Annotated in this window: 53 protein-coding genes, 1 tRNA gene and 1 pseudogene (1 of these 55 running past the window's edge); 27 read left to right on the plus strand and 28 right to left on the minus strand. The window is 58.0% G+C overall.

Annotated elements, in window-relative coordinates:
* The 4 genes and pseudogenes from BSF79_RS09745 to BSF79_RS19465 form a co-directional block, all read left to right on the plus strand.
* Nucleotides 1–261: integrase core domain-containing protein (locus BSF79_RS09745; RefSeq protein WP_217650055.1), on the plus strand; the 261-nt coding region annotated here is incomplete at its 5' end.
* Nucleotides 262–550: 289 nt separating this feature from the next.
* Nucleotides 551–904, plus strand: a pseudogene (locus tag BSF79_RS20070) (IS3 family transposase); the annotation flags it as partial.
* Nucleotides 905–1,036: 132 nt separating this feature from the next.
* Nucleotides 1,037–1,723 (plus strand): FkbM family methyltransferase, encoded by a 687-nt coding sequence (locus BSF79_RS09750; protein ID WP_090269720.1) that lies wholly within the window; start codon nt 1,037–1,039, stop codon nt 1,721–1,723.
* A 785-nt stretch (nt 1,724–2,508) separates the two neighbouring features.
* Nucleotides 2,509–4,077, plus strand: coding sequence for a calcium-binding protein (locus tag BSF79_RS19465; RefSeq protein WP_245776369.1), 1,569 nt, complete (start codon nt 2,509–2,511; stop codon nt 4,075–4,077).
* A gap of 4 nt (nt 4,078–4,081) precedes the next feature.
* On the opposite strand, the gene BSF79_RS19470 is transcribed toward BSF79_RS19465, so the two are convergent.
* The 5 genes from BSF79_RS19470 to BSF79_RS09775 all read right to left on the minus strand — a co-directional run bounded on the left by BSF79_RS19470 (nt 4,082) and on the right by BSF79_RS09775 (nt 8,655).
* Entirely contained in the window at nt 4,082–4,321 is a 240-nt protein-coding gene (locus tag BSF79_RS19470; RefSeq protein ID WP_139246421.1) for a hypothetical protein, read from the minus strand.
* 109 nt (nt 4,322–4,430) lie between these two features.
* Complete coding sequence (locus BSF79_RS20075; protein WP_245776370.1) at nt 4,431–5,426, minus strand: tyrosine-type recombinase/integrase; 996 nt, start codon at nt 5,424–5,426, stop codon at nt 4,431–4,433.
* A 1,162-nt stretch (nt 5,427–6,588) separates the two neighbouring features.
* The gene (locus BSF79_RS09770; protein ID WP_090269723.1) at nt 6,589–7,308 is read right to left on the minus strand and encodes a hypothetical protein; all 720 of its coding nucleotides are present in this window, start codon (nt 7,306–7,308) and stop codon (nt 6,589–6,591) included.
* Nucleotides 7,238–7,852 carry a hypothetical protein gene (locus BSF79_RS19475; RefSeq protein ID WP_139246422.1) on the minus strand — a complete coding sequence of 205 codons (615 nt, stop codon included), beginning with the start codon at nt 7,850–7,852 and terminating at the stop codon, nt 7,238–7,240. The genes BSF79_RS09770 and BSF79_RS19475 overlap by 71 nt, the downstream gene beginning before the upstream one ends.
* Nucleotides 7,849–8,655: a hypothetical protein gene (locus tag BSF79_RS09775; protein ID WP_139246423.1), complete on the minus strand. Its 807-nt coding sequence runs from the start codon at nt 8,653–8,655 to the stop codon at nt 7,849–7,851. The genes BSF79_RS19475 and BSF79_RS09775 overlap by 4 nt, the downstream gene beginning before the upstream one ends.
* A 529-nt stretch (nt 8,656–9,184) precedes the next feature.
* On the opposite strand from BSF79_RS09775, the gene BSF79_RS09780 reads away from it, so the two are divergent.
* From BSF79_RS09780 to BSF79_RS09815, 8 genes are all read left to right on the plus strand, one after another.
* A complete protein-coding gene (locus tag BSF79_RS09780) occupies nt 9,185–9,460 on the plus strand; it encodes a hypothetical protein (protein WP_090269725.1) in 276 nt (91 codons plus the stop codon).
* Nucleotides 9,457–9,771, plus strand: a complete 315-nt coding sequence (locus tag BSF79_RS09785) for a hypothetical protein (protein ID WP_090269726.1) — start codon at nt 9,457–9,459, stop codon at nt 9,769–9,771. The genes BSF79_RS09780 and BSF79_RS09785 overlap by 4 nt, the downstream gene beginning before the upstream one ends.
* Nucleotides 9,771–10,313: a hypothetical protein gene (locus BSF79_RS09790; RefSeq protein WP_090269727.1), complete on the plus strand. Its 543-nt coding sequence runs from the start codon at nt 9,771–9,773 to the stop codon at nt 10,311–10,313. Before BSF79_RS09785 ends, BSF79_RS09790 begins: the two co-directional genes overlap by 1 nt.
* A complete protein-coding gene (locus tag BSF79_RS09795; protein WP_090269728.1) occupies nt 10,313–10,657 on the plus strand; it encodes a hypothetical protein in 345 nt (114 codons plus the stop codon). The genes BSF79_RS09790 and BSF79_RS09795 overlap by 1 nt, the downstream gene beginning before the upstream one ends.
* Before the next feature lie 194 nt (nt 10,658–10,851).
* Nucleotides 10,852–11,295 carry a hypothetical protein gene (locus tag BSF79_RS09800; protein ID WP_139246424.1) on the plus strand — a complete coding sequence of 148 codons (444 nt, stop codon included), beginning with the start codon at nt 10,852–10,854 and terminating at the stop codon, nt 11,293–11,295.
* Between the two features lie 234 nt (nt 11,296–11,529).
* The gene (locus BSF79_RS09805; protein WP_090269730.1) at nt 11,530–14,892 is read left to right on the plus strand and encodes a hypothetical protein; all 3,363 of its coding nucleotides are present in this window, start codon (nt 11,530–11,532) and stop codon (nt 14,890–14,892) included.
* A 989-nt stretch (nt 14,893–15,881) separates the two neighbouring features.
* A complete protein-coding gene (locus BSF79_RS09810; protein ID WP_090269731.1) occupies nt 15,882–16,478 on the plus strand; it encodes a recombinase family protein in 597 nt (198 codons plus the stop codon).
* 505 nt (nt 16,479–16,983) lie between these two features.
* The gene (locus BSF79_RS09815; protein WP_139246425.1) at nt 16,984–17,298 is read left to right on the plus strand and encodes a hypothetical protein; all 315 of its coding nucleotides are present in this window, start codon (nt 16,984–16,986) and stop codon (nt 17,296–17,298) included.
* A 163-nt stretch (nt 17,299–17,461) separates the two neighbouring features.
* Here the strand turns inward: BSF79_RS09815 and BSF79_RS09820 are convergent, their stop codons facing one another.
* From BSF79_RS09820 to BSF79_RS19755, 7 genes are all read right to left on the minus strand, one after another.
* Entirely contained in the window at nt 17,462–17,803 is a 342-nt protein-coding gene (locus BSF79_RS09820; protein ID WP_090269733.1) for a hypothetical protein, read from the minus strand.
* A gap of 444 nt (nt 17,804–18,247) precedes the next feature.
* On the minus strand, nt 18,248–19,198 hold the full coding sequence (locus BSF79_RS09825) for a PD-(D/E)XK motif protein (RefSeq protein WP_090269734.1): 951 nt from the start codon (nt 19,196–19,198) through the stop codon (nt 18,248–18,250).
* Nucleotides 19,188–21,392, minus strand: coding sequence for a Z1 domain-containing protein (locus BSF79_RS09830; protein WP_175545300.1), 2,205 nt, complete (start codon nt 21,390–21,392; stop codon nt 19,188–19,190). The genes BSF79_RS09825 and BSF79_RS09830 overlap by 11 nt, the downstream gene beginning before the upstream one ends.
* A complete protein-coding gene (locus BSF79_RS09835; RefSeq protein WP_090269736.1) occupies nt 21,385–22,953 on the minus strand; it encodes an ATP-binding protein in 1,569 nt (522 codons plus the stop codon). The genes BSF79_RS09830 and BSF79_RS09835 overlap by 8 nt, the downstream gene beginning before the upstream one ends.
* 1 nt (nt 22,954) lies before the next feature.
* Nucleotides 22,955–24,268: a DNA cytosine methyltransferase gene (locus BSF79_RS09840; protein WP_090269910.1), complete on the minus strand. Its 1,314-nt coding sequence runs from the start codon at nt 24,266–24,268 to the stop codon at nt 22,955–22,957.
* Nucleotides 24,269–24,494: 226 nt separating this feature from the next.
* Entirely contained in the window at nt 24,495–24,869 is a 375-nt protein-coding gene (locus BSF79_RS09845; RefSeq protein ID WP_139246426.1) for a hypothetical protein, read from the minus strand.
* On the minus strand, nt 24,856–24,999 hold the full coding sequence (locus BSF79_RS19755; RefSeq protein ID WP_175545301.1) for a hypothetical protein: 144 nt from the start codon (nt 24,997–24,999) through the stop codon (nt 24,856–24,858). Before BSF79_RS19755 ends, BSF79_RS09845 begins: the two co-directional genes overlap by 14 nt.
* Before the next feature lie 470 nt (nt 25,000–25,469).
* Here BSF79_RS19755 and BSF79_RS09850 point away from each other — a divergent pair, with 470 nt between their 5' ends.
* The gene (locus BSF79_RS09850) at nt 25,470–26,555 is read left to right on the plus strand and encodes a tyrosine-type recombinase/integrase (RefSeq protein ID WP_175545303.1); all 1,086 of its coding nucleotides are present in this window, start codon (nt 25,470–25,472) and stop codon (nt 26,553–26,555) included.
* Between the two features lie 68 nt (nt 26,556–26,623).
* Here the strand turns inward: BSF79_RS09850 and BSF79_RS09855 are convergent.
* Nucleotides 26,624–26,697: transfer RNA gene (locus BSF79_RS09855), tRNA-Cys, on the minus strand.
* Between the two features lie 145 nt (nt 26,698–26,842).
* On the opposite strand from BSF79_RS09855, the gene BSF79_RS09860 reads away from it, so the two are divergent.
* From BSF79_RS09860 to BSF79_RS09870, 3 genes are all read left to right on the plus strand, one after another.
* Nucleotides 26,843–27,496 (plus strand): protein-L-isoaspartate O-methyltransferase family protein, encoded by a 654-nt coding sequence (locus BSF79_RS09860; protein ID WP_090269739.1) that lies wholly within the window; start codon nt 26,843–26,845, stop codon nt 27,494–27,496.
* Nucleotides 27,497–27,563: 67 nt separating this feature from the next.
* Nucleotides 27,564–28,985, plus strand: coding sequence for a TolC family outer membrane protein (locus tag BSF79_RS09865; protein ID WP_090269740.1), 1,422 nt, complete (start codon nt 27,564–27,566; stop codon nt 28,983–28,985).
* 71 nt (nt 28,986–29,056) lie between these two features.
* A complete protein-coding gene (locus tag BSF79_RS09870; RefSeq protein WP_090269741.1) occupies nt 29,057–29,941 on the plus strand; it encodes a hypothetical protein in 885 nt (294 codons plus the stop codon).
* Here BSF79_RS09870 and BSF79_RS09875 read toward each other — a convergent pair.
* Both BSF79_RS09875 and BSF79_RS09880 read right to left on the minus strand, forming a co-directional pair.
* Nucleotides 29,926–31,395 carry a cobyric acid synthase gene (locus BSF79_RS09875; protein ID WP_090269742.1) on the minus strand — a complete coding sequence of 490 codons (1,470 nt, stop codon included), beginning with the start codon at nt 31,393–31,395 and terminating at the stop codon, nt 29,926–29,928. The genes BSF79_RS09870 and BSF79_RS09875 overlap by 16 nt on opposite strands.
* A gap of 157 nt (nt 31,396–31,552) precedes the next feature.
* Nucleotides 31,553–31,873 carry a DUF6280 family protein gene (locus tag BSF79_RS09880; RefSeq protein WP_008228933.1) on the minus strand — a complete coding sequence of 107 codons (321 nt, stop codon included), beginning with the start codon at nt 31,871–31,873 and terminating at the stop codon, nt 31,553–31,555.
* A gap of 215 nt (nt 31,874–32,088) precedes the next feature.
* Here BSF79_RS09880 and efp point away from each other — a divergent pair, with 215 nt between their 5' ends.
* A complete protein-coding gene (efp, locus tag BSF79_RS09885; RefSeq protein WP_090269743.1) occupies nt 32,089–32,652 on the plus strand; it encodes an elongation factor P in 564 nt (187 codons plus the stop codon).
* An 83-nt stretch (nt 32,653–32,735) separates the two neighbouring features.
* Here the strand turns inward: efp and BSF79_RS09890 are convergent, their stop codons facing one another.
* Nucleotides 32,736–34,214 (minus strand): NAD-dependent succinate-semialdehyde dehydrogenase, encoded by a 1,479-nt coding sequence (locus BSF79_RS09890; protein WP_090269744.1) that lies wholly within the window; start codon nt 34,212–34,214, stop codon nt 32,736–32,738.
* A gap of 82 nt (nt 34,215–34,296) precedes the next feature.
* Here BSF79_RS09890 and BSF79_RS09895 point away from each other — a divergent pair, with 82 nt between their 5' ends.
* Nucleotides 34,297–35,091 (plus strand): alpha/beta hydrolase, encoded by a 795-nt coding sequence (locus BSF79_RS09895; protein ID WP_090269745.1) that lies wholly within the window; start codon nt 34,297–34,299, stop codon nt 35,089–35,091.
* Nucleotides 35,092–35,125: 34 nt separating this feature from the next.
* Here BSF79_RS09895 and BSF79_RS09900 read toward each other — a convergent pair whose 3' ends face one another.
* Entirely contained in the window at nt 35,126–36,127 is a 1,002-nt protein-coding gene (locus tag BSF79_RS09900) for a P1 family peptidase (RefSeq protein ID WP_090269746.1), read from the minus strand.
* 154 nt (nt 36,128–36,281) lie between these two features.
* Between BSF79_RS09900 and BSF79_RS09905 the strand changes: the two genes are divergently transcribed.
* Nucleotides 36,282–37,490 (plus strand): aminopeptidase P family protein, encoded by a 1,209-nt coding sequence (locus tag BSF79_RS09905; protein WP_090269911.1) that lies wholly within the window; start codon nt 36,282–36,284, stop codon nt 37,488–37,490.
* 176 nt (nt 37,491–37,666) lie between these two features.
* Here BSF79_RS09905 and BSF79_RS09910 read toward each other — a convergent pair whose 3' ends face one another.
* The 4 genes from BSF79_RS09910 to BSF79_RS09925 form a co-directional block, all read right to left on the minus strand.
* On the minus strand, nt 37,667–38,008 hold the full coding sequence (locus BSF79_RS09910) for a cupin domain-containing protein (protein ID WP_090269747.1): 342 nt from the start codon (nt 38,006–38,008) through the stop codon (nt 37,667–37,669).
* A gap of 289 nt (nt 38,009–38,297) precedes the next feature.
* On the minus strand, nt 38,298–39,341 hold the full coding sequence (locus BSF79_RS09915) for a permease (protein ID WP_090269748.1): 1,044 nt from the start codon (nt 39,339–39,341) through the stop codon (nt 38,298–38,300).
* A 65-nt stretch (nt 39,342–39,406) separates the two neighbouring features.
* On the minus strand, nt 39,407–39,724 hold the full coding sequence (locus tag BSF79_RS09920) for an ArsR/SmtB family transcription factor (protein WP_090269749.1): 318 nt from the start codon (nt 39,722–39,724) through the stop codon (nt 39,407–39,409).
* A 103-nt stretch (nt 39,725–39,827) separates the two neighbouring features.
* Nucleotides 39,828–40,250: an organic hydroperoxide resistance protein gene (locus tag BSF79_RS09925; protein WP_090269750.1), complete on the minus strand. Its 423-nt coding sequence runs from the start codon at nt 40,248–40,250 to the stop codon at nt 39,828–39,830.
* Between the two features lie 123 nt (nt 40,251–40,373).
* Here BSF79_RS09925 and BSF79_RS09930 point away from each other — a divergent pair, with 123 nt between their 5' ends.
* From BSF79_RS09930 to BSF79_RS09965, 8 genes are all read left to right on the plus strand, one after another.
* The gene (locus BSF79_RS09930; RefSeq protein ID WP_090269912.1) at nt 40,374–40,820 is read left to right on the plus strand and encodes a MarR family winged helix-turn-helix transcriptional regulator; all 447 of its coding nucleotides are present in this window, start codon (nt 40,374–40,376) and stop codon (nt 40,818–40,820) included.
* Between the two features lie 125 nt (nt 40,821–40,945).
* Complete coding sequence (locus BSF79_RS09935) at nt 40,946–42,022, plus strand: hypothetical protein (RefSeq protein WP_090269751.1); 1,077 nt, start codon at nt 40,946–40,948, stop codon at nt 42,020–42,022.
* A 37-nt stretch (nt 42,023–42,059) separates the two neighbouring features.
* A complete protein-coding gene (locus BSF79_RS09940) occupies nt 42,060–43,178 on the plus strand; it encodes a hypothetical protein (protein WP_090269913.1) in 1,119 nt (372 codons plus the stop codon).
* A gap of 204 nt (nt 43,179–43,382) precedes the next feature.
* Nucleotides 43,383–45,326, plus strand: coding sequence for an AAA family ATPase (locus tag BSF79_RS09945; RefSeq protein ID WP_090269752.1), 1,944 nt, complete (start codon nt 43,383–43,385; stop codon nt 45,324–45,326).
* Nucleotides 45,323–46,159, plus strand: a complete 837-nt coding sequence (locus BSF79_RS09950) for a hypothetical protein (protein WP_090269753.1) — start codon at nt 45,323–45,325, stop codon at nt 46,157–46,159. Before BSF79_RS09945 ends, BSF79_RS09950 begins: the two co-directional genes overlap by 4 nt.
* Nucleotides 46,156–47,586, plus strand: a complete 1,431-nt coding sequence (locus BSF79_RS09955) for a DUF6638 family protein (protein WP_245776371.1) — start codon at nt 46,156–46,158, stop codon at nt 47,584–47,586. Before BSF79_RS09950 ends, BSF79_RS09955 begins: the two co-directional genes overlap by 4 nt.
* Nucleotides 47,586–47,861, plus strand: coding sequence for a hypothetical protein (locus tag BSF79_RS09960; RefSeq protein ID WP_090269754.1), 276 nt, complete (start codon nt 47,586–47,588; stop codon nt 47,859–47,861). The genes BSF79_RS09955 and BSF79_RS09960 overlap by 1 nt, the downstream gene beginning before the upstream one ends.
* A 7-nt stretch (nt 47,862–47,868) precedes the next feature.
* Entirely contained in the window at nt 47,869–48,516 is a 648-nt protein-coding gene (locus BSF79_RS09965; RefSeq protein ID WP_090269755.1) for a DUF1523 family protein, read from the plus strand.
* A 1-nt stretch (nt 48,517) separates the two neighbouring features.
* Here the strand turns inward: BSF79_RS09965 and BSF79_RS09970 are convergent, their stop codons facing one another.
* The 7 genes from BSF79_RS09970 to pdxR all read right to left on the minus strand — a co-directional run.
* Nucleotides 48,518–49,402 (minus strand): dimethyl sulfoxide reductase anchor subunit family protein, encoded by an 885-nt coding sequence (locus tag BSF79_RS09970; protein WP_090269756.1) that lies wholly within the window; start codon nt 49,400–49,402, stop codon nt 48,518–48,520.
* Nucleotides 49,402–50,166, minus strand: a complete 765-nt coding sequence (locus BSF79_RS09975) for a 4Fe-4S dicluster domain-containing protein (protein WP_090269757.1) — start codon at nt 50,164–50,166, stop codon at nt 49,402–49,404. Before BSF79_RS09975 ends, BSF79_RS09970 begins: the two co-directional genes overlap by 1 nt.
* Nucleotides 50,167–50,275: 109 nt before the next feature.
* Nucleotides 50,276–53,059, minus strand: coding sequence for a molybdopterin oxidoreductase family protein (locus tag BSF79_RS09980; RefSeq protein ID WP_090269758.1), 2,784 nt, complete (start codon nt 53,057–53,059; stop codon nt 50,276–50,278).
* The gene (locus BSF79_RS09985) at nt 53,060–54,124 is read right to left on the minus strand and encodes an acetate/propionate family kinase (RefSeq protein ID WP_090269759.1); all 1,065 of its coding nucleotides are present in this window, start codon (nt 54,122–54,124) and stop codon (nt 53,060–53,062) included. It abuts the gene before it with no gap.
* Nucleotides 54,121–55,074: a phosphate acyltransferase gene (locus tag BSF79_RS09990; RefSeq protein ID WP_090269760.1), complete on the minus strand. Its 954-nt coding sequence runs from the start codon at nt 55,072–55,074 to the stop codon at nt 54,121–54,123. The genes BSF79_RS09985 and BSF79_RS09990 overlap by 4 nt, the downstream gene beginning before the upstream one ends.
* A gap of 96 nt (nt 55,075–55,170) precedes the next feature.
* Nucleotides 55,171–56,946: a sulfoacetaldehyde acetyltransferase gene (xsc, locus tag BSF79_RS09995; protein WP_090269761.1), complete on the minus strand. Its 1,776-nt coding sequence runs from the start codon at nt 56,944–56,946 to the stop codon at nt 55,171–55,173.
* A 110-nt stretch (nt 56,947–57,056) separates the two neighbouring features.
* Nucleotides 57,057–57,671 carry the final stretch of a MocR-like pyridoxine biosynthesis transcription factor PdxR gene (gene pdxR, locus BSF79_RS10000; RefSeq protein ID WP_090269762.1) on the minus strand. 840 nt of this gene lie beyond the right edge of the window, so the window shows 615 of its 1,455 coding nt (coding positions 841–1,455); the start codon falls outside the window, past its right edge; the stop codon is at nt 57,057–57,059.

The following is a 57,671-nucleotide window of genomic DNA, read 5'->3' on the forward strand; positions in this document are numbered from 1 at the left end:
AAATGGGTTCAAGATACAGGCATCGATTGGCATTACATTGCACCCGGAAAACCTCAACAAAACGGCTTCATCGAAAGCTTCAACGGCAAGCTACGTGATGAATGCCTCAATGAAACGCTGTTCGGCACATTGGCCGAGGCTCGCAAAACGCTCGAAGAATGGCAGGAGGACTACAACTGGCGCAGACCCCATTCAGCCTTAGGCAACCTGACGCCAATGGAATTTTTGCAGAGAAAGGCGATGGACAAGATGGCGGCCTAACGACAAAGATTTAACCCTAAGGACTCCGCGCAGAGCTGGGGGAAGCTTGGGGCTCAGGTCAACTGCGATCAACTAGCCACTCAGCGCGCCAAGTCCATTGCTGATATGCACTTCGCAGGCAAGCAGTTACCGCTGATCCACTTGGCGCGCTCTAAAGGGTACAAAGGTAAGTAAAGCATCGATGAACGACGCTCAGGTGCAACACCTAAGTCAGCTTTGCGCAGAAAGCGAGCTTTGCAAAGTCGTCGCGCGCACTTGTGCCGACCAAGCGCGACCGGGCTATAGTGCCAGTTACATCTCTGGCGAGCTGGCTGACTGGCCGGAAGATCATCAGATGGATCATGTAAGAGGCGCGCCGTATCACCCCAGATCCAAGGCAAGATTAAGTGTTGGCACTAGATCCTCAAGATCCGCATCCTGCTGGAAAACTACTACCTGCATGGCGATCTGGGGCAGCAGATCGATGCCTTTGTCTGTCACTACATTCACCGGCACAATCATGAGAGCGCAGAGGCTCACACCTGCGGATGCCTACTTCGGCCGAGGCGAGATCATCCTGAATCAGAGAGAAAGGATCAAACGAAAGACCATCAAAACGCGACGCTTGCTTCACCGCAAATCCGCCGCAAAACCCGACAACTAACTGGCCCAAAACTTCTGACGACGGTCAAGCAACGACAAATCCGTTCCAGTAATTTTTGCACTCTTAACAGAAAGTTGCTGCATCAGGGCGCACTCTACCCTAAAAGGTAATCAACTAGAACCAGGGGGCTCCATGGCAAAATTTGTGCTCGAAGATATAGCTTTAGAAATCCCGGATTCATTATTAAACGAGAAGTTAGTTCAAAAGCTGAATAGTGGGCAATATGAATTTGCGGAAGCGCGTGCTGCTAAGATGCGTGTCAAGCCCGGCCATCGCGTACTCGAACTCGGCGGTGGGATAGGGTATATTAGTTCGATTTGCGCCCAGCTCACTGATCCCTCCAAAATTGTGACGGTTGAAGCGAATCCGTTTACGATCAAAGTTATCCGCAAAAATTTGGATTCTAATAGGGCCGTTGAAACGCGATTGGAGTATGGTGCGGTCGCAGGTGACTGCGATGCCGGCGAGACAGTGACGTTTCGAGTGGGAAAGGCTTTCTGGGGATCATCTGTTGCGGGCATTGAGGATAGACCCGGCGAGCTGGTTGAGGTGCCGCTGATCAGCCTGATCAGCCTCTTTGAAGCTCACCGGCCGGACGTAGTAATTATGGACATCGAGGGGTCTGAAATGTACCTATTTGATCGTCCGTGGCCGCGCTTTGTTCGCCAAGTAATAATGGAACTTCACCCGCGCGCGTATTCAATGGGTATGATCAAAAAAATAGTGGATTGCATGTCCCAGAGCGGACTGACCTACGACCCAGGACCTTCCCGTGGGACACTTATTGGCTTTCGCCGTGTGCCATCAAAAAAATCTTAACCCCCGAAAAACACCTTGCCTAGATATTTCTTTGGAGAAACTTTTCTGATGGCTCGTCCGTCGAATTGGGAAAATGGCTTCCACCTTTTCAAAAACGCGCGCATCGACGCCACTTGCTTTGTTGCACAAATCGGGTGAGGGTCGAACCTCCCCTTTCCCCACCAGTAGGGCTTATCCTATGGCGCCAGTGACGGATATGCCAATGGCGGTGTATCGGTTTAGGGAGACGATGCGGATTTGGATTTTCGTGACTTGCCGGTCGAATTCCCTCGCCCTGAGGCTTTGTCGCGTCGGTTTTACACAATGCATCTACTGACCGGAAGCACATTGCACCGCAATGTCACGAGATGGATGGTTTCGATCCGGCTTCGACGGTTATTAGCACTATCTTCGCCAGAGCGCTCGCTCCATATATCTCGATGCGTTGAATTTCGTTGGGGCGATGGCTCCAAGAACTGTGGGTTGCTAGGGCTTGCGTTCCAGCGCGGCGATGCAATTGCATCAGCACCACACGCAGCATTCACATCATGGTATTGGTGGCTCACCATCGTCGATGACTAATGCAATGATTTGATCGAGTGAGATGCGGCACCAAGGCTCCGGCAACATGGGCGCATTCACTGCCCGGTAAGTGATCTATGCAACAAAGTCACCGCGACCCTAAGAGGCGTGTGTGAAAATTATCGCGCACGGCCCCGCACTCCGAAAACCACTTCAAGCTATTGCACGCAGGGGCTTTATTTGCACGCATGGTGAAATCTATGATTGCATGGAGGGAATGTCTCATGGCTGTAAAACAAATAGTAACTGGCACAACTGCGGATGAAACACTTGAACTTACTTCCGGGTGGGGAAGAATTTCTGCAGGTGGTGGCGACGACACACTTTACGCAACTGCCCAAAATGGGGGCAATGGAACTCAGGGGCACGAAGTACATACTTATGGTGGTTCGGGCGACGATGTTACTTATCTAGATTTCAACTCTATCACAAGTTTTTCTGCGGGTCATCATGCAAGGGGTGGAACGAACGACGGGATGTCCTTCTCTGAGCAGAACAGCATGCCCAGTACTGATCATATTATACCTGTCAGTGCCCATTCTGGTAGCAACGTGGTAAGCGAAGGTGTCGATACCTTTGTATTTACCAACCTTCAGGACGTAGGTGGGTTAGTTGTCGGACGCCTTGAAGATTTGGAGCACTCACGAGACAGCATTTATATCAATAGTATCGGCTCCAACAACGAAATCAACCTATCTAACAATTCGGGCACAGTTAATGGTAACAGTTGGAGAATTGTCGAATGGAATGGAAATCACATTGATGGCAACGCCGATCCTCAGCAATGGTTGATGATCCAGACAACGGGTGGCGGCACTCTATTATACGCTTTAGAGGGCGCCAGAGTTGATGACAGTCCCCTTACTCCGGGAGGGGAACAAGAGTCACATTTTGTTTCCATGAATTCGGCTACGTCATTTGTGAACTCAAACCCTGTTAGTGTTAGTTTTATTGATCAAATCGATATCATACCTGTTGGTTTCTCTCCAGATGCAGGCGGGCTGTTGTTAGATGATTATGACACTGAACAAAGTGACGTAGATAGCTCTATCAATGGCACCCAAGAAGGCGATGTCATCGCAGCAGGCCTTAATGATGACAGTGTAACCGCCAATGGTGGCGATGATACGATATGGGGAGGGAGCGGTAATGACGTCATTGATGGGGGTAGCGGAGACGATAGTCTCGATGGTGGAAGCGGGGCAGACACGATCATCGGCGGGGCCGGCAACGACGTCATATCAGGAGGCTCGGCATCTTCGGACCCCCGCGACGTAATTTATGGCGGCAATGGAAACGACTATATTGATGGAGGTTACGGCAATGACGAGCTGCGCGGAGATGATGGGAATGATACGATCACGGGGGGCTTTGGCGCGGATTCTGTGATCGGTGGCGCTGGTGATGATGAACTGAACGGACAGTCCTTGTCTGACGAGATTTTCGGCGGCGATGGTGAAGATTTCATCAATGGTGGCTTCGGCCATGACCGGCTGAATGGGGGTGCGGATGCGGACCGGTTCTTTCATCTGGGGATCGCGGATCACGGTTCGGATTGGATCCAGGACTATTCAGCCGCCCAGGGCGACGTGCTGCAATATGGCGGCACGGCCTCAGCTAATCAGTTTCAGGTAAATTTTGCCGCGACTTCTGGTTCAGGGGAGGAAGGTGTGCAGGAAGCTTTTGTGATCTACCAACCCACCGGCCAAATCCTCTGGGTGCTGATTGATGGTCATGCTCAAGACGAGATCAATCTGTTGCTGGGTGGCACGCAACACGACCTCCTTGCTTAAGCCTTCACCAATCAAACGGTGAGCGCCAGAACAACGATAGTGTGCTCACCCAAAATTCCAACCAAGCCGGAAATATCGCTTTCAACAGAGTGCCGGACAAAGCTGGTTGCTCCCCACGAAATATCCGCGAACCAGGTCTCAATCCCAACCTACCGCGCAACTCTGCAAGCGCGCTATCCGCAGAGTTACCGATGGCGCGGATCGCTGCGAATATCGCCTGCCGCCCGATGTGCAGATCGGTCATGTCCGCTTAGGGGCTGGGAGCGGTCTTCACTACCAACCTCGAACGACCATGAGAGACGGGCTGACTACAAGAGTTGAGGTGAAATTTGCTCTACTGTCTTTCTCATACTTCAGTTCTTTCTGTGAGGTGCTAGGCAATTTACGGCTTCTTGGAGTTGTTTAAGCGTGAAACCCTCGCGATTATATACTTCTTGAGTTACGCCTGACCTTGCGTGGCCGACTAGACACTGAATAATCGGTTCTGGTACGCTTGCTTGGCTAAGGCGAGTAACGACGGTGTGTCTCAGGCTATGGAAAACCAGCCCCGGCTCTTTCATGCCCAATTTGGGTAAGAAGCTCTCATTGCACCAACGCCCTAAGTTGCGGCCATATCCGCCGTTGGCGCTGTAGCTGTAGTCGGGAAACAGCCTCATGCCGGACTTACGACTTTTCACGAAGTCAAGAAATCCAATACTGATCAACTCTGAGTGCAGAGGCACCTTGCGCCTCCCTGCCGTTGTCTTAAGCCGCTTGTTGTCGTCACCTTCGTCAGTGATGTTTAGGAACCAAATGTCTCCGTTGACTTGCACATCAGCGACGTCGAGTTGGCAAATCTCGTTGAGACGTGCCCCGGTGAACATGCCAAGGAGCATTCCCCATTTGTGACTGTCTTTGCGCACTAGCCCGGACGGGTTTTCAGTCAACTCGTTGTAGAGCAGGCAGGCTTGGTCCGGTGAGAAGGGTTTGCGCTCGGTTTCACTGTTCTTCGCCTTGGCGACTTTCATGCCGTCAAAAAGGGTATGCGGCGCATAGCCGTGTCGCTCTGCCCAGTCGAAGAAACTCTTGAACATTTGGATGTGGCTGTTGATCGTCTTGGGCGCGATCTTGTTGTGGCCGGGTTCCTTGATGGCTTGCATCAGCGGCATGGCCTTCAACTTCGGCTTGGTGTTCCTGCTAGCCGGTAGCGCCTGCAAAACTTTCTTGACCTCGTTCGCGTCCTGCTTGGTTATCGTGCCAAGGAGCCGGTCTGGGCCGAAGTATTCGATTAGAATGTCCAGATAGGCTCGATTTTGCCCGACGGTCTTGGGAGACCATTGACGGGAATGCTCTGCAAGGAATTCTTTCACAGCTATACCCAAAGGCGAAGAAGCCTCTTCTGGGCGCGCAGCGGGCCTCTCAGGAGCCTTATGCGTTTTTTGGAAGGAATTAACCGCTCAAGATCCGATATGCGCCCCAGAATGGCTTCTAATTGGTCTCTGCGCGCCTTTCGCAGCTCATGCAATATTTGATCTGCGTTCTCTGGCGATCCCGCTCCGGGAAGGGTGCAGAAATCAATAAACCGCGTCATGTGATCTTCGAGGTAAACATCTGAGGCGCAATCTTCCCGTCCCTCTAGGACGTCTGAGTGGCTTTGGTGCTCAAGTTCGAGTACCTCTCTTGCCCTTGTTTTGCCGCCAGTTCGTGCAATCCACTCATTGTACCTCTCGAGAGACTGCTTGAAATAGTCCCTTACTTGGGTGCGCAGGTGCTCATGTCGCAGTTGTGCCAACGAGTTGTCTTCCCGAATAGATTTGCCGCAGCATGCAAGATAGCGGGCCAATTCGCTAGCCCGATTTGGGCAGCCTGTGCGTAAGGAAAGACGAATGGTTGTGCGTGGTGCTTGAGGGTGCTTTGGCAATGGCCAGCGGAAGTAATAAACTCCATGCTGGGACTTGCATAGGTAAGATGACAGCATCATGAATCGTGTGTCTCACTGTGTGTCACACTCGATAGCCAGTCAGCTAAGTAGTTTATTTAGATGAAAATGGAGGCGAGTACCGGAATCGAACCGGTGTGGACGGATTTGCAATCCGCCTCTTTCCTTTGAAACCATTGAATAATTTTATAAAATATACCTGCCAACGCCCGTGTGAAATCAGTAAGTTAGCTAGTGCGATGTAAAATGAGTCTGCGCGCCAAACGCATCCGACGCAGATCGGCACTTGGAAACAAGCGAAGATAGAGAATGCACAACCCCTCGGCTAGGTTCAGCAATCCAGTTTTGTGTTTGATGAACTTGTCAGTAGTATTCGCCATTGTGATTTCCTTGTTTGATGGTTCGGCTTCCACCTCCATCAAAACGGACATCCATCATCTCATTCAAGAGATGCGCCGCTCCCGCTCCGGTTCTCTGGGAAGGGGGTGGTGTCAAATCACATTGAGACTAATTCACCTTGAGGCCACCGAAAAGGCACTCCTTGCCTTATCGCCCATTGCGCAACAAGGCCGCCCTCCGTTGGCAAATAGCGCTTACATTGCCGCTCTTGGTATGAAAATAGACATATCGAAGTCGTTGACGTCTTCAATGTCCTTGACAGCGCCTTGTTTGATGATCTGATTGTAGATCACTTCCCTACTAGCCTTTTGCTCTTCGTCGCTCATACCAGACATCGAGTTGACGACATCGCCATGGGACGGGCGTAGATAGCCGGAGGTATCAGTTCGGTCCAAGGGCGTTTCGTGCACACACATCGGCACGTGCGAAGCGCTACAAGCACGAACGGCCTCAACCGGGAAGTCTACAGCGCCAACCAATCCCCCTTTGTCGCCGTTTGCATTCACCTGTATCTCATGGAGTTTCCTGGCAGTATAAATCAGCTCGTCTTCAAGAGCATGGTCTAGACGGACAACTGACAGCCCGACTCTGTATGCCCTGACTAGATCGGCCGCCTTGAACTTCCGTTTGATTAGGTCAGCGGGCTTCTTCACCTTGAGGTGCGAGGGCGAGGTCAAGAAGAGCCGTAGAACTTCTTTAGGCATGACTCTGCCGGGGCTGCCAGCAAGCGGCTCGGCCTGCTCACAAGCGCAAGACGGATAAGTTGCTGCCAGTTCCTCTACGTTGATCTCTAGGGAGCAAAACTTATCTAACCCGTCACGCATTTTAAAATCGCTAACGTCTTCATTCTTGTGCAGAAAGCGCGCGCCGAATGAGGTGAATACTTCTAATAATTTCGCTAAGTGAGCCAGCATTAAAAGTTCCAGAGGTAATAATATCACATCCAGAAATCACAGTGTATACTGCTCTGTGATTTCCTTTGAATTCTAGCCCGCCCCTTGTGAAGCCTTCTTCGTCGTAAAGCTCAAGTGCGACACTGCCATCAAAAGCCATTACGGGTTCAGGAGTGTCTATATCTCCTGACCAGTTCTGAAGCACTTCCAAGGCGTCATCTATGACACCAGATAGAGCCGGGCTGCTATCAGGGCCATCCCAACCCGCTGCCAGTTCCGCAAAGCTTCTCACGGCACCTCGGACGTCATCAAGCTCTGTCGGCGCACTGGTCGCCTTCAAGTAGTCAGCTTCAATGACAGTTGCTTCGACCGTAGGAGCATTCATCGACGCAACAATTCTCGGCACACGGAAAGTCCGTTGCGCCTTAGCTGGCAGACGGTTTACCTCGACTTCTTTCTGCTCAATTTCGCTCCGACGCGAAAAAGTGCGGTTTTTCAGAAAAGAGCCAGGAAACTGTCGGCAAAAATAATCGTCGGCAGTGCCAATGGTGCTAGCATACGTCATTTGTAGGCCTCCAGATTAATGCCAATTTGGTCTCGATATTCTGCTGAGAGGGATTCACCAAACAATAGCAGTGAGCGGTTGTGCATGCCATTAATAAGCTCTCGGACACTTTGAAAATCAAGTGGGGTCGACTTGGATCGTCGCTCCACAAGCGTATAAATCCCGAGGCTGCGCATTTCCTGTCCCTCCGCATTCAATGTATCTACGACGTCGATGTTGCGGTTGATGAGGTTGGGAGCTTCCTCATAACCTTCGAACCAGCCCACATGTGAGTGCCAAGCTGAGTTGCCTGCACAAACATCTGCGGGTATGGCGGTATCCACGACGCTGAGCAGCATTGAGACATCCGCTTCCAACGGGTTGCCTTCGAAAACGAAGCTGTCCCAGTATTCGAGTTTAATGGCATCAAGCTCGGCAATGTCGCTTATGTTGTCGAGAGCAGGGAGCAGGACTTCTTCGAGGCGCGCAACCAACGACTCCCAGCGTCCGTAGGTCATAGTCATGTAGCCGTAGACCATGTCTTTGAAGCTTACCTCTTCTACGAGGTCTCCATTTTGATGGCGGCGCATGACAAAGCCGTTCTTTACGGAAGGTTCCGTTTGCGGTGAATTGTGTGCCTGTAATTTGATAGTCGTGATTGAGCTTTCAGCCGGTCCGACCGAGTCAAACCCGAGGTCAGAGGCTTGTTGCCGGGTCTCGTGCGAAGACTTAGCTACCACCTTGGATGGGACCGGTTCGCGAAATGTGAACAAAAGCCTTACGCGTTCAATCGCGTGTGCTTCGTGCCTTGGTCTCCAGGTCATGTGTCACTCACCTTATCCGCATTATTTATGAATGTTCCAACTGTGCTTTTCAACTTAAATCCGAGCGTATTGTCGTTCGTCTAAGATTTAGTATCTCTAACGCTCGCACAAGCCAAGCGTTGCGCAGCGCGGCACATTAAAATTTGAATGTCGGCCTGGGGCCGACCTTGCCTCGGAAATCGGTGTTGCAAATACGAAACTCGATTCGGCTGGCGCGGTCAGTCAGGGTTCCATCCATACTCTGGCTGCGATCGGCACGAAGAACGGCTTTGCCACCCTCTCTCATTTCTGGGTCAGTTTGTGACGGAAAGATCAAATATCTCTAACGCTTCGCATCTACTCCAGTAGAGTCGGGCCCTCGCCCAGTGAACCCGACCCCCTGATTCGTAGTCAGATACTCTATCCAGCCATGCCTCGAATCAAACTATTGCCACCCTCCAGCACATAATGACCCATTTTGCAAGCGATATTTACATTTCCAGTATTTTCCTCTATTGTTCAATCAGTAAAAATCGAACTGGATAAGAAAATGACCACACAAAAGCTGATCGGAATCGTCGAAACTGCGGTGGCGGTCGGGACCACCCGAGCGCAGATTGATAATCTTCGCACCCTGACCCAGCCTCGAATCGAATGGCGGACCGATCCCAAGAGCAAGAAACGCAATAAAAAGCTCTATAATTTCGACCAGATGGTCGCGTTTTTGGATCATCACCTTCGGCTCAGCGACCTCCAACGCGAGCGCCTCGACGCGGCCTCGGTCGAGATGCTTCCGTCCCTTCTTGATCGGGAGTTGGTCCAATGAGCAACACGCGGAAAGAAGATGCTCTGCGGCACATCGAGCGCAATCTCCTGCGGGAATCCCCCGGTCTCACGGACGGGGCCTTGGCTTATCTGCTAGCGGAGGCGGCTGACCTCATCGAGGTGAGATCGTATGAAGCAGGCTCCACCATGGATGTGAAAGAAGCTGTCGCCAGCCTGAAATCCACGGAGATTGGCAAGATGGTGTTCCGGGAGGCGGAGCCTGCCGACGATGTCGCTGCCCAGCGCGCGCGTCTGGCCGATTTGCCGCCTGCCCAACGCATGGCCGCAGCTCGTAAGCTAGGAATCGGCTGATGATCAGTGACGCCTCCCAGCCCCTGCCCGATTCCCGAGACGAGCACTTTGCTCGAATGGTTGCGGCAGGGGTGGGGCGCGCCCGCGCCTACGAGGTTTCCTACGGCGGCGAGGATCGCGACTACAATGCGTGGCGTCAGCAGGGCTATCGCCTTGGCAAGAAGTCACCGGTGCGGACGAGGATAGAACACCTTCGCACGCTCGATGAAGTGCCGGATTTTTCTCCGACCTCGATCACACCAGCAGCACCCGTTCCGCAGGCTGATCTCAGTCGCGCAGGGCTGCTGCAGCTCATGGGAGAGGTCACTGGGGCGCTACGTGACGCCGCGCGGGCATTGGATCGGGCAGGCGGGACACCGACGTCTGTGGCCCGTCTCCGGCGCGATCTGTTGGCGCACGTAAAAAGAGTGCAGAAGTTTGAACCCGCACACGCCGCCGTAGCTGTGATTGACGAGAACTTCGCAGGATTGGGGGAGAACCTTGCCGATCTTCGCTGCCGATGTGCTGCCGCAGGCGCTGGGCGGACACGGAGGCGCGTGTAGTGGCGCTCGACGACCAAACAACCCAGCCTAGCGTTCACAACGAGGCCACAGCGGCCAATGTGGAGGTTGTGACAGCGACGTTGAAGGAACTGCGGAAGGGTCTTCAAATGATTGCGGTCGATCCCGAAGCAGGGGCCAAGATCGTGAATGGTCAGGCTGACCTTCTCAGCAAGGCAATCGCATCGCTATCCACGCAGATCGCGCACCTTCGAGTGCCGGAAAAGCGCGACGACGACCGCCCGCCCGCGCCAGTGATCGACATCGACGAAGCAGTCGAAGCTGCGGAGACGTTGATGTCCATCCTTGATGATGAAGTCTGCCAGACCTGCGGATGCTTCAAATGAACAACGGCCTGTAAAGGCCAGAGACGACGCAGTGCGAGTGCCAAATCGCCCCCACGTTCGGCGTCAGCCGTCGCCCAATCCATGCGCCGGGGAGCGCTGGGCGGCGGCTTTTCCCCACCCCACCTAATCTACCCCGACTCAATCAATGCAACCTCCAACCCCGTTTAGGAGACCTCAGACAATGGATAAATAGAATGAGTAAATACGAACAAAGCCGCGCTTACTGTCGCACAGTTGTTGCGCTTGAACCCGGCAGCACTAACCCGTCCTGCCCTGCCGACGCCCGGAAGATGGCGCTGGCCGAATTGATGACAATCTGGGAACACCCCGATCCGATCTGGACCGCCGGTCTAGTTCTAGTCGCGGCAAAACAAATCACCGATCTGGTATATTTTGCGGACCTGCCCGGTCCCGCCCAGATCGACTGCGGAGACCTCGTCGCCGCACTGGGCTGTCCGCGTGTCGCGCGGATGGTTCTCCGAGCAGCCGGTTTCTACATCGGTCGCGACGGGAAATGGACAGATCGTAATGATGATCTGCCCAATCAAGGACCGGCACAGAAAGTCGAAACCCCCGGCAACTTCTTCGCCAAACATCTGCTCGAACTGGCGGAAGCAGTCGACGAATCGGTCAACTGATGGGTAGGCCGCAAGCCTTTGGTTTCTTGGTGTAACTACTTGAAGTAACTAGGGAAATTTTGATTCTTTCTGCGTTGGGCGTGGTCAAATAAGGCAGACCATGCTACAACGTAAAACGCCGGGGGCATTATGCGGGGAAACCAATCCCGCGCCCCCGGCGTCTGATACTATTGCTGTGTCAGAGTATACTGAAACCAGCGCTGACGCGCAAGCGCCTGAAAGAAAACGATCCAAATGAAACACGAAAAAATAACACCAGATTCGGTGAATGATGCCGCTTGCGTGATCGACAATGACGACACGGGCCAGAATGACGGACCGGACTTGAACGACGCCTACATCAGCGGAAAAGCGACACCAGCCTTCGACGCACTGCTTGAGCGGCCCGTAACAATTCTAATCGGTCAATTGTATGGCGCGCGTGATCGCCGGAATACGCCGGACGAAGGGTGGAAACAAAATACGCTCACCTTTGGCGACTTCATAAAAGGCTATCCCGCCAAAGGAACCGCCGCCGCCTTTGGTTTGAGCCGTCATCCCGAGGCCAAACGGAAAGAAGGCGCGGCTATTGTTCTGGGATCGTCTATAGGAGGTGCACGCAAGGCCACAGCGATGGATACCATGTATCTCATGGGGTTGGACGTGGATTCCGGCGCGAAGCTGGACGATGTGCTGGACGTGATCGAAACGCTGGGGTTGGCCTGTTTTGCGCACACCTCATTCAATCACGGCAAGAGCGGAATCGAATTGAAGCGCGATGACGTGTTGCGGAAGCTGAAAATCAGCACCGACCCAACCCTTGATCAAGTGAAAGAGTATCTGCGCCACCACTCAAAAGACCGTTACGATGAGTCCTTTATTAACTCTGTGTCGATCAGGGCTGCTAAAAAGCAGGTCAAGGCCGGAGTCGTGATCGTCTTGGACACTGAACCACTTGATAAATTCCGGCTGTTCTTTCCGTTGGCTGAGCCGATCAAGATCATCGACCAAGGCGCGACACATCAAGGCGCACTAGACGACTGGGAAAGCGCGGTAACGGGGCTGGCGTCCGAGGTGCTGGGCGTGAATTTTGACACTTCATGCACGGACCCTTCGCGGCTGTTCTATTCTGCCCGCCACCCCGCGTCAGCGGGGGATGAGTGGGGTAGCTACATCATCCAAGGCGAGCCGCTGGACTACGCCGCGATTCCGCGTGTGAAGAAAGCAGACTACAATGCAGGGCGCGCCGGGAATGCGTTTATGCAAGCGGGGGGCGGAGTCGGTCAAGAGCGCCCGCGTGTGATCCTGGACTCGGGACGCGACCTGACCGCGTGGCACTCGATGACAGGCAAGAACCGTTTGATGTTGGCCGACCTGCTCGAAACCAACTGCCCGGATAAAATCCGTTCGGCGGGTGGTGAACGATCCGGTCACGTCCATACCGAATGTCCTTTTGAGCACGAGCACACCAACGAAGGTGGCACGGGCACGATGGCCATCAACTGCATCGACAACGAGAACGGGTATTGGACGTGGTTCTGCAAGCACGATGCCTGCCAAGGTCGGCATAAGACCGAACTCCTGGCCGAGGCGATCAATCGCGGTTGGTTCGACGAGTCCGCGCTGGACGGCGACGATCTGTTGCCGCTGGATGATGAGGCACAGGCCGAGGCGGACGCACTCGCCGAGGCGGTGGCGCTGGAAATGGAGACTGGGACCACTGTGGCCGAGATCGCCGCTGACGCGGCCACGCGCTGGAATGCCGACACGACCGGAAAGGAGATTGCCGAACACTTTGCAAAACGTATCGCCGCCGGAACCGATGAATCCGTGTTGAACAAGGATAAGGACGTGATTGTTGCGGCGACCAGCTTCGGCAAGTTGGACGTGAACAAGATCATTCGGCAGGAGAGAGGGAAGCACTCAGAACGTGAAAAGGCCAAGGTGCGCGACGAGGCCAGCGAGAAAGCAGCCCGCGATCTGAAAGCTGGAATCGTTCCCGACGCCTGCTGGACTGACAAGCATGATTTTAGTTGGCAGAAAAACTACGCTGGCATGGTGATCGACGCTAAAAACACCGAAGGGTCGAACCCGTTTGTGTATACGAATGGGAACGTGCTGGCGCGGGTGAGCATTGATCGTAAGACAGGCAGTGCTGAAATTGTCGATCTTTCCACGGAAGCGCTGGTAACATTCCTAAGCGACCACGGAAATTTTATGGTGGAACAAGGCGCAGAGGGCGATACCCGCCAGATTGCCTGCCCTACCCAGATTTCCGTTCAGCTTATCCATGAATGGGAAAAGACCCGGTATCCTGAACTTGAGGGGATCATTCCCGCACCGCAGTTTGCAGAGGATGGAACGCTTGTTCTGGTGCCGGGGTATCACAAAGGTTCTGGCCTGTTTTATGCCCCGCCCACCGGGTTTGAAGTTGCAGACGTGCCTGACAAACCGACTCCAGACGATGTGAATGCAGCGGTTGATTTGTGGCGCAACCTATATGCAGATTTCCCCTTTGAGGGGATGACACGGAACAAGATCATGGCTGGCGACGAGTCGGCGGACTTCGCACACCTCATAGGTTTGGCACTGACAACCCCGGCGCGTGACCTTATGGGGGCGTCCGCTGTGACGCCTGCTTTTCTCGCAACCAAACCCGCGCCCGGAACGGGCGCAACTTTGATGTTGCAGATATTGCAGATGATCCTTTTTGGAAGCACTATGATCGACCCCCCGGCAACAAATGACGACGAACTGCATAAAACTGTTTTTGCGGATTTGATCGCCGGGAAGCCGATGAAGGTTTGGGATAACGTGGAGACGGTTGGTGGTTCTGTCTATCCTGCCCTGTTGACCGCGCCTGCCTACTCCGGACGTGTGCTGGGGCTGACCCTCACGAAGACCGTTCGGAACCGGATGAGCGTAGCGTTCACCGGAAACAACCCCGAGTTTACGAAGGAACTCAGGCGACGCGTGGTCTTGTGCCGTCTGGACGCGAAGATGGAGAAACCAGAGGAAAGGGGACCAGAGTCTTTTAAGCACCCCAACGTGCTGGATCACGCCCGCGACCACCGCGCGAAATACTATCATGCCCTTCTGGTGATGATACAAAATTGGATAGCACAGGACTACCCACAGGCGGCGAAAAAGAGGACTTTGGCCAGCTATGAAAACTGGTCAGAGGATATTGGCGGGATTCTTGCCGCCGCCGGGATTCACGGCTTCCTCGGGAATCGCGACAAGGTGCAGGAATATACATCGGGGGGCGGTGACGATGATCCTCTGCGTGATCTGGTGGAATGTTGGCTTGCCGCGACGATGAAGGGTGTCGATGAAAACCCCAGAGTGTGCCGGGAGGGGATGCTTTGCAAAACGAACCAAGGATCGAATGGGAACATTGGACTGATCGACGTTGCCGCCGTTGGCGAACTGGAACTACCAGTGAAATTGTCTCGACATGCGAGCGATGCTTTTGGCTACGACTCCGCCGCGTTCGGGCGGTTTGTCGGGAAGGGTATCGGGCGGGTTTTTGAGATTGATGGGAAGAAGTGGGCCATCGAGAAAGGGGCCAAAACGAAGCAGGGGGTGCCGTGGTCGCTGGTGGCCGTGACCGCGTGAGCGGTGACGATGGGTGACGGTAAAAACCTATCGTCACCCATCGTCACCCGCGTAATATATTGATTTTCAATGTTTATTTGGAGTGTGAGTGACGAGTGACGTTAAAATGAACAGATCAGATTTGAATCCCAAAAGTATATATACACGTGAGCCTTCGCCGCCCAGAACGTGTGTGTGTATGTCTTTTCCAGCGTTAGTGCGGACACCGCCAGTTTAACGTCACTCGTCACCCACATTAAGGTTATATGTATAAAATCAATACCTTAAATGGGTGACGATAGGGTGACGATAGGTTTTTATCGTCACCTTTTCACCTGTTCGTCACCCGTATCGTGCTTATCTCCGCCGGGATGAGCCACCGTCACTTACAAAATGCCCGCATACGCTAAAATCCGCCCGACAGCCGCCACTACATACGGTAACGCACTGCGTCATTACTGCAACATTGCGTGACTGGCGGCGCGTGAAACATCGTCAACGCAGGTATGCATCCGGTCAGTCCACCGTCTCGTCGATCTCGATGAGGATGGGGGACCCGCGCCGATTCAGACACCCGGTGGGCCTTCCTCGACAACCTACCGCCGCTTCGGTGGCTGTCTGCTCCGACAAGCAGGATAATCTCACACGCAATGTCGTTGCCCACCCCGCGAAACATTTGCCACACCGCCCAGCCCAGCGCCCACCGGGGACCCTTCGGGATTCGATGACCGGGCGGGGTCCCTCTGGAATCCGAAGACCGGGGACCCTCCGGTTTTCGCGCAGGGGGTGGGGTCTAATTCCACAGAATTTCAAATCATGCCCGCCTCGGCTGATGCCGTCCACCAACCGCCCAGCCAACAGCATCACTACACCGTCCGAAATGAGTATACTTCGACGGGACACCGGAAACAGTGCGTTTTCTGTCCTTTTACCCTTCCAGAATCACTTATCGGACACTATGTATTTGTCGAACAGTCTTACAGGACACATAACAGGACAAAGGAGACAACATGGGAGAAATGATCGGCTACGCACGCGTTAGCAGCCACGGGCAGAAGCTCGACATTCAGGTAGACGCCCTGACCAAGGCAGGCGTCCACGAGGACCACCTTTATAAAGAGAAGGTGTCCGGCACCAAGCGCACAGGCCGAAAGGAGCTGGACGACCTTCTTGCTCGGGGCATCCGCAAGGGTGACACGCTCGTCGTCACGAAGCTCGACAGATTGGCCCGCTCATCGCGCGACCTCCACAACATCGCCCACACCCTCGAAGAAAAAGGCGTTGGCCTCAAGGTGCTCGATCAGAACATCGACACGACAACGAGCGCTGGACGATTGTTCTTCGCCATGCTGGGTGCCATCGCGACCTTCGAGACCGAGATCAGGAAGGAACGCCAACGCGAAGGCATCGACGCGGCATTGGCCAAAGGACCTGACAGCCCCTTCAAAGGGAGACCTGCGACCATTGAGGCCGACCGCATCGCAGCCCTCAAGGCCGAGGGGCTGACGCCCACCGCCATCGCCAAGGAACTGGGGATCGCGCGCTCATCGGTCTATCGCTACCTCGACAGCGAACGTCAGACCGACGCGAACGAAAGCATCGTGTGATGCTCCTACCGGCGAGGCCGCTGACCACCAGATCAACGGCCTGCTCCATGTTACCGCAGACCATGCGTCAGGACGTTGATTCCAACACCTCTGATCGCTTGTGCGGCTGATCCGGCTGTCATCGTGCGCCTGCTGCGTCAGCAGCCACCACAGGCCCTCCCACAGCCTCTCCTGATCCCTCCGATCCACTGATGCAAACCGGTTCACGCCCGACTGACTCCGGCTCGTTTTGACGCGATGCTGTTTTGGCTGGACTGACTCGATCCCATTTTGATTTGGACTGACTCAATCTCATTTTGTGGAGAACTGAATCACTTCCAATTTGGCTGGAACGAACCGACCCGATTTCCGGCGAGTGCGGGCCTGTTCGGCTCACCCGGAACCCTGACCGGATCGCCTGCCCATCGGATCACGTCAATCATAACCAATTGAAAAGATTCAATAAAGACTCCTAATCGCCCATCAAATGCCGCATTCTGGACAGGTCGAAACACAGGAGATTCGCATGACAGACCTACCAGACCTGATAGAGGCCAGCGCCAAACTGGCGCGGATAACTGGTGAAGATGATCCAGATATGCGCGCCGCGCGCAAACACGCCAGACGCGCGCTTGCGCTGGCCATAGGGACGCCAGAACAGCTAGTTGAGCGGCTGGACCAAACGACAACAGAAAAGGCACGCCAGAAGGCCCGACAGGCGGTTGCCGCTACGCGCACCTATCGGCCAGACAGCCAGACCACGGCAACGCGCGGCGCGGCTGATGCCTTGCGCGATGCAATCCGCGCCGCGCTGGAAAGGGTGGACGCGCGCCGCACCTGAGAATCTTGCACAATCTAGGGTCCCACAGGGGACTACCCTCTAGGTTGTGCAGGGCGCTCAGTAGCTGTCAGCACCCCACCCCCCAAGATTTTGGCAACCGCCACCGTAGGAAAATTTTTATAGGAATCGGATTCGCAACATTCGGGCCTCAATCATCCACCGATCAAACAACCGTCTGGGCATCCATCTCGTCATCGTCTGGCACGAGTTCACATTCAGGGTAAGGAGCGAGACTAACGACAAAACACTCAACAGCCTCTTCTTCGTCGGTGGCGGCACCGAAGAGAGTGACTATCCAAGGATTATTCACGTCGCGCTTGTGCAGGGCGGGTTGCATCCATCGGTCAAGTTCTTTGATAACGTCATCCGCCTCTTCGCCGTCATCGCCCTGCCACGCCCCTTCCTCGTTGCGAACCATATCGAACACGTCTTCGAGAACATCCGCCGCAATCCATAATTGATAATCGGTCAGGCCGACCAAGTGAATTTCCATTGCTGCGTTCATTAAATTACCTCCCTCGAAAATCCAGACATGCAGAAGCAAGGTAGTGAGAGTCGGAATTTCAGTCAAGTAATTGTTATTAAATAGTAATTGTAAAACCCGCTTGCGCTGATGTCACAGTCGCTAACCACGTCAAGGTCTAGAATTGTATCTGGCCAGATCAGCATCTCTGATGTCGCTCGATGGCACCAACAGATAATGCGGTTCGTCAACGACCCCGCCTTTCTGATCCTCCACGGTCAATTAAAACAGCCCAACGAGGGCGTCGTTCGTCCACTGCGCCGCCGCCGTCGCGATTAGGCTGGCACACTGATCCCCTAAGCGGCTATTAGTGTTTCCCGATGTATTTTGAGATCGTCTGTGTCGCTCTTTGAGTTCCTACTGAAATCTAGCAAAACATGGTGACATGAGGCATATCGGTGGAAATACTCCAATTCACCCCAAGCGTTACAGAGATAGAACATGCTCTGCATCTTCTCTAGATAGCGCCACTGCATCAGATAAATCCGCGTCAAATCTCACATTGTAGATCGGGGCTGACTCGTCAACTTGCGGAACGGGAATAGTAGAGGCCCGAAACACAGCCAGTGATGCGCCGTCAGGAAATACCGACAGTGGTAATGCGGAGGCGTAGATGTCTTTACCGCCTTTCTTTAAGCACTGATGAAACAAACGGCTACGGTCATCGACATCCTCAATCAGTTCCAATACTTCGTCCATCAGTTCACCGACAGTCATTCCCGAAGGCAATTCGGCCAAGAGAACCGAGCAAATATAGGAATTGAGACCGCTGCTGGGTCTGACTTGCTCCATAGAGAAACGGTGCAGCCTGCGTGCCTTTGTGGTCGCTTTTACTTCCAAAACATGGCTCTCGCCAAGAAAATCGAACTGCGCTGACTTAGCCAGACACCATGCTCGTGCGACCTTAATCGGATCATGCGAGCGGCGGATCACATGTAATTCCCCCCAGAGGCCAATCACGTCTTTGACGCTAGTTTCTAACCGACTGAAAATCTCGGCAAGCGTAATGATCTTTGATCGTATTTCCTGTGATGAGTGCGGTCCCTTCTCGGCTAGAAACGCCTCTTCAAGTAAGCGCAGGAATATGCGGACGAGGTCAGCGTCATCATCTTTGAAGCTGACCACAGTGAAGGTGCCAACTTGACTGCGTCCGCCCTCCATAGCAATTTCACATCGCCTCGCGAACTCGACTTCAACGTATTTCAGTTTAAGGTCCGGCTGCTCTTCGCCTTTCGTGGTTTCAAATAACAATGAAGGGTGGCCGTTCGCATCTATTGAAAACCACAGGTCTGACCGTCCATCTACATCCTGACCAAAAAGATGATCACACTCGTCCGGAAACCTCGCTATCAGACCGTTATATTTATCAAATAGCATGTAGTTCACGCTCCACCCAAACCCTCTCACTTAGGTGTTCGGGGATATGAACAGCTAGCACTGGCACATCACTTAAGAGCCTGCCATTAGAAGTCTCCAGATCGTATCGGTGAATTTGGAACGTGATTTGGTTGTTTGACTTAACCTTTCGGGCACCCGGATAGTTTGTGCGAGCGTTGCTACCTTGAAAAAGGTTCTTGATCTTGGGTGGACTTTTTTCATCAAGCCCGCGTTTACCTACCACGTTCGACCAAGGTCCTGAAAATGCGTAGACGCTACATTGAATGTCGGGATCATCACCGACTAGCTTCTCAAGCCCCAGCATGACGGCAGAATGCTGAATGCCATCGCTCGGATGCTTATAACGTATCTGGCCAATGTAGGAAATAATTTCGCGGATCGGAATGCAATCGCTAAAAGCCGGTATCACCTGCTGCTCATTCCAACCTTCCTGCGAAAACTTGGTGAACTGGAAGTCAGCGAGCAGTTGCTCAACAACTCCACGGTTCTCACCAACTAACTCGGTATCATCGTAAGGGTATTCTGGAATAACCCAACCTTCGCGCCCTTTCGACTGATACATGTCTAGCAAAATTACGGATCGTCTCGTCGGATTCAAACCCTGACTCAAATACCATTCTCGCCGCCAATCTTTGAGCTTACCGCCCGCCGATATATGTGCCGAAATTAATTGACGGACAGATTCTTCGTGGACTACATAGTCTTCAAACGCCTGAATGTTTTCACTTGTCAGGTAGATGCGGCAAAGGCCCAAATAGCTCCTTTTATAACCGAAAAACCGGGCTCGCTGCTGGATATTGTCTGCGTTGCCAGCCCCGATTGAACGAGGCATGTATGAAACTGTCAGGCCTTCAACGGTGAAGCCCCTGTCAAGGCCGATGCCGCCAACAAGTATCCAACTGTAGTCACCCTTCCAATCAACCGTTGGTATTCTGTTCTTTGACCGGGTGTTGAGCTCTTCAATCGCAGTCTCAGAGATAGCATCATACAAGAAAGGTGAAATATCATCAAAACCGACACTGGTTGCATAAGTCTGCTTCAAACCATCAAAAGCATTCTGGAACTGAGCTAGAAGCTCGGCACGTTCAGAGTGGTGCACATCATCCAAAATCGTAGCCCAGTCATCTTTAAGCTGCCGGGACCAGCGCGCAAACATTAAATGATCGTCCTTAGCAATTGCCGGATGAATCATCATCGAACGATTTTTGCCGTTCTGATCGTCATCTTCCTGCAAGCCGATTGCGACTCCAACAAAGAAATCTCTAAGGGCTTGCAAAAAACTCTCGGGTGGAACTGTGGGACGATCATCACGATCAGGAACATCTGCCAATGGAATCAGTTCGATATATTTTTCGTTGCCTTCAATGAAGAACTCTTTGCCACCAACGTAGTGTGCGCCCGGTGTCAGCACCGCACCAAAATCTGGAGAAAGAGCATCAATGCGGCTAATCAGCAACGGCGCTTGGGGTGTCGCAGTATATAGCAGATAACTATGGTGAGGAAACTGCTCACGGAGTGCTGTTATTCGGGCGTAGGTGGTGCTTTCTTGCTCTTGCAGCGCCTTAGTATTCATGCCCGCCTGATCGCCCTCATCGTCGATTATAAGCGTTGGCACCTTCGACAGATCAACGCCGGAGAACAACTCAGCGAGGTTTCGAAGGTGGTCATGCTGCTTCATAGTCACAATCATCACAGTTCGCGCCCTCGGACTACCCCGTCGCCATTTTGCCAACTCACTCTTGACCCGGTCAATCTCGGCCTCTTGAAACCCCTTTTCTTTTGTTGTGAACAGCTTCCAATTCCGGTTGGTATCGACACCGAGGTCTTTTCTTAGTCTGTCGTAAGACTGCTCCACTAGGTTGTTTGTAGTGCCGGCTAAAAGAACAACAATTTGATAACCGTTGTCTCGCGCTAACGCAGAAAGGCCTGTGAAAGAGAGGGTTTTCCCGCTCTGAACATAACCAATGATGAGGCCAGTATTGTGGTCAGAAGGTGTCTTGGGATCAGCGCAACTACGCATGATCGCCATGGTTTCAGATACCAAGCTTTCTTTCTCACTATCAGAAAGTGATGTGTTTGAACTGACAAGATCGGTAATCTCTGTCCCTTGAACCGGATACCATTCTGCACCAGTTTCTCGACGGCTAATCCTGATAATACCTTCGTCACTCATCTCTGGTTGGCCTCGATAATAGTTTCTTGAGAATTTCACTTGAATACTGACGGATAACGGCGGGATTGCTCTTTGCAAGTTCGGCCGCGATGACTTCCGATAGTGCCATGCTAGCAGCGATACCAAGCACCGCAGATAATCCATCCGTTCCAAGGTTTGGGTATTGAGCCATGAAAGGATGCAACATCGCTAAACGTATGTCGATTTGGCGCGGATCGGGGTCTGCAATCGAGGGACGGTTTTGTATGGACAACCACTCACGCTCGCTTTCTGAATACGAAAGCTCAATCCTGACGATCCAAGGTTGATCTCGGAATGAAAAGTTAAACGTGACGACTTCCTGCTCCGCTTGAGACAATGGTGGCGGAGCCGAAAATATGGGTTCTGAACTGCCGGGTTCTGCGGACACAGCATCACTAACCGCAAAATCTTGTGCAGATAGGTTCTGGTGTTCAAATTGTTGAGCCGTGCCCTGAAGCGCAATGCTCGCTGTATGCCGGTTGTTTTTTGCATCCCTTTTGGTCGAGTAGTTGCGAACTTGTTGGAGCATCGGAAGGTCTTCAGAAGCAAGTAGTTTTCTCAGTTTCTTGAGGAATTCATCCTCGTTCTCTTCCCACTTGATGCCATCTTTGGTGTGGGAGACAAAGAACCCCTTCAGGTGGATTTCGCCAAACAGCCGCTGATATGCAAAGCTTGTTGAAGCACCAAAAATATCTTCTGGTCGATAGCTTTCGTCTGCGCTGCCAAGGATTAACCTGTCCCGTCTAAATATCGCGAGACCAGCCAACCTTGTGCTAGCTTTCTCACGAATTGCAACAAATCCTTTGGCAGACTTCCCATCACCCAAATCAAAGTCGACGTCACACTTCCATTCGATTTCCGGACCGTCAAAGTCTTTAAAGTGGGGTGCTGATAAAATCTTCGGCTCTTCGTAGGTCAACAATTCTTCATCAACATATAGTTCGACTTGCCCGCTCCGAATGAAAAGCCGATAGATGCTGGCGAGGTGTTCTTTGATCTTCCCAATAGTGCGCCCTTTGGGAAACCGCCTGATGTTTTCCAAGTGGATCTCGGTGTAGTGCTTGTCGTTGGCAACTGGCGACGAGATGACATTCAGTTCTTCGATTGAATCATGGACGATCTTGTCAATGTCAAAAAATACGGCTCGCTCCGTGTTCTCGCCCAATGCACTAGAACGAACACTCCAAGTCGGCGCAAACCAAGACGCTGCGCTCTTCATTCCCATACCGAACTCAGATAGGCCACTGGCATTAGGTGGGATTTCAGCGGGCCGAAACGCACGCTGATAGTCCGAAGAAGCTATTCCGGCCGCGTTGTCGCGCACAGTGATGCGGCTTTCAGCAGGCAAAAAGTCGATATCAATCCGAAGCTTGAACCTGCCACCAGTAACACTTTTCAGTTCTTTTCGATTGTCGATGCTACTCTGGATGGAGTTGTCAACGAACTCAGCGAGCGCGAACCAAGCCTTGTAGTTAAGGTGGGGTAGAACCGAGAGAACGTTGACACCGGGTCTGATGTTTACTGATCTGATGCCCGACATGCTATTCTGCTGCGACCGCGATAGCTGTGTCTAACTTCGGGACTTGCCCGTCTATCAAAGCGGAGAAGATACGTCGAACTACTTCCACATTCACAGCGTTGCCAAATGCCTTGTATGCACCGTTTTTGGTGTCCGGAAGATACCTTAAGTCACCCATGCTTTGCAGCCGACTACATTCACGAGGAGTCATGTAGCGCTGTTGCCACGCGACGATTGGAACTTGGCTTGTTGTCATCGCAATCAGCGAAGGCGCAGTATCAGTTCGCTTTACTCGGATACCACTTGCGCGGAACTGAACTATGTGTTGCCAGATATCGCGCGTCCCGCCTTTTATATTCCATTCCAGCTTCTGGAAGCTTGGTGGAAAAGAGCGAATTTTATCAAGCCATGGGTCAATAATATCCTGATGTTGAGCATAAAAGGCTCTATTCTTAATAATGAAGTCTGCTTTCCAACCGGGAAAGGTATCAAGTTTTGTGCAAGCATATCCTGGGAGTGATTTTTCTACCTGCTCCGGCTTTAACTGCTTAAGCTCTACCCCGAATGCTCCTCGATATTTCCCCAACCCTCTAAAGCCGAGCTTGTAAGGTGACTTACCTTCCAAGGGGTAATTTGCTCCAAACTCCATTGCCCAAATCGGGAAAGATGGAAGTTCAACCTCTTCTGGAAAAGCCGCAATAAATTCCTGCCACACCTCAATGTAACGAAGATGATTTGGGTTTAACTTTAACGCATCTCTCGGGTCATCGTCCAAAACAGACGAAATGGAAACCTCTGGTAATTTGGACGGCTTTGGCCAACTAAAATTTTTCAAGCCACCTTGGTTGAGCTTTGCCCCGACGATGAAGGCCCGCTCTCGCTTTTGTGGAACACCAAACATATGCGGCGACAATTTATCATGATCAATCTCGTATCCCACAGACTCAAGTCGCTCACAAATGGACCGCCAAGTCTCGCCGCCATTGTGGCGAACTAAGTTCGGCACATTTTCAATTATGAAAAACATAGGCTCCTTTTGGCGCAATATATCAACAACATAGTCAATGAGATTACCCCATTGAGGGCACTCTAAGCCCTTCTGATCACCGGCTTTCGAAAACGGCTGGCAAGGGAATCCTGCACACAAAACGTCGTGATCTGGGATCGAACTGATATCGACGGCTCGGATATCACCATGCGGCTTGATACCGAAATTCTTGCCATAAAGTTCGGCAAGGCTCTCGTTTAACTCAGAAGCAAAAACACATTCGGCACCAGTAGACGCTAAGGCCTGATGAAACCCACCGAGTCCGGCAAAAAGATCAATAAATTTCATCATGTTATATCATTTCTGGCGGGCGAGTGGTGCACTTGAGTCAACCAACAGTTGCGGCATTGTATGAGGGGACAATATAGTATGCGTTCCCCGCGTCAACGCAACATGCTGGGTTTGTCAACGGATTTTTTTCGCACTGCGTTGATGTGGCGGTCTGCTCCACAACCTGCAATGCTTGTCTAACTGCCCCCTCTGGGTCAGCAGAGCGCCGCTCCAACGCTTTAGACTACGCGGCATGGACAGCGGGCGCGTCGTAGCTCGTCAGTATGTTTGGGATCTCTGCACCGGCAGCACTTCCACCAGTTTCCAAAAATTCCAGCAGTGGAACGAATTTCCTATTTAGGTAATCCCGGCGGGCAGCATAGGCTCCCCCGCCCTCATGGACCGCTTTCATTTTCGCCCAGAGGTTCGGTTCGACGAGACATCTGACAACAAAACTTGGCAGCAACCTCTTTGTCACGGGGTTGGAAACAAACTCTGAACGCAAAGTTTGATAGACCAAAGTGCTCAACGAACCGCCTGTAGCAACTGCTTCGATAGTGTTTTTCAACACCAACGCACGGTCCAAGCGCTGCTCTGGAAGAGCCTCAAGATTGTTCAACAAGAGCACCCCCGTGGCGCGGCTTGATGTAGGTATTACCAACAAACGGGCAACGGGTCTGATCCGCGAACACGCGGCCTGCCGGATCGAGCGGCTCGAAGCCAAAAAATTCAGTTACTTGAAGTGCCACTCCGGCACATTCGAGTAGTGGGCACGGTTTATCAAAAGAGAAATTACACCGTGTTATTGAGATCACCTTAATTAAACCGCGCACGCAATTGAGGCGCAAAAAAATGTGACCCCTTTTGCAGATGCTATTCAAGTGAGGTGCTGGAAATGGTAAACAAGTGGCACAATCAAAGCCCCTGCCGAAAGCCTGTCCAATTCTCGCAACCGCCGATCATAACACCCACCTAATTCAGTTGGTTTCCCTTGTTAGCGGAAACGATCTGGCAAAAGCGCATGGCTATGACGGTGTCACAGCACAGTGCCGCGCGTGGTGGCGGTCGATGGGTATCCGCCCCTTGCCGGGGCGTAAAAATGTGTATGATCCCGTGCAGGTGCGCCATTGCCTTAACCAGCAACAAGGACTGATACCCAAAGAAGACGAAAGGGACGCCGCGCCCACGTCCCACGTCGAGCAAAGAAAGGCCCGCAAACGTGCCCAGTGATAGCTTGCCCCCCGAAGTCCATCGCGTGAAGGCAAAGCTGGCTGATGGCTCCGCGATGTTCTATTTCAGCTTGCGCGGGCGCACGGGGACGGGGTTCTACAAATCGCCGGAACGCCTCCCGCGTGAGCGGGAATTTCATGCCGCATACGTTGCAGCGATGGACGCCGCCTTGCCGAAATCGTCGAGCTATCTGACCTGTCACATGGTAGATGACTATATCGCATCCCCGAAGTTCCAGCGACTGAAATCTCGCACGCAAGCAGACTACCGGGTTTGGCTGGACCGCTTTTCAAAAGAGTTTGGAGCTGATCCCGCCGCGATGTTTCAGGAATGGGAGTCGTTGGCGGAAGTCGAAGACTGGCGTGATCAATGGAGTCACAGCCCTAAACAATTTGACTACGCCGGGACCGTCGCCACGATTTTGCTTAACTGGGGTGTGAGGCGCGGCAAGCTCAAGCGCCACCATTGCAGTTTCGAAAAGGTTTACAAGGCACATCGCGCCGCAATCATCTGGACGCAGCAACACATCGACCAGTTTCTGAAAACGGCGCCAGACCACATAGGGCGGGTTCTCATCGCTGCGACCGAGACCGGCCTGCGACCAGCCGATCTCGTGCAACTCCGCCGCTTCAACGTCGAAACGCTGGAATCCGGCAATCGCCGTCTGCGCATCCCGACAGAGAAGCGCGGGGTGTTCGCCCACATTCCGATCACGCAGAAAATGGGGCAAATTATTGATTCCGTCCCCGAGGGTCAGGAGTATCTGCTCACAAACGCCAGCGGTAAACCGTGGACGGCACGATACGCATCACAGCGGTTAAGTGCTTACAAGAACCAAGCTGGTCTCACAGAGGATGCGCTGGGCTACAGTCTGCACCTGCATGATTGCCGGGGCACCGCGACGACGAAGCTCTTGGAGGCTGGCGCGGATGCGTTTCAGCTTGCGACCGTATTCGGCTGGAACCTGCGCTACGCCACTCAGATGATTGAAGTCTATGCAGTCGTCGGAGGTGACAAAACCGACAAGATTCTCGAACTTTTTGCAAAGGCGGAAAAGAACGCCACCAGAACGTAATTGTAAAATGCCCTGTAAAATGGCTCCCTGTAAATCGGCCACATTACGTCTAAGTCATTGAAAATAAATGGAGGCGAGTATCGGAATCGAACCGATATACGCGGATTTGCAATCCGCTGCGTCACCACTCCGCCAACTCGCCGCCTAAGTGGTATCGAGCCGATTATAGGATAATTTGAGATGCCGCAAGGCCTAGGCAGCGTCGATTTGACGTTTCAATGCCGTTGCCGGTTGTTTCCGAATGTGAGAAAACGTAAATCAGGAATCTGAACGAAAGAGTTTAGCTTATGACAGACTTTGCCGCCCGCCGTACCACAATGGTCGATACGCAGGTTCGCCCGTCGGACGTGACCAAATTTCCGATCATCGACGCGATGTTGTCCGTTCCGCGCGAGGAATTTGTGCCCGGCGACAAGATAGAAGCCGCATATATCGGGGAAAACCTTGATCTTGGCGGGCGTCGTGTCATGCTGGAACCACGCACGCTGGCAAAGATGCTTGATGCGCTGGATGTCCAAGGCGATGAGTTGGCGTTGGATCTGGGGTGCGGGCTGGGGTATTCTTCCGCCGTGCTTGCGCGCATGGCAGAAGCGGTCGTTGCAGTAGAAGAGGATGAGGCGCTGTTAAATGATGCACAGGCTGCACTGACGCGCTGCGGCGCGGACAATGTGATCCTGTATCAGGGCGCTTTGGCCGAAGGGGCTGCCAAACACGGCCCCTATGATGTGATCATGGTGGAAGGCGCGGTCGAGCATTTGCCTGCGGGCCTTCTGGATCAGTTGAAAGAAGGCGGGCGCATGGCGTGCCTGTTTGCCGAGGGTGCCTTGGGTGTCGTACGAATCGGTTACAAGATTGATGGGGAGGTCACATGGCGATTTGCGTTTAACGCAGGCGCACCGGTGCTTCCCGGGTTCGAACGCCACAGCGCGTTCAAACTCTAAACCTCAAGCGGCGCGCCGTTGAGGCGCGCGGCCAAAAAATCAGGCGCGTCTGACAACGGAGCAGGACATGCAAGTGAAGAAACTGAAAAGAAAACTGCAGACGGGAACGGCGGTGGTTTTTCTTGCCATGTCTGCACCGGTCATGGCTTCGGCCGAAACTCTGGCTGATGCGATGGCGGATGCCTATACTAATAGCGGGTTATTGCATCAATACCGCGCCGTGTTGCGGGCCGCGGACGAAGATGTGGCTGTCGCCGTGTCATCGATGCGTCCGGTGCTCAATTGGGCGGCGGATGTGACGCGCTCGTTTGGGCGTGCCTATACTGCCAGCACAATTTTGGGTCCGGTCGATTCGTCTTCGACGTCGACGTCGCTTGGTCTGGCGGCCGAGCTTGTTATCTATGACGGCGGCGACACCAAGCTCAGGGTCGAGGCGGCGAAGGAATCTGTTCTGGCAACGCGGCAGGCGCTTGTCGGGGTCGAGCAGGACATTCTTCTGCAAGCTGTTGATGCTTATACCAGCGTGCGGACACAAATCGAAACAGTTGCCCTGCGCGAAAACAACGTGCGGGTGATCGGTGAAGAATTGCGCGCCGCCCGCGACCGGTTTGAAGTGGGCGAAGTGACTCGCACCGATGTCGCCCAAGCCGAGGCGCGCTTGGCCGCCGCACGCAGCGCTTTGGCGCAGGCTCAGGGCAATCTGACCGCAGCCCGCGAGTATTTTAACGCAGCAGTGGGGCGCAAGGCCGGTCGGCTCAGCGCACCGCCCACGGCCCCTGCGACGGCCAGAACGGTCGATGCGGCCAAGGCACTGGCGCTGCGCGCCCATCCCGATCTCCTCAAGGCGCAACACGAAGCCGCTGCCGCTGATCTGGCTGTGGCGATCGCTGCGGCTTCGATTCAGCCACGGGTGACGCTGAATGGCACCTATGGCATTCAGGAAACATTCGACAGCCGGAATTTCAGCAAGGGCGGCACCGTCGGCATTGAGGTCTCGGGCCCGATTTATGCCGGAGGCAAAATCCCGGCGCTGTACCGTCAGGCGATGGCCAATCGCGAGGCTGCACGGGCAAACCTGCATGTGGTCGGCATCACGCTGGCGCAGAATGTCGGCACATCCTATGCGCAGTTGCAGGTGGCCCGCGCCGCCCGCGAGGCAAGCAATCAACAGGTCAGCGCATCGCGCGTGGCCTTCCGCGGTGTGCGCGAAGAGGCGACGCTGGGCGCACGTACCACGCTGGATGTGTTGAACGCGGAACAGGAACTGCTCGATGCGCAGGCAAACCTGATCACCGCGACTGCCAGTGAATATCTGGCGTCATATTCGCTGTTGTCTGCCATGGGTCTGTTGACGGCAGAGCATCTGAACCTCAAGGTGCAGCGCTATGATGCTGCGGCCTATTTCAATCAGGTCAAGGATGCCCCGGTCGCCGTAAGCGAGCGGGGCCGCAAGCTGGACAAAGTCCTGCGCGGATTGGGAAAAGAGTAATAGCCGCTCTATCGGTTGTGAGAATCTCTGCCCGGGGTTAAACTCGGGTGGAGGCAAGAGTGGAATAAAAAATGTCCGACCCCGTGACAAATGTGGAAATCGAGGATGTGCTGTCATCTATCCGGCGGCTTGTGTCCGAGGATGCACGCCCGCGTGTCTTGACGCCGAAAGCGCCGAGCAGGCTGGTGCTGACCCCCGCGCTGCGGGTTGCCGACGCGCCTACGCCAGTGCAGGACACCGAGGATCACGGTGCCCCTTCCCAGCCCGACGTCACAGAACCCGCACAAGTGGAAGATGTGCCCGCCGAGGCGGCGTTTTTCGCGCACGTGCAGCCGTCTGTTGAGCCTGTTTCGGACGCGCCGCATCTTGACGAGGCCGCAGCTGAGGAAGCCGAGCACGACGATGACAGTCTGACGCTTGAGGATCGTATCGCCGAGTTGGAAGCCGTGGTTGCCGGGCAGGACGATCAGTGGGAACCTGATGGCGAAGGCAATGATGACTATGCCGGTGGTGCGGTCGGATCCCTTCAGTGGGAGGATCACCTTCCCGAAGAGGATGAGGCCGAGGACGTTGAAGAATGGACTGAAGCCCAAAAAGATGCGGTGGAAGAGGCCGAGTTTGTCGAGGACGCGCCATCTGACTCAAGCACTCCGCTGACCGACTGGGACGAGGATGCGCTGGCCGAGCCGCCCCTGATGCAGGATACACGGGCCCAGCCAGAAGTTGACGCCGAGCTGGAAGTTGACGACGGGTTGGACTCTGATCCTCCTGAGGCTGATCTGGGCCTTTTGGCCTCGGACGATACGATTCTGGACGAAGAATCGCTGCGCGAATTGGTTGCCGATATTGTGCGGCAGGAATTGCAGGGCGTTCTGGGCGAACGGATTACGCGCAACGTGCGCAAGCTGGTCCGGCGCGAAATTCACCGCGCCTTGACCAGTCAGGAATTGGAGTAACCGCCCGAGGGTGGCTGTGCCAGCGATAGCAGCAGATCAAGATCAAGATGGGTTTCCAGATGTGCCGCCAGCGCATTGAGAACTTGTTCCAGATCGTTGGAATACCGGATTTCTGACGCGGCCCCCAGTTGTCGCAGGTAAGCGGCGCGAAAGCGATCCGAGCTGAACAGCCCATGCAGGTAACAGCCCCGGATCCGTCCATCCGCCGTGGCGGCACCTTCGGCGTGGCCTGCGATCGACAGCCAGGGGTTGGCACAATCGGCGCCGGTGGTTTCACCAATGTGGATCTCGTACCCCGAAACCGTATCGCCAGTGGGCAGATAGGTGGCTTCAGTCAGTGTCAGGTGCTTTTGCGGCGTCATCACGGTGCAAACATCCAGCAGGCCAAGCCCCGCCACGCTGCCCGCAGGGCCTTCGATACCCTGCGGGTCAGCAATCTGGCGGCCCAGCATCTGATAGCCGCCGCAAATACCCAGAACATGCCCGCCGCGCCGGATATGGGCGTGTAGGTCGATATCCCACCCCTGCGCGCGGAAATGCGCCAGATCAGCGATGGTGGATTTCGATCCGGGGATCAGCACCAGATCGGCATCACCGGGCAGGGGGCGGCCCTGCTCGATGATCTCGACCGTGACGCCGGGTTCGGCGCTAAGCGGGTCGAGGTCATCAAAGTTGGCAATCCGCGACAGGCGTGGCACCGCCACTTTGCAGGCCCCCCCAACGCGCGAGGCGACATCCATCACATCCTCGGCCGGTAGGCGCCAGGCATCGGCAAACCACGGCACCACACCCAGCGAGGGCCAGCCAGTATGCGCGGTGATGGTGACAAGCCCGTCATCAAACAGGCTGACATCGCCGCGAAACTTGTTGATGGCAAAGGCTTTGATCCGGGTGGCGTCCTCGGGCGGCAGAACCGTCTGGGTGCCCACCAACTGCGCAATCACGCCGCCACGATCAATGTCCCCGACCAGAACCACAGGCAGGCCTGCGGCTTCGGCAAAGCCCATGTTGGCGATGTCGCCTGCGCGCAGATTGACCTCGGCAGGGCTGCCGGCGCCTTCGATCAGAACCAGATCGGCTTGCGCGCACAGGCGGTGAAAGCTTTGCAGCGCGGGCGCCAGAAGCTGCGGCTTGGCCTTGGCGTAGTCACGGGCGCGCAGGGTGGCAAAGCGCTGCCCCTGCACGATCACCTGTGCGCCGATATCCGATTCGGGTTTCAGCAGAACGGGGTTCATATCCGTGTGCGGTGGCACCCGTGCGGCCAGCGACTGAAGCGCCTGCGCGCGGCCAATCTCGCCGCCATCTTCGGTGACTGCGGCGTTGTTGGACATGTTCTGCGGTTTGAACGGCCGTACCGACAGGCCGCGATTGGCGAATGCGCGGGCCAGACCGGCCACAAGCATCGACTTGCCCACGTTCGAGCCGGCCCCTTGTATCATGATCGCGCGTGCCATTGTCGTCTCCTGCATGTTGGGCAGGCATAGCGCGGCGCGCGGCGCACGTCACTATGGGCAGGCAACAAAGATGAGGGGGGCGGGGCTGTGCGAAAAGAAAACGCGCCCTGAGCAGGGCGCGTCTTTCATTGTCCTGACCTTCGAGAAGGGCAGGAGTCTAGGCTGCTTCGGCTTGCTGAGCGGCGTTGCGGCGTTCGCTTTCTTCGCGCGACAGCGCGACGGAGGTGCGCACACCTTTACCGACGAAATCCATCAGACCGGTCACAACCCGCTCGTTGGGGTCGATACCAGCGCAGGACAGAACCTCGCGGCCATCGCGGGACCGGGCCCAGCGTGCGATCTGCTCGGGGCCGTTGCCATATTTCTTATCATCGGCGATTGCATCGTCGAGTGCAGCCAACACAACGGCTGCGAACAGTTTGCGTGCACGGTTGCCTTGCTCATTATTGAAGGCAGTGCCGTCAACGAAATCTTTCATGATTCGTCCTTGATTATTGCTCTTGCGTTTTCGGGCGTGGCGCTGCTTATGACTGATTGAGTTCGATTCGGATAGAGCAATTACGCATAGCTTTCATGCAAATTTCGCATAACTTCCGCATATCCGACACGACATCTCGTCTTCTTGCCACGGGGGTGAACGCCAGATATAGGGTTGCACAAAGATCAATCAACCTTTTGCCATGGTTTTGCCCAATGCCCAAAATTAACGGAAACGAAATTCGCCCCGGTAACGTGCTTGAACACGACGGCCATCTGTGGGTCGCGGTCAAGGTCGATCACGTCAAGCCCGGCAAGGGCGGCGCTTTTGCTCAGGTCGAGATGAAAAACCTGCGCAACGGCTCGAAGTTGAACGAGCGGTTCCGCAGCGCGGACAAGGTCGAGCGCGTGCGTCTGGACCAGAAAGATCAGCAATTTCTGTATGAAACCGATGGAATGTTGGTTTTTATGGACACCGAAACCTATGAGCAGGTCGAACTGCCTGCCGACCTGTTGGGCGAGCGTCGCCCATTCTTGCAGGACGGCATGACCATCCACATCGAGTTTTACGAAAGCGAGGCGCTGAACGCGACTTTGCCGCAGAAAGTGACCTGCAAGATCGCCGAGACCGAGCCGGTTGTAAAAGGTCAGACGGCTGCCAACAGCTTCAAACCCGCGATTCTGGACAATGGCGTCAAGGTCATGGTGCCGCCCTTCGTGGGGCAGGACGAGCTGATCGTGGTGAACACCGAGACAATGGAATACGCCGAGCGCGCCTGAGCGCATGACGTGACGTTATGATCGTGTGATACGAAAAAGGGTGCGCTGCAAAGCGCACCCTTTTGGTTTTTGGGCGTGTCAGATCAGACCGACATGCAGATATATTTCATTTCAAGGTAATCCTCGATGCCGTGATGGCTGCCTTCGCGGCCAAGGCCGGATTGCTTGACGCCGCCAAACGGTGCCACCTCGGTCGAGATGATGCCGGTGTTGACGCCGACGATGCCATATTCCAGCGCCTCGGCCACTTTGTAGACCCGGCTGAGATCCTTGGCGTAGAAATATGATGCCAGACCAAAGATCGTATCATTGGCCAGCTCGATGACCTCGTCCTCATCCGTGAATTTGAACAGGGGCGCGAAGGGGCCAAAGGTTTCCTCGGTCGAAACGATCATGTCGCGGGTCATGCCGGTCATGATTGTCGGCGAAAGATAGGTGCCAGGGCCTTGCTGCGCCCCACCGCCAAGGATGACTTTGCCGCCTTTGGCGGTGGCATCCGCCACATGCTCCTGAACCTTTTTGATCGCGGCGCTGTTGATCAGCGGCCCCAGATCAGTACCGGGTTCCAAGCCATCGCCGACTTTCATCTTCTCAACAGCGGCTTTCAGCTTGGCCGCGAAGGCATCGTAAACGCCTGCCTGGACATAAATCCGGTTGGCGCAGACGCAGGTCTGACCATTGTTGCGGAACTTGCACATGATCGCGCCTTCGACGGCGGCATCAAGGTCGGCGTCATCGAACACGATGAACGGCGCGTTGCCGCCCAGCTCCATCGAGCATTTCATCACCTGATCGGCGGCTTGGCGCAGCAGGATCCGGCCGACGTTGGTTGATCCGGTGAAGGTCAGCTTGCGCACGGTAGGGTTCTCGCAGAACTCCTTGCCGGTGTCGGAGGCATTGGTGGTCGTGACGATCGACAGTACGCCCTTGGGCAGGCCCGCGCGTTCGGCCAGCACGCCAAGTGCCAGTGCAGACAGCGGCGTCAGCTCGGACGGGCGGGCGACAAAGGCGCAACCTGCGGCCAGCGCGGGGGCGGCCTTGCGGGTGATCATCGCGGTGGGAAAGTTCCACGGCGTGATCGAGGCGGCAACGCCGATCGGTTGCTTGATGACGGTAATGCGCTTGTCACGCTGGTGGCCGGGGATCGTCTCGCCATAGATCCGCTTGGCCTCTTCGCCGAAAAACTCGATGAACGAGGCGCCATAGGCGATCTCGCCCTTGGCCTCGGCGTGAGGTTTGCCCTGTTCGGCGGTCAGGATGGTGGCCAGATCATCCTGATTTTCCATCATCAGATCGAACCAGCGGCGCAGGATCGCGGCGCGTTCCTTGCCGGTGTATTTCGCCCATTCTTTCTGGGCCGTGGCGGCCGTGGCGATGGCATGGGCCACCTGCGCGCGGCTGAGGTCGGCGACATTGGCGATCACATCGCCGCGCGCGGGGTTTGTCACCTCGAAGGTCGCGCTTTCGTCACCATCCACCCAGTCGCCATCGACATAGGCCCGATCAGCCAGCAGAGAGGGGTCTTTCAGTAGCGACTTCAAATCTGTTTTTGCGTCCAGCATGGGGCGTTCCTCCGGTTTTTCTCTCGCCAAGGGAAATCATCTGGCGTTACTCTTGTCCAGAGCTAGACTGAAGGAGACTGCCGTGGAGCTGGACGATGCCTATGCCAATGCGGCCCATATCGAGGGCAGCGCGGCCTATCCTGATCGCTGGGCGGCCACTGCGGCGGCGTTCCGCGAGGGGATGATTGAGCAGGGGCTGGCCGATCTGGACATCCCTTATGGCGACAGTGCGCGTCAACGGTTTGACCTGTTCCGCCCCGAAGGCTTGGCCAAGGGGCTGCTGATATTTGTGCATGGCGGATATTGGCTGCGGTTTGACAAGTCATATTGGTCGCATCTTGCGGCTGGCGCGTTAGAGCGCGGGTGGGCGGTGGCGATGCCGTCGTATGATCTGTGCCCGCAGGTGACGATTGCCGCGATCACGGCGCAGATTGCCCGGATGGTGCCGGTGGCGGCCAGCATGGTGGCGGGGCCGCTGGTGTTGGCGGGGCATTCGGCGGGCGGGCATCTTGTGGCGCGGATGGCGGTGCCGGGTGTGTTGCCCGAGGCCGTGGCCGCGCGGGTGACGCGGGTCATGCCGATCTCGCCGGTGGCGGATTTGCGACCGTTGCTGCGCACCTCGATGAATGCGCAATTCGGGCTGGACGAAGACGCAGCGGGGGCCGAAAGCCCGGCCCTGATGCAGCCTTTGCCGGGCGTGGAGGTCACGGTCTGGGTCGGCGGAGACGAGCGCCCGGCCTTTCTGGATCAGGCGCAGGCGCTGGCGGATGCCTGGGGCGCGCGCTGTGTGGTCGAGGCGGGGCGGCATCATTTCGATGTGATTGAAGGCCTGTCGGATCGCAATAATCCGATGATGATCCGCCTGCTGGCGGGGTGATCCCCAGCGGGTGGATGTGCTGCGCGGGATGAAATCAGCCGTGGCGGTCTGACCAGCAGGGCTGTGCGTCGCTTGTGGCGGGGCGCGCGTTGTATATCGCGCGGGCGATGGCGCGGGCCATGACCGTGGCTGCGGCGTGACCGATATAGAGCGTATCAGCGATGGGGTTGGTCAGGGGTTTGGTGCCCGTGGCGGCAGAGAAGATCAGGTCGCCATCCATCGGGGTATGCGCGGGCACCAGCGCGCGGGCAAAACCATCATGGGCGGCGGTGGCCATGCGGGTGCATTGCGCTTGCGTCAGCACCGCATCGGTGGCGACGATGCCGATGGTGGTATTTGCATGCGCGGCCAGTTTGGTGGGCGGGATATGCGGATCGGGATAGGTGCTGGCGGGGCCACGCGCGCCGAACTCGGTCTCCACCTCAAACGGGGCGGCCCAGAAATGTGGCCCGTCGCCGACCGTGGCCGAGCCGAGGGCGTTGACCGCCACCAGTGCGCCAACGGTGTGACCCGAGGGCAGGGTGATCGAGGCCGAGCCAAGGCCGCCTTTGAAATTGGCGGTGGTGGCCCCGGTGCCCGCCCCGACAGAGCCAAGGCCGAAGCTGTGCGACGCATTGGCAAGCGCCTGCGCACCAAGGGACTTATAGGGATTTTCGGCCCAGTTTTTGTCGCCGCCGTTGATCAGGTCGAACAGGATCGCACCGGGCACGATCGGCACGCGTTGATCGCCAACGACAAAACCGCGCCCCTGCGCGCGCAACGCATCGGCCACGCCAGACGGGGCGTCCAGCCCAAAGGCCGAACCGCCGGACAGCACCAGCGCATCCACCTGCTCGACCGTTTTGTCGGGGGCCAGCAGGTCGGTTTCGCGGCTTCCGGGCGCGCCGCCCATCACATGCACCCCGGCGGTAAACGGCGCATCGCCCAGCAGGACGGTGACGCCGGTTTTGATCGTGTCGTCCTGCGCGTTGCCGACGCGCAGCCCGGCGATATCGGTGATCAGATTTAAAGAGCCCGGTTTTGGTGCAAGTGCCATGATAATTTCCCAAAAAAGTTAATACCATCTTGCCAGATCGCGCCGCATGAGCAAGGTGAGGAAACAGGCAAGGCGATGGCGTCGCCACATGTTGTTGCGCATGTGCCTGTTTTCCGTCCTGAACGCCGGGACCTTTCTGTTCAAGGAGGGTCAAATGACTTCACGTCCTGAAATGTATCGCTTCCACAATGGTGAAAAAGCCATCCTTCCGTTTGCCGCCGCAGAGTATGAGGCGCGGCTGTCCGGGCTGCGCGCCAGTATGGCGGATCGCGGGCTGGATGCGGCGGTTTTCACCTCGATGCACAACATCGCCTACTATAGCGGGTTCTTGTATTGCAGCTTTGGTAGGCCCTATGGGTTGGTTGTAACCCCTTCGGAATGTGTGACAATTTCGGCAGGGATTGACGCGGGGCAGCCGTGGCGGCGCAGCTTTGGCGACAACATCACCTATACCGACTGGCAGCGGGATAACTTCTGGCGGGCGGTGCGGTCGGTAACGGGCGAAGGCGCTGCGATCGGGTTTGAGGAGGATCATCTGACGCTTCAGGCGATGGCCAAGCTGGAGGCGTTCCTGAGTCCCAGCCGCACCGAGAGCGTGAGCGAGGCCACCATGCGGCAGCGGATGATGAAATCACCCGCCGAGATCGCGCTGATCCGACAGGGAGCGCAGGTGGCCGATGCGGGCGGCTATGCCATCCACGCGGCGGTGCGTGCGGGCGCGCGCGAGATCGACGTGGCGATGGCCGGGCGCGACGCGATGGAGGCCGAGATCGCCAAGCGCTTCCCGGATGCGGAATACCGCGACACTTGGGTCTGGTTCCAATCGGGGCTGAATACCGACGGGGCGCACAACCCGGTCACGGGGCGGGAGTTGCAGCGCGGCGATATTCTGAGCTTGAACACTTTCCCCATGATTTCAGGCTATTACACAGCATTGGAGCGCACGATGTTCGTGGGCGAGGTCGATGCGGCCAGCCTGAAAATCTGGGAAGCGAACGTCGCGGCGCATGAATATGGCATGTCGCTTTTGGTGCCGGGGGCCAGTTGTTCGGAAGTGACGCATAAGATCAACGCCTTCTTTGAAGAGCGCGATTTGCTGCAATACCGGACCTTCGGCTATGGTCATTCGTTCGGGGTTCTGAGCCATTTTTATGGCCGCGAGGCCGGGCTGGAATTGCGCGAGGATATCGACACGGTGCTGGAGCCCGGCATGGTGATCAGCATGGAACCGATGCTGACGCTCGGGCAGGATTTGCCGGGGGCGGGGGGATACCGCGAGCACGATATTCTGGTGATTACCGAGGGCGGAAACGAGAATATCACCGGCTATCCTTACGGGCCTGAGTTCAACGTGGTGGGGTAAAACCGGGCTGCGGTATCACGTCGGTATCACGTCGGTATTCTGTCGGTATTTTCTCGGCACGCGTGGCCGCAATAACGGGGCAAAGGCGGCGGGATCGGTCGCCTTTGCGCAATCGGGCTGTGGTGGTAGGCAGGTCTGAAACGCATGACCTTTGCGGTGGTGGAAGCTGCGGTGGGTCAGAGCCGGATCACGTAATCCTTGGTGGTGGTTTCAAGCACCTCCCATGTGCCGGAAAAGCCGGGGCGCAGGATGAAGCTGTCGCCCGCGGTGACGGTTCTGGCGGTGCCGCCGTCTTCGGTCAGGACCGAGGTGCCCGACAGGATGTGGCAGTATTCCCATTCATCGTACTGGATTCGCCATTTGCCGGGGGTGGATTGCCAGATGCCGCAATACAGCCCCTCGCGCTCTTCCAAGTTCCAGGTGGTGAAGACCGGGTCGCCCGAGATCAGCCGATCCGGCGCGGGGCGCTCGGTTTCGGGGGCGACAGAGGCGGAAACGGGGATCAGGTTGGACGACATAGGCCCTCGGCAATGCAGGAGATGTGTGGGTGATAAAGACATATCCGCGCTCAGGCGTCCAGCGGTGCGTGCCCTCATGACGTTGTTGTCGCCTGGCAGGCACACTGACCTTGCGGGACGGCTGATACGCTGCCGGAGCGGCGCCGATGATTGCGCCGTTGCGATGATGGATGAGGCCGAGACACCCGGCGCATCTGCGTAGGGGGGCACGCTGGCCTACTCATGGTCGGGATGCCCTTTCCCGCTTGGCTGTGCCGCGCGGGAAAGGTGGTGGATTGCGGGGCGTGGGTTAGGCTGTGCTCCAGGCCTGAAACAGCAGGCCGCAGGCAAATGCGCCGGACAGCGACAGCGCGATATAGAGCGCAAAAACCTTGGGCCGGACCAGCGCCCAGACGGCGATGGCGGCGGGCAGCGAGGTGACGCCGCCTGCAACCAGAAACGCCAGCCCGGCCCCCGGTGCCATGCCCTGTTCAATCAGCCCACCGACAAGCGGCAGCGCAGCATAGCCGTTCAGATACGCGGGCACGCCGACGAGGGTGGCAAGGGCGATTGGGCCGATGCCGGTGCCGCCCAGCAGCGAGGTGATGACCTGGGCCGGGACCAGCGCCAGCATCAGGCTTTCCAGCAGGAAGGCCAGCACCAGCCACTGCGCCAGAAACAGTGTGGTTTTGCGGGCCTCGCGGGCGAATTTCGCCCGGCGCTCGGGGTCGTGCCAGAACTGCCAGACCACGGGCTTGGGCGACCGCACAGATGCGGCGCCGCAGCCGCCGTTGCCGATGCCGTCGCGCAACGGGGCGCTGAGAGCTCCACTGCGCGACAGCACCAGCACGGTCAGGCCGCCCGCGATGCCAAGCCCGACGGCGGCAAGCGTTTTGGCCAGCGCAAATTCGGCCCCCAGCACGCCCGAGGTCAGCACGAACATCGACGGGTCCATGATCGGTGAGGCCAGCCAGAAGGCCATGACGGCGGACAGCGGCACGCCCATGCTGAGCAGCGCCGCGATCAGAGGGATCACCCCGCACGAGCAGAACGGCGACAGCCCGCCCGCCAGTGCCGCAAGCCCGATCATCAGCAGTGGCGACCCGGTGAAAGCGCGCGCGATCAGGCTGTCGGCGCCGGTCGCCCCGGCCCAAGCCGCGATGGCGATGGACAGCAGCAAAAACGGCGCGGTGTGCCACAGCGCGCGCAGGGTGAAGCCCGCGCTGGCCGCGGCCTGTTCCGGCGAGGCCACGGCGACGACGGCAAGGATGGCGGCGGAGGTGAGCCAGACCCGCTGGGTTTTCCAAATGTGGTGCAGCAGGTTTGGGTGCGGGGGGAGGGGAATATCTGTCATTCTAAATACCCGGTTATATGGTTGTGTTTGGGCGCGAAAAATCCTGTTTCACGCGGCGGTCAGTGTCACGCGGCGGTTTGCGTTTCTTCAAGGGTGACGCCCGCGCAGCATTCGGAGGTCAGGAAATTCAGCACGCGGCGCATCTGGTCATAGTCGACACGGTTCAGAACCTCGCGGCCCCGTTTTTCCTGCACCACCAGCCCGGCATCGACCAGCGCGCGCAGGTGATGCGCCAAGGTCGAGGCGGCCAGCCCCATATGCTGCCCGATCTCGCTGACGGTCAGGCCATCTTCGCCAGCCTTGACCAAGAGGCGAAACACGCCAAGGCGGGCATCATGACCAAGGGCAGCAAGGGCGCGGGCGGTTGGGGTTGCGGTGCTCATAGTCCAAACATAACCGGTTTTATGGTTGTGTCAATCCCGCACGTGTGCGCCGGTCCGGTTTTTGAGCAGGAGGCGGCGGGGTGGGCCCGCCGCCGTTTGCCGATCAGGCCAGTGTGGGCGTGATCGACAGCCCGCCGCGCGTGGCGTTGGAATAGGGGCAGACCTGATGCGCGGTATCGACCAGCGCCTGCGCGGTCCCGGCATCAACACCGGGAAGCGACACTTCGATGCTGACCTCAAGGCCAAAGCCGCCTTCGTCGCGCGGGCCGATGCCGACGGTGGTGGTGGTGCTTGCCTCGGCCGGGAGTTTGACCTTCTGCGCTTGGGCCACGTGTTTCAGCGCCGACAGGAAGCACGCGGCATAGCCTGCGGCAAACAGCTGTTCGGGATTGACGCCATCGGCGGGGGCGCCGGGCTGCTTGGGGGCCACAAGGCGGAAGCTGACATCGCTGTCCGACAGGGTGGCGGCGCCGTCGCGGCCTCCGGTGGCGGTGGCGGAGGTCTGATAGATGAGTTGCGAGGGCATGTGATAATCCTTTGTTTGCGATTGGGTCGTGCACGATATAAGTCCCGAAAGAAGAGATTCGTCAAGAGCCTTGCGATTGAATCGTGTGCGATTTAAATTGCGGGAATGACAAAGGGCACAGACATGACGCAGAAAATCGGGCTTGAGCATCTTTTGTGTTTCGAGGTCTATGCCGCCTCGCACGCGTTCAACAAGCTGTACAAGCCACTGCTGGAACCGCTTGGGCTGACCTATCCGCAGTATCTGGTGATGGTGGCGCTGTGGGGGCGTGACGGCCAAAGCGTGAGCGAGATCGGCGCGGCGCTTGAACTGGAATCAAGTACGCTGACGCCGTTGATCAAGCGGATGGAGCAGGCCGGGTTGGTGCAGCGCCAGCGCGACGCTGAGGATGAGCGCCGGGTGCGGGTGTCCTTGACTGATCGGGGCCGTGCGCTGGAAGCGCAGGCAGCGCATGTGCCGGTGTGCGCGGGGCAGGCGACGGGGCTGGAGTTCGAGCAGATCGAGGCGCTGCGCCAGCAGATCGCCGATTTGCGCAAGGCGCTTTTGGCGCGCGGCGACAGCGCCTGTTAGCGGTTAGTCCTTTCAATTGCAGGCGGCATTTGCAAAACTTTAGGAAATCGGATTACCGGGGGATGTAAATCATCGTTACATTCCCCATATTGACCTTAAGGTATTGACGAGAAAGGGAGTGCGTGATGGCGGCTTTTGATGCTCAGGTAATGGAATCTCAGAAACAGGTCGCGCAGGCGCAGGCCAAGATCGCCGAATTGACCGGCCGGATCGAAACCGCGCGCGAGAAGATGAAGGTCGGCGACGATGCGATGATCGACATCGAAAACGCCACGCTGGATGATGTGCACGCGCATACCGAAGTGATGACCGCCAACATCGCCGAGCTGATCATGGGGCTGGATGATGTGACGGCCGCGTTTTCCAAGGATTTCGACGAGATGCGGACCAAGACGGGCTGGGAAAGCTTTGTCGGGGTGTTCAGCCGGGGCAAATCGGAAGCGATGCGGCAGGAGCGGATGCGCACGGCCAGCATTGATGACAAATTGCAGGATCTGATCGGCAAGTCCGATATCATCACCAAGCTGCTGGAAAGCCAGCTGTCGACGCTGAACGAGCAAAAGGGCAAGGTTGAGGTCAATCTGACCGAGACGCTGGACGAGCGGGAATTCACCGTCGGTGATCTGGAAACCGTGCGCGCGCAGATCATGGCGATGGACCCCAAGATCATCGATCTGGAAAACCAGATCAGCGTGCAGCAGGACGCCGCGGCACGTACCAAGCTGGAAACTGAACTGGCCGGGTTGAACGCGCAATATAACGCGCTGGTCCAGGACGAGCAGGTCAAGCTGGCCAAGTCGCAGACGCTGGAGCGGTATATCGAGAAGGGCAAGACCTGGATCGACAGTCTGCAAAATCAGGCGGCGACGCAGATGGTTCTGATCAACAAGTTGCAGACCGACACCAAGCAGCGAGTGGTGCTGTATGACGCGCTGAGCAAATCGCTGAAGACGGCGCAGCAGCAGGATGTGGCGCACCGGATCAACGAGATCGGCGTGCAGACCGACAAGGAAGCACAAGCCGCGATGGCGGCAATCGGCACGGCGACCAACCAGCGCATGGCCGACATGATGGAAAAGCACGAAGAGCACATGGTGTTCGCGCGCGAGGTTCTGGAGGCCAAGGCCAAAGCCGACGAGCGTTTCGCGCGGCGGTTCCAGAAGATCGTCGAGAAGCACGACAAGAACCTGTACGGGGAGTGATCCCTCATGCGGCGGAGTGCGCTGAGAAAGGCCAATGATGTCGGAGCTTGATCGCGACCATGTGGGGCTGAGCGATACCTTTGCCAGCCGTCGGTATTTCCGAAAATTCGACGTGATCACCCGGCATCTGGCCGGGGTCGCGGCGCAGATGAAGGCCGAGGGGCAGTTGAGCGCCGAAGAGGTCGAGATCCTGACGCGCTATATGGTGTCGATCGGGTTCACCTTTCGGGCGCTGAGCATGAAATACCTGCTGGTCGGGCGCGACACCGGGCAGTTTTTCGGATCTCTGGCGATTGATACGGTCGACAGCGGTTTTCCGGTGTTCAACGAGTTGCTGGTGATGGCCAATGACGCGATGCAGGCGCGCCAGCATCTTGATGGCATGCCGGGGCCAGAGGCGCTGAAGCAGCAGATGGTGGCCAAGATCGTCGGCGATCAGGAGCTGCCGACCAAGCTGCAATTCGCGCTGTCGCAGCGGCTGTATTACGAGGAATTGCTGAAGGGCGCTTTGTTCTGGGCGCGCAATGATCCGCGGGTGCAGTGGCTGAGCGGGGTAGAGCCGCGGCGCAGGTATCTGGTGCATTGGGCGGTCTATGACAGTCAGGTCAACCTGCCGGTGATCTATATGATGGAGGTCGAGGACAGCAACCGCACCGCCCTGCCCAACGACGAGCGGCGCTGGCCGGAGGTGCAGGCGCATCTGATGGGGCAATCGCTGGCGGGGCTGAAGCTGGTGACGATTGCCAAAGGGTTTGACGAGCAGTTCAACGATCTGCACCCCAAGCGGGTGCGGCGGGTGCACCTTGGGCCGATGTATTCGCATTCGTTTACCCGCCAGAGCGGCCCGCTGCGCGAGGTTCTGGCCGAGGCGGGCGGGGTGCCGGGGCAGGACTGGGCGATGGCCTGGACCATCGAGGAGCTGGAAAGCGAACAGGTGACCGAGGCGCGGGTTGGGTGGTTTTCCACCGCCGAGCGCGAGGTTTACGCGCTGGACCCGTTTGGCGGGCGCGGCGTGGACACGGGGGCGACGCGGACCGAGCGCAGTATCATCTTGCCCGAGCGCCCCTATCAGGTGCTGGCCGAGAAGAACCCGCCGGGGTTTGCCAGCGTGCGAAAATTTGTCGTCAGCCCCAGCGGGCGGGTGCTGCGGTATTGAGCCCGTATTGAGACCGTGAAAACCGTTCGGATTTTCGCGGTGTCTGGCAGGGCGAAGCCCGGATGCGCCTGCGGACGGGTGGTTTGGGCAAGAGGAAAGCGGGGACTGTGACATGCTGATACGAGCACGCGCGGGGCGCGGGGGCGCTGAGGGTTCAGGCCTCCGGCGGGGATATTTTGAAAATGTGAAGCGGAGGAGCGTGGCATGAGCCTGTCGGGCAATCAGATGGAGCTGCGCGAGGAGGATATTCGCGCGCATTATGCTGCGGCTGTGGCGATGCTGGAGGGGTTTGATCATGCGCCGCGTCTGGCCAAGGGGCGGGATGCGGGGGCCGCGGCGCCTCAGCGGTCGCCGGGGATTGTCGGGCACCGGCGGTTCCGGTCGACCACGCCGGGGATGGTCACGCGGTCGGTGGCACGGCCCGAGGGCGTACATTTGCTGGCGCGGATCGAGGCGGCGGATGGGGGCGATGCGTTGATCAGCCCGTTACAGGCGACGGTGATGAACGCGCTGCGCCGGGCCTTGGCGGTGTCGTTGGCGATGGGCGAAGCCTATGCCGGGCAGACCGGGTTGGCGGCGTTGAAGCGGGCCAATCTGGAGGGGTCTTTGGCTGCAGACAGGAGGGCGGAGTTTTCCGAGTTGCTGGCGGCGGAGGCGTTGGTGTCGCTGCATGTTTTTGCCAACGCCACGGCGTTTTTTCTGGCACCGCATGCCAGCGAGGCTGTGGTCGAGGTCGGCGCGGTCGAGGAGCTGTTGACTGACAATGCGCAGTTGGCTTTGCATGGGGCGCTCTGGGAGCTGGATCAGGATATCGCCGCTTTCGCCAGTGACGAGCCGCGTCTTGTGGCCACGGTCAGCGCCTATGCCGAGCAGTTGATGGAGAAGGTCAGTTTGCGGGCGCAGGGGGCTGCGCGGCTGGAGGCATTCCATAGTGCCAGCTGGAAGGTCGAGGCGGAGGGGTTTGTCATTCAGGGCTTCACCCCGGCGGGCAAGGCGCGGGGCGGGCAGGCGCTGACCATGGCCTTCAAGGCGCCGAACGAGGTGGTGGGCAACCACATTGCCAAATATCAGGCGATGCGGTTGTCGAAGATGCTGATGGCCTATGATTTCGAGCGCAAGCTGAACCCGTTTGCCGAACTTGGCGGTTTCATTTTCACCTTCATGGGCGATGGCAAGCCGGGGACGGGGAAAACCACGCTGATCCAGATGATGGCCGGGCTGATCCATGGCTATTGCGAGGTGGCGGGGTATCCTTTCCGCTATCAGAACCTGAGCACCGATAATATCGACAGCTATCAGGGCAAGTCGGGGCAGAATGCCAAGGCGTTCATCAACAACGTGCTGGACCCCGGCGTGATCGGCTTTGGCACGATTGATGACATTGATCAGCTGGCGGGGAAACGCGGTGACCGGCAATCTTCAGCGGGGCAGTTGGAGATCACCGCCGTGCTGATGGAGTCGTTTGCCGGGGCCAACACTGTGGTGCGTGGCAATTGCACCTTCGGGATGTTTTCGAACTATCCCGAGAACGTCGATGACGCCCTGCGGCAGCGGGCCGGGGCGCGGTTTCTGGTCGATGGGCCGCAGACGCGCGACGATTACATCGATATTCTGGCGCTGCTGATGGGGCGCAAGCATGACATCCCGCTGGGCGATCACAAGCTGTATGCCGCGCAGGAGATCCGGCGCGCGGTCGCGGCGAGTTTCGAGGGTCATTCGCGGCCACATGAGGCGGGCCTGGTGAACGTGTTCGACCGGGTGCATGACACGGTGGGGCCGTTGGATACGATTGCCAAGCTGGGCACCTATCTGAAGGCGATCCAGCAGGCGGACGACCGGTTTACCGGCCGGGCGATCAAGAACATCACCGACGCGGTCAAGGTGCGGGCGATGGATTTCGAGCTGCCCGATGAATGGATGGAACAGCCGGAGCTGTTCCTGTTCAAAGGCTATGACGAGAAGCTGGCGATGATCGAGGACCTGCGGGTGCCGATCACGGTCGACATGGTGGTGCAGGAGATCAACCGCTACGCCGATAGCGAATTCCGCTATGCTGACAAGAGTGACGAGGCCGCGATCGAGGCGGCGGTGCGCGACATGGGCCGGATGGACGAGGCAAAGCGGCGGTATTTGGAGGGGCGGGGGTGAGCGATCAAACCGAGACCAAATTCTGGACGTGGAACAACCCGATCCTTTGGGGGATCGCCGCCACGTTTTTGATCGTGGGGCTTGGGGTGGTGTTGGGCTGGGTGGACACCTGTTCAACATCAGTTACGGGAGTGGAAACCTGTCGAAGCAAATGGGCGGCGTTTGTGAATGCCGCGCCGAATGAGGTGGGGGATACGCTGGCTGGGTTTGCGGGCGCACTGGCCTTTGTCTGGATCATCGCGACGGTGTGGTTGCAGTCGCACGAGCTGCGGGCGCAGAGGGAAGAGTTAAGGTTAACGCGTGATGAGATGATGGAGCAGCGCAAGGCCACGCAGGATATGGCGCGGTCGATGGCGGCGCAGGCGGCGATTTTTGAGGATGAGAAACGGCAACGATTTGAAGATCGTGCCTCAGCACTGTTAACAGAGAAAATACATAGCTTTCTGGATTTTGTGAAAACTCATAATTTCCCTTCATGGGACTATTTTGAGAAAAGGGCGGGAAGCAATGGAACTCGAGGCGTTGAGCACTTGGTCGAAATACCTTTTAGGTCCTCAGGCGGAGAGGCGGATTTCCAATTCGTTACGGTGCGGATTGTCAGAAACGGAGAAGTAATTCGGCGCCGAAAGGAGGAAGGTCAGATTACCGAAATGCCAAAGTTTGATGAAGACCTCGAAGTTTTGAAACGCTGGTTGATGCAAATTTTGGCTATTGGGTCCGACCTGTCTGAGGCGGATGTTGAAAAACTTCGACGCTACCAAGTTGAAGAAGCGGCAAATACAATTTCGGATTTCTGCGCGGCTGAGTATTGGGCGAAAGGTTCGCAAAAATGAAACGCCTCATCGAAAAAGGCCTGATGTTTGGCAACCTCATCTCGGTCACCAGCCCGGCGTTGATTGAGCGGTATAATCGCGCGCTGGAGCATTTGACGGGCAAACGCACCGAGCTGACCGACTTTCACATCGACATTTCCGGCTATTCCCCCGAGGTGGGCGATGCGCTGGGCGATCATCTTTACCTCAATCAGGGGGGGTGCAACCGGCAGTTCATCCTGCTGACCACGGCGCAGAAGGCGGCGCCGCTGTTGGGGGCTAAATTCTCGATGTCGCGGGGGATTTTGCGGCAGTTCATCGCGGAAAACGAGGCGCAGTTGTTTGCCCTGACCGCGCGTGATGCGGTGGCGGGCGAGCTGTTGAACTCGGTCTATTCTGTCAGCGCCCCCAAGCGGTTGTTCGATATCCGCAAAATCACCATCGAGGCCGATACCACCGCAGGCACCGTGCGCGACGCGGAAAAGCTGGGCACGATGGTGGACCGCTTCATGGCCGAGGAAGACGCCTGGTTCGACGATGTTCTGATCGCCGACATGATCGGGCTGGCCAAGAAAACCGGCGATGTGACGCGCAATCCGGTGCGGCTGCGGCAGATGGAATTCGTGCAGGAAAATTACTGGACCGCGCATTTCGGCGGGGTGTATCTGTTTCGCGGGGTCGAACATCCGGCGGCGATCACCAGCGGCGACAAGGCGGATCTGGGTCCGCTTCCAATCAAGTATATCTTTGATTTCGATGACAGAAACCAGATTGCCAGATTTCTGGAGATGAATGATCTGGTCGAGCCGATCGTCAAGGCGCGCGGCATTGATGCGGGGGCGATCCTGCGGCAGAAGATGGATTTCATCGTGGTGGATGCGGCGCAGGATCGTGGCATCGACCTGACCGGGGCCACCCGGCGCGATATTCGCGCGCTGGCCCGTGCCCATGCCGATCACCTGCCGCCCGAGTTTCATGCGCTTCAGGAACTGCTGAGCTGGGCCGAGGACGAGGGGCCGTGGCCGCGCATCGCCAGCGATCATCCGGCGTATTTCTATACGCTGCGGGCGGCGGACCATCCTGACCGCGATCTGGTGAACATGCTGCTGGCCGAGCTGTGCCCAAAGGACGTGCGGCAGTTGTTTATCTTTCACAAAGAGCTGTTTTACCGGCTGTACCGCGAGTGGAGCGAGACCAAGAAATCCTATGTGGCGGATTTTCTGGACCGCGAGTATCAGGCGGACAAGGCGGGTGCGCGCCGGGCGTTGTTCGGTCATGATGCCCCGATGGAGGACGTCGCGCCGCCACCCCCGCCGCCGCCGCGCCGACGCGAGGATCTGATCGACCGGGTCGGGCCTTGGGGGGCTGTCGGGCAGGCGGCCAAGGCGGCCCCGAAAGGGCCATGGGGTGGCCCCCGCGGCAGCAGGGGCGGAAAAGGAGAACGCTGATGGGGTTTGTTCGTCTCGCAATTGTCGGAGCGGTGGTGATGTCGCTGACCTATCTTGTGGTCTCGATCTATTCGCGCTCGGTCCGGCGGGAGAAGCTTGAGAAGCGCTGGGATGCAAAGGTGGCAGAGGGGGATGACGTCGGCCCTCGGGATGCTTATATCGAGCGTGGAATGCGCAAATACGACGACAGCCTGCGCAAGCGGCTGATTCTGCTGATTTTCGTGGTGCCGATCCTTGTGGTTGTGGTGCTGATCTATCTGAATAATTTTTCCTGAGGCGAGCATGCGATATATCAAATGGAGTTTTCTGGCGGTTCTGGCGCTGATTGTCTTTGCGACATTCCACTATCTGTTGCCGCAGCATGATGTTGTCCGCATTACCTCGACCGAGGTGATCCGCACCGATTTCAGCCGGTTCAACCGGATTTTCTATGCGCAGGCGGATGCGGGCGCGACCGAGAATGAAACCCGCGATATTCGCCTGATCAACGCGGTGCGCCCGAACGGGCGGGTGATTGTGTATCGCAACGAGGATACCGGCTGGATCTGGCCGCCGTATTTCAAATTCGACAGCTCGAACCTTCAGGCCGAGGCGCATGACGAAAGCTCGACCCGCGATGCGCCGCGCTGGGTGTCGGTGACACATTACGGCTGGCGCAACGAGTTCTTCTCGATCTATCCCAATGCGGTTGGGGTGAAGGTTGTCGATGGGCCGGATGTGAAGATCGTGCCGTGGTTCAATATCGTTTTTCTCAGCCTTCTGGCGCTGGCGCTGCTGATGATCCGGCGGATGTGGATGCAGTTCCGCGAACGCTCGATCGACCCGATGGTCGAGTCGATGGAAGACAAGTGGGACGATGCCGGCGACAGTCTGGCCGAGAAGCGCGGACGGATGAGCCGCTGGCTGGACAGCTGGAAAACCAAGAAATAACTCAGGTGCGGGGTGTGTGGCGGCCATAATACAGGCCGACCACATGCTCGGCCTGGGCAAAGAACAGCCAGCGCGAGGCAAGGATGCCTGCGATATGGCTGAGCACCGCCAGCGCGGCGGTTACATGCGCGCCGGGCAACAAGATGAGCAGCACAGGCATGGCATAGCCCAAAGTCAAAGCGATGCCGCGCAGTTTGGTGGCATGTTTGCGCCCGACCTCGAACGCCATTTCGCGCAGCAGGTAATTGGTGCCGGTGTGGGGTGGCTCGAAAGCGCGCAGCTGCCCGCGCGCGCCCAGTCCGGTGGCGGTGCCCAGCGTTGTGCCGCTGCGGGCAAAGGCGCGGTCACCGTGGTGCCAGGCCAGCAGTTGCAGCACGGCGGCGGCGATCAGCAGCGGCCAAGCCAGCGAGATCTGACCCGCCAGAAGCGCGCCACCCGCAAGGCACAGCGACAGCAACAGCGCGGGCGTCAGCGGGGTGTGCCAGCGCGGCACGGTTTTCAGCTGCGCATAGATCATCGCGGTGCAAAACACGGTGCACAGCGACAGCGCTGCGCCCAGCCAGCCCAGCCACGCAATCCGTTGCCCCCAAAACACCAGTGCCGCGCCATATGCCGCCATCACCAGAAGCGCCGCGACCGAGGCGCAGCCCTCGCGCGATAGCCAGCTGCTGCGCCATTGGCTGAAGGCGCGCCAGGCGCGCTCGGGGTGGCCCAGATGCAGGGCCGAGGCCAGCAGGCCGCCCGCCGCCAGAACATAGGCGATCGTGAAGAACACGAACGCGGTGACGCCGGTCACCGACGGCAATCCCAGCCCAAGCCAGGCCAGCAGGCCGAAACCCAGGCCGGATAGGGTGGTAAAGGCGATGAGCGAGGGGGCGGGATGCATCAGAGCCGCTCCAGTGTTTTGTCGAGCCAGCCGAGGAACCCTTTGGGGCTGTTGGCGACGGGCGCAAGATAGGGGGCAAGGATGTCAATCTGCTCGGCGGTTTGGGGGTGGTCCAGCTGGTCCTTGGGGCGCGGCGGCAGGTATTTGTTGACCGGCGCGGTGCCAAGTTCCGGCATCAGGTCAAAGCCGCCCCGCGCGGCGGCAAGCTGACTGACGGCGCTGTCAGGATCGCCCAGATCGCCGAAATGCCGCGCGCCTGCGGGACAGGTGCGCACGCAGGCGGGTTGTCGGTCTTCCTCGGGCAGGTTTTCGTTATAGATCCGGTCGACGCAGAGGGTGCATTTCTTCATCACCTTCGCCGCGGCATCCATTTCGCGCGCCCCATACGGGCAGGCCCAGGCGCACAGGCCGCAGCCGATGCACGCCGTTTCATTGACCAGAACAATCCCATCCTCGGCCCGCTTATAGCTGGCGCCGGTGGGGCAGACGGTGACGCAGGGGGCATCGTCGCAATGCAGGCAGGATTTGGGGAAATGCACCAGCTGGGCGGGGGCGGCTTCGGGCGGCTGCACCTCGTAGGAGTGCACGCGGTTGAGGAAGGTGCCCGACGGCGTACCGTATGCATCCTGATCCGACAGCGGCGCGCCATAGTTTTCGGTGTTCCAGCCCTTGCAGGAAATCACGCAGGCATGGCAGCCGACACAGGTATCAAGGTCGATCACGAGGCCGAGTTTCTTGGCGGTTTTGGGCGGCAGGGTGGTCATGATGCAGGGGCCTGAGCCTGACGGCACGAGGCGGGGACAGGCCGGGGCGCTGCCCCGGACCCCGGAGTATTTGCGTCAGAAAGAAGCCTGTGGGTCATTGTCCGCGCTTTCATTTGGGATCTTTCGGACCGGTTCCGACGGGAGAGGTGAGCGGCGGGAAGCTTGGGTGTGCTTCGGTCGGGGGGGCGGTTCTTTCGATGCGGACACGCAGGTCGAACCAGGCGGCCTGACCTGTGATGGGATCGGAGTTTGACCATCTGAGGCCGTCGCCTTTGGGAGGTAGAAGTTCGGCGATCAGGTGGTTGAGCAGGAAGCCTTTGGTGGCCTCGGGGGCGTCGGGTTTCAGGGCCCAGGCGCCTTTGCGTTTGCCGATGGCGTTCCAGGTCCAGACGGTGTTTTCGTTCAGCGCTGCCATATGGGCGACCGGCACGGTGATGCTGCTGTGGGGCGAGGTGACGCGGGCCCAGTCGCCATCTTGAAACCCATGCTGTTGCCAGAGTTTGGTCGGGATGTAGAGCGGGTTGTGGCCGTGGATCTGGCGCAGCCATGCGTTCTGGCTGCCCCAGCTGTGATACATCGCCATCGGGCGCTGGGTGAGGGCGTGGACCGGGTATTCGGCGCAGTCAGAATCGGCACTGGCGTACCAGATCGGCAGCGGGTCGAGCCGTTCGCGGATTTGGGGGCGCAGGTGCTCGGGCGGTTGATGGGCTCCGTGGCCTTCGGCGGCGCGCTGAAACTGGCGCAGCGGTTCGACATAGAGCTGAAACAGGTAGGGCGTGGGCTGATCCATCAGGCCCATGCCGACGGCCCAATCCTGATAGGCCATGTTCCACGGTTTATAGTAGCTGGCGGTTTCGGGAATATGGCTGACGAAGAAGCCACCGTTGTCGATATAGCGCTGAAGCTGTTCGGGGTTGGGGGCACCGCGCCCGGTCTGGCTGCCATCGCCGCGCCAGCCCGCCAGCGGCCCGATGCCCGGCTTGCGTTCGTGGGTCACGATATAGTCGGCGTAGTCTTGGTATTTCGCGCCGCCGTCGGCGTTGGTGAAGGCCGGAAACTTCAGCCGGTGCGCCAGATCAATCAGCACCGACTGGAAACCGCGCACATCGCGATCCGGCGTGATCACCGGCCAGCGGATGGCATCGGCGGCGGCGTCGGCCTCGGATATCGGGCGGTCAAGCAGGCTGATGCAATCGTGGCGTTCCAGATAGGTGGTGTCTGGCAGGATCAGGTCGGCATAGGCGGTCATTTCCGAACTATACGCATCCGAATAGATGATGTGCGGGATCACATAGTCGCCGCTGGCGTCGGTATCCGTCAACATCTGCATCACACCGGCGGTATTCATCGACGAATTCCACGCCATGTTCGCCATATACAAAAACAGCGTGTCGATCTTATAGGGATCGCCCGCGTGGGCGTTGGAAATCACCATATGCATCAGGCCATGCGCGCTGAGCGGGTTGTCCCAGGTGAAGGCCTTGTCGATGCGCGCGGGCTGGCCGTTGTCGTCAAGGCACAGGTCGGCAGGCCCTTGTGGGTAGCCCAGATGCGGGCCGTCCAGCGGCTGTCCGGGGGTGGTTTTGAAATGCGGGCGCGGGTGGGCTTCGGCCGGTTTGGGATAGGGCGGCTTGAAGCGAAAGCCGCCGGGGGTTTCCACCGTGCCCAGCAGGATTTGCAGCATATGCAGCGCGCGGGCGGTCTGAAACCCGTTGGCATGGGCGCTGATCCCGCGCATGGCGTGAAAGGCAACCGGGCGACCGGTCATGTGGCTGTGACGCTCGCCACGGAAATCGGTCCAGGCGATCGGCAGGCTGATCGCCTCGTCAAAGGCGACGCGGGCGATTTCGGCGGCAAGGCGTTTGATCTTGTTGGGGCTGAGACCGCATCGCTCTGCCACGGCCTCGGGCGCGTATTGCGGATCAAGATAGCGTTCGGCAAGCGTGTGAAACACCGGGCGGTGGGTCTTGCCATCAACGGTATGGATCGCGCCCAGATCGGGGTGGATGCTCTTTTGGTCAAACGCCGCTGGCAGGCCAGTGTTGCGGTCGATCACCAGCGGTTTGCCGTCGGCGTCGCGCAGGAACAGGCCGGTATCGGTATCCAGCAGCACCGGCGCGTTGGTATAGCGCGCCAGATAGTCGAGGTCGATCTTGCCCGCGCGCAGCAGCTCGTGCACCAGCGACAGGATCAGCAAGCCATCGGTGCCCGGCGTGATGCCGACCCAATCATCTGCAACCGCGTTATATCCGGTGCGGATCGGGTTGACGCCGATCACCCGCGCGCCGCGCGCCTTGATCTTGCCGAGCCCCATCTTGATCGGATTGCTATCGTGATCCTCGGCCACGCCGAACAGGATGAACAGCTTGGTGTGGTCCCAATCGGGCTGGCCGAACTCCCAAAACGCGCCGCCCATGGTATAGATGCCCGCAGCGGCCATATTGACCGAACAGAAGCCACCGTGGGCGGCAAAATTCGGGGTGCCGAACTGCTGCGCCCAAAGCCCGGTGAAGGATTGCGACTGATCGCGCCCGGTGAAGAACGCCAGCTTTTCCGGCGCGGTTTCCCGCAGGGGGCGCAGCCAACTGGTGGCCAGCTCAAGCGCCTCGTCCCAGCTGATTTCCGCGAACTGCCCCGATCCGCGCGGGCCGGTGCGCTTCAGCGGCGCCCGCAACCGCGACGGCGCGTTGACCTGCATGATGCCCGCGCTGCCCTTGGCGCACAGCACACCCTTGTTGACCGGGTGATCGCGGTTGCCCTCGATATAGGCCACCTTGCCGTCTTTCAGATGCACGTTGATCCCGCAGCGGCAGGCGCACATGTAACAGGTGGTCTTGCGCACCTCATCCGAGACTTTGGGTGATGTATCAAGATGGGGGCGCGGGTGGGTCATTCAGGCTCCGGACTGGATCAGATGCAGCGCGTCGCGCGCGATCTGAAGCTCTTCATCGGCGGGGATGACATGCACCGGCAGCGGGCCGATCCACGCCAGATGTGCGACAATACGTTCGCGTATGTCGGCGGCGTTTTCGCCGATGCCGCCGGTAAAGGCCACCGCATCGACGCCGCCCATGGCGACAATCGCCGATCCGGCCTGCCGCGCCGCCCAGTAACAGAAATGATCGACGGCAAAGCGGGCCTCGGGGGTGTCGGTGCCCAGCAGGGCGGCCATGTCATTGGTGCCGCCCATGGCGGTCAGGCCGCTGTGCTTGTTCAGCAAATCCCCGGCCCCCTTGATCCCGTGATCTTCGGCCATGCGCAGCACCGCCATGCCGTCAATTGCACCGGCACGTGTGCCCATCACCAAGCCATCCAGCGGCGAATACCCCATCGAGGTGGCCACCGATTTCCCCTCAAGGATCGCGCACAGGCTGGCGCCGTTGCCCAGATGCAGCGCCAGTAACCGGCGCGGGAGATCGGGGCGCAGCGTTTCGACCAGCCCGGCATAGCTGAGACCGTGAAAGCCATAGCGGCGAATGCCCTTGGCGCGTTCCGCGGCCGGGATCGCATAGGTGGTGGCAATCTCGGGGTTGGCGGCGTGAAAGGCGGTATCGAAACTGCCGTATTGCGGCAGGTCGGGCGCCAGTTTGGACAACGCATGGATCGCCGACAGGTTATGCGGGTTGTGCAGCGGCGCCAGCGGCACATAGCCCGCGACCTGATCCAGAATATCGGGCGTCAGCCGCGCGGGCGCCGTCAGCGCGGCCCCCCCATGCACGATCCGGTGGGCGGCAGCACTCAGCTGGCTCAGCCCATGGCCCTGATCGGCCAATGCCCGCAGCAGATGACCCAGCGCGGCAACGTGATCGGGGGCGGAAATTTCGGCGCGCAGGGCGCCCAGCTTCAGCCGCGCCGCGCCGCCGATTTCCGACACCGCGCCCGACAGCACCGGCGCCAGCGCCAGATCGAACAGTTCGACCTTGATCGAGCTGGAACCCGCGTTGACGACAAGGATCATTCCTCATGCCCCCCGCATGCGATCACCCCCAGTGCTGCGGATGCGATCCGCGCCGCGGCCTCTTGCGCCCGCGAGGTCAGCAGGATTGGCACTTTCGCCCCCAGAACCAGCCCCCCGGCGCAACACCCCATGCCCAGAACCATCAGTTTGAACAGCGCGTTGCCGGTGGTGATATTCGGGGTCACGATGATATCGGCATCACCCGCAACGGGCGAGACATAGCCCTTGACCGCCGCCGCCTCGGCCGAGAATATCAGGTCCAGCGCCATCGGCCCGGACACATCGGCCATCGGCAGCGCGGTCCTGGCCCATTCGGCGATCTGCGCCGCCTCCATCGAGTTCAGCAGCGACGGGATTGGGTCTTCGGTGGCCGACAGAATGCCCGCCTTGGGCCGCGAAATGCCCAGCTTGCGCGCCAGATGCACCGCGTGGCTCAGGCACTCCTGCCGGGTTTCCACGGTCGGATCGACGTTCAGCGCGCCGTCGGTCAGCAACAAAGGCCGGTCCGATCCGGGGGCGGTGATGTGAAACACATGGCCACAGCGGGTGTTTTCATCGCGCAGCCCCGCCGCGCGTGGCAGCAACCCTTTGAGAAAGGTCGAGGTGTGGATCTGCCCCTTCATGATCGCGTCCGCATCGCCGGTGCGGGCCAGCTCGGCGGCCTTGTCGGCGGCGGCGGCGTGGGGCGCGTGGATCAGGCGCAGCCCGGAAATGTCATACCCGATCTCATCGGCAGTTTGCCGGATCTTCGCCTCGTCGCCGATCAGGATCGGTTCGGCCAGCCCGGCCTCGGCCGCCTCGCGGATGCCCTCCAGCGGGTTGACGGCCCCGGCATTAACCAACGCCACGCGCGGGCAGGGCAGGCTGCGGGCCTGCGCCAACAGGCGTTTGGGCGCATCGGCAGAGACGGGCGACAGGAAGGGAAAGGGCTCTCGGGGGTGCACTTGCATGAATGGCCTCGTGTTGGGGGCTGACGCAGGGAGGAACAGAATTCGCCGGTTCAGCGTAGCAGCCACATTTCCGTGCGTCAGCCCCAAGTGCCCGTCTCAGGCCTGTCGTTGTGGTCGCATGTCCGCCAGGCTGATCCCTGCCACTTCAACAGGCTTTTTCATTGCGTCGCGGCGGAAGGGCTCGCCCAGTTCCTGATTGATCAGCGCCTCGATCAGGGTGGTTTTGCCGTCCATCTGATCCTTGACCGCCTGCGACAGCGCGGCGGTCAGCCCCTGCATGGTTGCCGCCTGCACCCCCTTCAGGCCGCACGCCTGCGCGATCCCGGCATAGGATACGAACTCGTCCAGCTCGGTTCCGACGAAATTATCATCATACCACAGCGTCGAATTGCGCTTTTCCGCGCCCCATTGGTAATTGCGGAATACCACCATGGTGATCGCGGGCCACTCCGGCCGCCCGATCGCCGTCAGTTCGGTCACCGCGATGCCAAAGGCGCCGTCGCCGGCAAAGCCCACAACCGGCACATCCGGGCAGCCGATCTTGGCCCCGATGATCGACGGCAAACCATAGCCGCAGGGCCCGAACAGCCCCGGCGCCAGATATTTGCGACCCTGATCAAAGCTGGGATAGGCGTTGCCGATGGCGCAGTTGTTGCCGATGTCGCTGCTGATGATCGCGTCGCGCGGCAGCGCGCTTTGGATCGCGCGCCACGCCATGCGCGGGCTCATCCAGCCGGGCTTGTCGGCGCGGGCGCGCTCGTTCCAACTGGTGCCGGGGTCGTCCTGTTCGTGGTCCATCGCCGAAAGCTGCTGCGCCCATGTCGATTTCTTCTGCGCAATCAGTGATTTGCGCGCGATGCGCCCCTCGTCGCCCGCGGTGCCCGACAGCTGCGCCAGCAGGCTTTGCGCGACCTTTTTCGCATCGCCCACGATGCCGACACTGACCTTTTTGGTCAGCCCGATCCGGTCGGGGTTGATATCGACCTGAATGATCTTCGCGTCGTTGGGCCAGTATTCCATGCCATATCCGGGCAGGGTGCTGAACGGGTTCAGCCGGGTTCCAAGGCACAGCACCACATCGGCGCCGCTGATCAGCTCCATCGCCGCCTTCGACCCATTATAGCCCAGCGGCCCGGCAAACAGCGGGTGCCCGCCAGGGAAGGCGTCGTTGTGCTGATATCCGACGCAAACCGGCGCATCCAGACGCTCGGCCAGCGCCATGCTGTCGGGGATCGCGTCGGCCAGAACCACGCCCGCACCGTTCAGGATCACCGGAAACCGGGCGCTGCTCAGCAGTTCGGCCGCGCGTTTCAGCGCCTCTTCGCCACCTGCGGGGCGTTCGAAATCGACCACCTGCGGCAGCTCGATATCAATCACCTGGGTCCAGTAATCGCGCGGCATGTTGATCTGGGCAGGGGCGCTGGCGCGGTGGGCGTTCAGGATCACCCGGTTCAGCACCTCTGCCACGCGGCTGGGGTCGCGCACCTCTTCCTGATAGGCGACCATATCCTTGAACAGCGCCATCTGCTCGACCTCTTGGAACCCACCCTGACCGATGGTCTTGTTCGCGGCCTGCGGGGTGACCAGCAACAGCGGCGTGTGGTTCCAATAGGCGGTTTTGACCGGCGTGACGAAGTTGGTGATCCCCGGCCCGTTCTGCGCGATCATCATCGACATCTTGCCGGTGGCGCGGGTGTACCCATCGGCCATCATCCCGCCTGACCCCTCGTGCGCGCAATCCCAAAAGGTGATCCCGGCCTTGGGAAACAGATCGGAAATCGGCATGAAAGCGGACCCGATGATGCCGAAAGCATGTTCGATTCCATGCAGTTGCAGGGTTTTTACGAAGGCTTCTTCGACAGTCATTTTCATGGGAGGATCCTTTGAATGCGGCGAGTCACCGCGCGACGGGGCTTTGTGTGAAATTACGGGGCAGGCCGGGCAGGGGTTAGGGCCAGATGGCCCGTCGCCGTAGCGCCAGATCAGGCCAGCGCCTGCGCGATCTGGGCAATCCCCTCGTCAATCCGCTCTGACGGGATCGAGGAATAGGCCAGCCGATAGAAATGCGCCGGGGGCATCTCGCCGGAAAAGAAATTCTGCCCCGGCTCGATCAGCACGCTTTGTGCCAGCAGCGCGCGGGCGCGTTCGGACATATCCGTGCCCTCTGCCGCGCGCATCCAGATCGACGAGCCGCCAAAGGCACCGCGCCCGGCCACTTCCAGCCCGTGACGCTGCACCGCCTGTTCGATCACCTGCCGCCGCTCGGCCAGCACCCGGCCCATGCGGCGGATCTGCGCATCATAATGGCCAAGGCTGAGGAAATACGCCGCCGTGCGTTGGATATGGCCGGGCGGGTGGCGCAGCACGCTGGCGCGCAGGGCGCGCGCCTCGCGGATAAACGGCTCGGACCCGACCAGATAGCCAAGCCGCAATCCCGGAAACAGCGATTTGGAAAAGCTGCCGACATAGATCACCCGCCCATCCGCATCGAGCGATTTCAGCGCGGGCGAGGGCGGCGACAGGAACGACATCTCGAACTCGTAATCATCCTCGACGATCAGCGCGTCCAGTTCGGCGGCGCGTTTCAGCAATGCGCG

It is taken from the genome of Thalassovita taeanensis, from assembly GCF_900110775.1.
Classification (GTDB): Bacteria; Pseudomonadota; Alphaproteobacteria; order Rhodobacterales; family Rhodobacteraceae; genus Litorimicrobium; species Litorimicrobium taeanense.

Bases quoted from the DNA above. Each gene is read 5' to 3' on its own strand.
- BSF79_RS09750 (WP_090269720.1), top strand. From the start codon at position 1,037: ATGGCAAAATTTGTGCTCGAAGATATAGCTTTAGAAATCCCGGATTCA.
- BSF79_RS19465 (WP_245776369.1), top strand. From the start codon at position 2,509: ATGGCTGTAAAACAAATAGTAACTGGCACAACTGCGGATGAAACACTT.
- BSF79_RS19470 (WP_139246421.1), bottom strand. From the start codon at position 4,321: ATGACCGATCTGCACATCGGGCGGCAGGCGATATTCGCAGCGATCCGC.
- BSF79_RS09770 (WP_090269723.1), bottom strand. From the start codon at position 7,308: ATGCTGGCTCACTTAGCGAAATTATTAGAAGTATTCACCTCATTCGGC.
- BSF79_RS19475 (WP_139246422.1), bottom strand. From the start codon at position 7,852: ATGACGTATGCTAGCACCATTGGCACTGCCGACGATTATTTTTGCCGA.
- BSF79_RS09775 (WP_139246423.1), bottom strand. From the start codon at position 8,655: ATGACCTGGAGACCAAGGCACGAAGCACACGCGATTGAACGCGTAAGG.
- BSF79_RS09780 (WP_090269725.1), top strand. From the start codon at position 9,185: ATGACCACACAAAAGCTGATCGGAATCGTCGAAACTGCGGTGGCGGTC.
- BSF79_RS09785 (WP_090269726.1), top strand. From the start codon at position 9,457: ATGAGCAACACGCGGAAAGAAGATGCTCTGCGGCACATCGAGCGCAAT.
- BSF79_RS09790 (WP_090269727.1), top strand. From the start codon at position 9,771: ATGATCAGTGACGCCTCCCAGCCCCTGCCCGATTCCCGAGACGAGCAC.
- BSF79_RS09800 (WP_139246424.1), top strand. From the start codon at position 10,852: ATGAGTAAATACGAACAAAGCCGCGCTTACTGTCGCACAGTTGTTGCG.
- BSF79_RS09805 (WP_090269730.1), top strand. From the start codon at position 11,530: ATGAAACACGAAAAAATAACACCAGATTCGGTGAATGATGCCGCTTGC.
- BSF79_RS09810 (WP_090269731.1), top strand. From the start codon at position 15,882: ATGGGAGAAATGATCGGCTACGCACGCGTTAGCAGCCACGGGCAGAAG.
- BSF79_RS09815 (WP_139246425.1), top strand. From the start codon at position 16,984: ATGACAGACCTACCAGACCTGATAGAGGCCAGCGCCAAACTGGCGCGG.
- BSF79_RS09820 (WP_090269733.1), bottom strand. From the start codon at position 17,803: ATGAACGCAGCAATGGAAATTCACTTGGTCGGCCTGACCGATTATCAA.
- BSF79_RS09825 (WP_090269734.1), bottom strand. From the start codon at position 19,198: ATGCTATTTGATAAATATAACGGTCTGATAGCGAGGTTTCCGGACGAG.
- BSF79_RS09830 (WP_175545300.1), bottom strand. From the start codon at position 21,392: ATGAGTGACGAAGGTATTATCAGGATTAGCCGTCGAGAAACTGGTGCA.
- BSF79_RS09835 (WP_090269736.1), bottom strand. From the start codon at position 22,953: ATGTCGGGCATCAGATCAGTAAACATCAGACCCGGTGTCAACGTTCTC.
- BSF79_RS09840 (WP_090269910.1), bottom strand. From the start codon at position 24,268: ATGAAATTTATTGATCTTTTTGCCGGACTCGGTGGGTTTCATCAGGCC.
- BSF79_RS09860 (WP_090269739.1), top strand. From the start codon at position 26,843: ATGACAGACTTTGCCGCCCGCCGTACCACAATGGTCGATACGCAGGTT.
- BSF79_RS09865 (WP_090269740.1), top strand. From the start codon at position 27,564: ATGCAAGTGAAGAAACTGAAAAGAAAACTGCAGACGGGAACGGCGGTG.
- BSF79_RS09870 (WP_090269741.1), top strand. From the start codon at position 29,057: ATGTCCGACCCCGTGACAAATGTGGAAATCGAGGATGTGCTGTCATCT.
- BSF79_RS09875 (WP_090269742.1), bottom strand. From the start codon at position 31,395: ATGGCACGCGCGATCATGATACAAGGGGCCGGCTCGAACGTGGGCAAG.
- BSF79_RS09880 (WP_008228933.1), bottom strand. From the start codon at position 31,873: ATGAAAGATTTCGTTGACGGCACTGCCTTCAATAATGAGCAAGGCAAC.
- efp (WP_090269743.1), top strand. From the start codon at position 32,089: ATGCCCAAAATTAACGGAAACGAAATTCGCCCCGGTAACGTGCTTGAA.
- BSF79_RS09890 (WP_090269744.1), bottom strand. From the start codon at position 34,214: ATGCTGGACGCAAAAACAGATTTGAAGTCGCTACTGAAAGACCCCTCT.
- BSF79_RS09900 (WP_090269746.1), bottom strand. From the start codon at position 36,127: ATGGCACTTGCACCAAAACCGGGCTCTTTAAATCTGATCACCGATATC.
- BSF79_RS09905 (WP_090269911.1), top strand. From the start codon at position 36,282: ATGACTTCACGTCCTGAAATGTATCGCTTCCACAATGGTGAAAAAGCC.
- BSF79_RS09910 (WP_090269747.1), bottom strand. From the start codon at position 38,008: ATGTCGTCCAACCTGATCCCCGTTTCCGCCTCTGTCGCCCCCGAAACC.
- BSF79_RS09915 (WP_090269748.1), bottom strand. From the start codon at position 39,341: ATGACAGATATTCCCCTCCCCCCGCACCCAAACCTGCTGCACCACATT.
- BSF79_RS09920 (WP_090269749.1), bottom strand. From the start codon at position 39,724: ATGAGCACCGCAACCCCAACCGCCCGCGCCCTTGCTGCCCTTGGTCAT.
- BSF79_RS09925 (WP_090269750.1), bottom strand. From the start codon at position 40,250: ATGCCCTCGCAACTCATCTATCAGACCTCCGCCACCGCCACCGGAGGC.
- BSF79_RS09930 (WP_090269912.1), top strand. From the start codon at position 40,374: ATGACGCAGAAAATCGGGCTTGAGCATCTTTTGTGTTTCGAGGTCTAT.
- BSF79_RS09935 (WP_090269751.1), top strand. From the start codon at position 40,946: ATGGCGGCTTTTGATGCTCAGGTAATGGAATCTCAGAAACAGGTCGCG.
- BSF79_RS09940 (WP_090269913.1), top strand. From the start codon at position 42,060: ATGTCGGAGCTTGATCGCGACCATGTGGGGCTGAGCGATACCTTTGCC.
- BSF79_RS09945 (WP_090269752.1), top strand. From the start codon at position 43,383: ATGAGCCTGTCGGGCAATCAGATGGAGCTGCGCGAGGAGGATATTCGC.
- BSF79_RS09955 (WP_245776371.1), top strand. From the start codon at position 46,156: ATGAAACGCCTCATCGAAAAAGGCCTGATGTTTGGCAACCTCATCTCG.
- BSF79_RS09960 (WP_090269754.1), top strand. From the start codon at position 47,586: ATGGGGTTTGTTCGTCTCGCAATTGTCGGAGCGGTGGTGATGTCGCTG.
- BSF79_RS09965 (WP_090269755.1), top strand. From the start codon at position 47,869: ATGCGATATATCAAATGGAGTTTTCTGGCGGTTCTGGCGCTGATTGTC.
- BSF79_RS09970 (WP_090269756.1), bottom strand. From the start codon at position 49,402: ATGCATCCCGCCCCCTCGCTCATCGCCTTTACCACCCTATCCGGCCTG.
- BSF79_RS09975 (WP_090269757.1), bottom strand. From the start codon at position 50,166: ATGACCACCCTGCCGCCCAAAACCGCCAAGAAACTCGGCCTCGTGATC.
- BSF79_RS09980 (WP_090269758.1), bottom strand. From the start codon at position 53,059: ATGACCCACCCGCGCCCCCATCTTGATACATCACCCAAAGTCTCGGAT.
- BSF79_RS09985 (WP_090269759.1), bottom strand. From the start codon at position 54,124: ATGATCCTTGTCGTCAACGCGGGTTCCAGCTCGATCAAGGTCGAACTG.
- BSF79_RS09990 (WP_090269760.1), bottom strand. From the start codon at position 55,074: ATGCAAGTGCACCCCCGAGAGCCCTTTCCCTTCCTGTCGCCCGTCTCT.
- xsc (WP_090269761.1), bottom strand. From the start codon at position 56,946: ATGAAAATGACTGTCGAAGAAGCCTTCGTAAAAACCCTGCAACTGCAT.